53 protein-coding genes, 1 pseudogene and 1 other annotated feature (2 of these 55 cut by a window edge) are annotated in these 57,671 nt (G+C 52.2%); of the genes and pseudogenes, 35 read left to right on the top strand and 19 right to left on the bottom strand.

The genetic code is table 11. From position 1 onward, the window contains the following. The 5 genes from rbsB to kup form a co-directional block, all read right to left on the bottom strand. Window positions 1-877, bottom strand: the 5' portion of a protein-coding gene (gene rbsB / locus N0B36_RS21580) for a ribose ABC transporter substrate-binding protein RbsB (RefSeq protein ID WP_016155091.1). Its footprint begins 14 nt before the window's first position; the window shows 877 of its 891 coding nt (coding positions 1-877); it begins with the start codon at window positions 875-877; its stop codon lies beyond the left edge, outside the window. Window positions 878-901: 24 nt separating this feature from the next. Next, entirely contained in the window at window positions 902-1,867 is a 966-nt protein-coding gene (gene rbsC / locus N0B36_RS21575) for a ribose ABC transporter permease (RefSeq protein WP_003023762.1), read from the bottom strand. Window positions 1,868-1,872: 5 nt separating this feature from the next. Continuing rightward, a complete protein-coding gene (gene rbsA, locus N0B36_RS21570) occupies window positions 1,873-3,378 on the bottom strand; it encodes a ribose ABC transporter ATP-binding protein RbsA (protein WP_181221009.1) in 1,506 nt (501 codons plus the stop codon). 7 nt (window positions 3,379-3,385) lie between these two features. Continuing rightward, on the bottom strand, window positions 3,386-3,805 hold the full coding sequence (gene rbsD, locus N0B36_RS21565; RefSeq protein ID WP_016155090.1) for a D-ribose pyranase: 420 nt from the start codon (window positions 3,803-3,805) through the stop codon (window positions 3,386-3,388). Window positions 3,806-3,997: 192 nt separating this feature from the next. Further along, window positions 3,998-5,866, bottom strand: coding sequence for a low affinity potassium transporter Kup (gene kup, locus N0B36_RS21560; protein ID WP_003023768.1), 1,869 nt, complete (start codon window positions 5,864-5,866; stop codon window positions 3,998-4,000). Between the two features lie 330 nt (window positions 5,867-6,196). Between kup and ravA the strand changes: the two genes are divergently transcribed. Beyond that, window positions 6,197-7,693, top strand: coding sequence for an ATPase RavA (ravA, locus tag N0B36_RS21555; RefSeq protein ID WP_047358450.1), 1,497 nt, complete (start codon window positions 6,197-6,199; stop codon window positions 7,691-7,693). Then, window positions 7,687-9,138 (top strand): ATPase RavA stimulator ViaA, encoded by a 1,452-nt coding sequence (gene viaA, locus N0B36_RS21550; protein ID WP_016155088.1) that lies wholly within the window; start codon window positions 7,687-7,689, stop codon window positions 9,136-9,138. The genes ravA and viaA overlap by 7 nt, the downstream gene beginning before the upstream one ends. A gap of 3 nt (window positions 9,139-9,141) precedes the next feature. On the opposite strand, the gene asnA is transcribed toward viaA, so the two are convergent. After that, window positions 9,142-10,134 carry an aspartate--ammonia ligase gene (asnA, locus tag N0B36_RS21545; protein ID WP_016155087.1) on the bottom strand — a complete coding sequence of 331 codons (993 nt, stop codon included), beginning with the start codon at window positions 10,132-10,134 and terminating at the stop codon, window positions 9,142-9,144. A 151-nt stretch (window positions 10,135-10,285) separates the two neighbouring features. Here asnA and asnC point away from each other — a divergent pair, with 151 nt between their 5' ends. From asnC to phoU, 20 genes are all read left to right on the top strand, one after another. Next, window positions 10,286-10,744: a transcriptional regulator AsnC gene (asnC, locus tag N0B36_RS21540; RefSeq protein ID WP_003023780.1), complete on the top strand. Its 459-nt coding sequence runs from the start codon at window positions 10,286-10,288 to the stop codon at window positions 10,742-10,744. 88 nt (window positions 10,745-10,832) lie between these two features. Then, a complete protein-coding gene (gene mioC / locus N0B36_RS21535; RefSeq protein WP_016155086.1) occupies window positions 10,833-11,282 on the top strand; it encodes an FMN-binding protein MioC in 450 nt (149 codons plus the stop codon). Window positions 11,283-11,654: 372 nt separating this feature from the next. Then, window positions 11,655-13,544 carry a tRNA uridine-5-carboxymethylaminomethyl(34) synthesis enzyme MnmG gene (gene mnmG / locus N0B36_RS21530; protein ID WP_016155085.1) on the top strand — a complete coding sequence of 630 codons (1,890 nt, stop codon included), beginning with the start codon at window positions 11,655-11,657 and terminating at the stop codon, window positions 13,542-13,544. A 103-nt stretch (window positions 13,545-13,647) separates the two neighbouring features. Further along, complete coding sequence (gene rsmG, locus N0B36_RS21525) at window positions 13,648-14,271, top strand: 16S rRNA (guanine(527)-N(7))-methyltransferase RsmG (protein WP_049282857.1); 624 nt, start codon at window positions 13,648-13,650, stop codon at window positions 14,269-14,271. Between the two features lie 614 nt (window positions 14,272-14,885). After that, a complete protein-coding gene (gene atpI / locus N0B36_RS21520; protein ID WP_003023790.1) occupies window positions 14,886-15,266 on the top strand; it encodes a F0F1 ATP synthase subunit I in 381 nt (126 codons plus the stop codon). Window positions 15,267-15,273: 7 nt separating this feature from the next. Further along, the gene (gene atpB, locus N0B36_RS21515) at window positions 15,274-16,089 is read left to right on the top strand and encodes a F0F1 ATP synthase subunit A (RefSeq protein ID WP_003023792.1); all 816 of its coding nucleotides are present in this window, start codon (window positions 15,274-15,276) and stop codon (window positions 16,087-16,089) included. A 46-nt stretch (window positions 16,090-16,135) separates the two neighbouring features. Further along, window positions 16,136-16,375, top strand: coding sequence for a F0F1 ATP synthase subunit C (gene atpE / locus N0B36_RS21510; RefSeq protein WP_003023794.1), 240 nt, complete (start codon window positions 16,136-16,138; stop codon window positions 16,373-16,375). A 59-nt stretch (window positions 16,376-16,434) separates the two neighbouring features. After that, window positions 16,435-16,905, top strand: a complete 471-nt coding sequence (gene atpF, locus N0B36_RS21505; protein ID WP_003827022.1) for a F0F1 ATP synthase subunit B — start codon at window positions 16,435-16,437, stop codon at window positions 16,903-16,905. Between the two features lie 14 nt (window positions 16,906-16,919). After that, complete coding sequence (gene atpH / locus N0B36_RS21500; protein WP_006687767.1) at window positions 16,920-17,453, top strand: F0F1 ATP synthase subunit delta; 534 nt, start codon at window positions 16,920-16,922, stop codon at window positions 17,451-17,453. A 12-nt stretch (window positions 17,454-17,465) separates the two neighbouring features. Beyond that, window positions 17,466-19,007, top strand: a complete 1,542-nt coding sequence (atpA, locus tag N0B36_RS21495; RefSeq protein ID WP_003023802.1) for a F0F1 ATP synthase subunit alpha — start codon at window positions 17,466-17,468, stop codon at window positions 19,005-19,007. A 50-nt stretch (window positions 19,008-19,057) separates the two neighbouring features. Further along, complete coding sequence (gene atpG, locus N0B36_RS21490) at window positions 19,058-19,921, top strand: F0F1 ATP synthase subunit gamma (RefSeq protein ID WP_016155083.1); 864 nt, start codon at window positions 19,058-19,060, stop codon at window positions 19,919-19,921. A 26-nt stretch (window positions 19,922-19,947) separates the two neighbouring features. Continuing rightward, window positions 19,948-21,330 carry a F0F1 ATP synthase subunit beta gene (gene atpD, locus N0B36_RS21485; protein WP_003023806.1) on the top strand — a complete coding sequence of 461 codons (1,383 nt, stop codon included), beginning with the start codon at window positions 19,948-19,950 and terminating at the stop codon, window positions 21,328-21,330. Between the two features lie 20 nt (window positions 21,331-21,350). Then, the gene (locus N0B36_RS21480) at window positions 21,351-21,770 is read left to right on the top strand and encodes a F0F1 ATP synthase subunit epsilon (protein WP_003023809.1); all 420 of its coding nucleotides are present in this window, start codon (window positions 21,351-21,353) and stop codon (window positions 21,768-21,770) included. A 659-nt stretch (window positions 21,771-22,429) separates the two neighbouring features. Next, window positions 22,430-23,800, top strand: a complete 1,371-nt coding sequence (gene glmU, locus N0B36_RS21475) for a bifunctional UDP-N-acetylglucosamine diphosphorylase/glucosamine-1-phosphate N-acetyltransferase GlmU (protein ID WP_019077996.1) — start codon at window positions 22,430-22,432, stop codon at window positions 23,798-23,800. Between the two features lie 223 nt (window positions 23,801-24,023). Continuing rightward, window positions 24,024-25,853, top strand: coding sequence for a glutamine--fructose-6-phosphate transaminase (isomerizing) (gene glmS, locus N0B36_RS21470; RefSeq protein WP_049282853.1), 1,830 nt, complete (start codon window positions 24,024-24,026; stop codon window positions 25,851-25,853). A 333-nt stretch (window positions 25,854-26,186) separates the two neighbouring features. Further along, the gene (gene pstS / locus N0B36_RS21465; RefSeq protein WP_016155079.1) at window positions 26,187-27,227 is read left to right on the top strand and encodes a phosphate ABC transporter substrate-binding protein PstS; all 1,041 of its coding nucleotides are present in this window, start codon (window positions 26,187-26,189) and stop codon (window positions 27,225-27,227) included. Window positions 27,228-27,419: 192 nt separating this feature from the next. Further along, on the top strand, window positions 27,420-28,379 hold the full coding sequence (gene pstC / locus N0B36_RS21460; protein WP_016155078.1) for a phosphate ABC transporter permease PstC: 960 nt from the start codon (window positions 27,420-27,422) through the stop codon (window positions 28,377-28,379). Beyond that, the gene (gene pstA, locus N0B36_RS21455; RefSeq protein WP_016155077.1) at window positions 28,379-29,269 is read left to right on the top strand and encodes a phosphate ABC transporter permease PstA; all 891 of its coding nucleotides are present in this window, start codon (window positions 28,379-28,381) and stop codon (window positions 29,267-29,269) included. The genes pstC and pstA overlap by 1 nt, the downstream gene beginning before the upstream one ends. Before the next feature lie 106 nt (window positions 29,270-29,375). Further along, the gene (gene pstB, locus N0B36_RS21450; RefSeq protein WP_003023821.1) at window positions 29,376-30,149 is read left to right on the top strand and encodes a phosphate ABC transporter ATP-binding protein PstB; all 774 of its coding nucleotides are present in this window, start codon (window positions 29,376-29,378) and stop codon (window positions 30,147-30,149) included. A gap of 14 nt (window positions 30,150-30,163) precedes the next feature. Continuing rightward, window positions 30,164-30,889 (top strand): phosphate signaling complex protein PhoU, encoded by a 726-nt coding sequence (gene phoU, locus N0B36_RS21445; protein ID WP_047498806.1) that lies wholly within the window; start codon window positions 30,164-30,166, stop codon window positions 30,887-30,889. 83 nt (window positions 30,890-30,972) lie between these two features. Here the strand turns inward: phoU and yieH are convergent, their stop codons facing one another. After that, window positions 30,973-31,638 carry a 6-phosphogluconate phosphatase gene (yieH, locus tag N0B36_RS21440; protein WP_259688948.1) on the bottom strand — a complete coding sequence of 222 codons (666 nt, stop codon included), beginning with the start codon at window positions 31,636-31,638 and terminating at the stop codon, window positions 30,973-30,975. Window positions 31,639-31,805: 167 nt separating this feature from the next. Here yieH and adeP point away from each other — a divergent pair, with 167 nt between their 5' ends. Continuing rightward, entirely contained in the window at window positions 31,806-33,143 is a 1,338-nt protein-coding gene (gene adeP, locus N0B36_RS21435; RefSeq protein ID WP_016155075.1) for an adenine permease AdeP, read from the top strand. 115 nt (window positions 33,144-33,258) lie between these two features. Here adeP and N0B36_RS21430 read toward each other — a convergent pair whose 3' ends face one another. From N0B36_RS21430 to rpmH, 9 genes are all read right to left on the bottom strand, one after another. Continuing rightward, window positions 33,259-33,825, bottom strand: a complete 567-nt coding sequence (locus N0B36_RS21430; protein ID WP_003827046.1) for an NADPH-dependent FMN reductase — start codon at window positions 33,823-33,825, stop codon at window positions 33,259-33,261. 30 nt (window positions 33,826-33,855) lie between these two features. Beyond that, entirely contained in the window at window positions 33,856-34,602 is a 747-nt protein-coding gene (locus N0B36_RS21425; RefSeq protein ID WP_016157819.1) for a 4'-phosphopantetheinyl transferase superfamily protein, read from the bottom strand. Between the two features lie 166 nt (window positions 34,603-34,768). After that, the gene (gene yidZ, locus N0B36_RS21420; protein ID WP_259688947.1) at window positions 34,769-35,728 is read right to left on the bottom strand and encodes an HTH-type transcriptional regulator YidZ; all 960 of its coding nucleotides are present in this window, start codon (window positions 35,726-35,728) and stop codon (window positions 34,769-34,771) included. Next, entirely contained in the window at window positions 35,697-36,878 is a 1,182-nt protein-coding gene (locus N0B36_RS21415; protein ID WP_019078000.1) for an MFS transporter, read from the bottom strand. Before N0B36_RS21415 ends, yidZ begins: the two co-directional genes overlap by 32 nt. Window positions 36,879-37,058: 180 nt before the next feature. After that, entirely contained in the window at window positions 37,059-38,423 is a 1,365-nt protein-coding gene (gene mnmE / locus N0B36_RS21410; RefSeq protein ID WP_016155071.1) for a tRNA uridine-5-carboxymethylaminomethyl(34) synthesis GTPase MnmE, read from the bottom strand. Window positions 38,424-38,558: 135 nt separating this feature from the next. Continuing rightward, window positions 38,559-40,205, bottom strand: coding sequence for a membrane protein insertase YidC (gene yidC / locus N0B36_RS21405; protein ID WP_003023844.1), 1,647 nt, complete (start codon window positions 40,203-40,205; stop codon window positions 38,559-38,561). A gap of 2 nt (window positions 40,206-40,207) precedes the next feature. Further along, window positions 40,208-40,465, bottom strand: coding sequence for a membrane protein insertion efficiency factor YidD (gene yidD / locus N0B36_RS21400; RefSeq protein ID WP_003023846.1), 258 nt, complete (start codon window positions 40,463-40,465; stop codon window positions 40,208-40,210). Then, window positions 40,429-40,788: a ribonuclease P protein component gene (gene rnpA, locus N0B36_RS21395; protein ID WP_003844432.1), complete on the bottom strand. Its 360-nt coding sequence runs from the start codon at window positions 40,786-40,788 to the stop codon at window positions 40,429-40,431. Before rnpA ends, yidD begins: the two co-directional genes overlap by 37 nt. A 17-nt stretch (window positions 40,789-40,805) precedes the next feature. Then, the gene (rpmH, locus tag N0B36_RS21390) at window positions 40,806-40,946 is read right to left on the bottom strand and encodes a 50S ribosomal protein L34 (protein ID WP_003023858.1); all 141 of its coding nucleotides are present in this window, start codon (window positions 40,944-40,946) and stop codon (window positions 40,806-40,808) included. Window positions 40,947-41,552: 606 nt separating this feature from the next. Between rpmH and dnaA the strand changes: the two genes are divergently transcribed. The 5 genes from dnaA to yidA all read left to right on the top strand — a co-directional run bounded on the left by dnaA (window position 41,553) and on the right by yidA (window position 48,520). Next, window positions 41,553-42,956 (top strand): chromosomal replication initiator protein DnaA, encoded by a 1,404-nt coding sequence (gene dnaA / locus N0B36_RS21385; protein ID WP_047498800.1) that lies wholly within the window; start codon window positions 41,553-41,555, stop codon window positions 42,954-42,956. Between the two features lie 4 nt (window positions 42,957-42,960). Beyond that, on the top strand, window positions 42,961-44,061 hold the full coding sequence (dnaN, locus tag N0B36_RS21380; RefSeq protein WP_016155068.1) for a DNA polymerase III subunit beta: 1,101 nt from the start codon (window positions 42,961-42,963) through the stop codon (window positions 44,059-44,061). Continuing rightward, a complete protein-coding gene (gene recF, locus N0B36_RS21375; protein WP_016155067.1) occupies window positions 44,061-45,134 on the top strand; it encodes a DNA replication/repair protein RecF in 1,074 nt (357 codons plus the stop codon). Before dnaN ends, recF begins: the two co-directional genes overlap by 1 nt. Before the next feature lie 28 nt (window positions 45,135-45,162). Next, complete coding sequence (gene gyrB, locus N0B36_RS21370) at window positions 45,163-47,577, top strand: DNA topoisomerase (ATP-hydrolyzing) subunit B (RefSeq protein ID WP_016157816.1); 2,415 nt, start codon at window positions 45,163-45,165, stop codon at window positions 47,575-47,577. Between the two features lie 130 nt (window positions 47,578-47,707). Beyond that, window positions 47,708-48,520: a sugar-phosphatase gene (yidA, locus tag N0B36_RS21365; protein ID WP_016155065.1), complete on the top strand. Its 813-nt coding sequence runs from the start codon at window positions 47,708-47,710 to the stop codon at window positions 48,518-48,520. Window positions 48,521-48,524: 4 nt separating this feature from the next. On the opposite strand, the gene cbrA is transcribed toward yidA, so the two are convergent. Beyond that, window positions 48,525-49,643 (bottom strand): colicin M resistance lipid reductase CbrA, encoded by a 1,119-nt coding sequence (cbrA, locus tag N0B36_RS21360; protein WP_259688946.1) that lies wholly within the window; start codon window positions 49,641-49,643, stop codon window positions 48,525-48,527. A 99-nt stretch (window positions 49,644-49,742) separates the two neighbouring features. Between cbrA and N0B36_RS21355 the strand changes: the two genes are divergently transcribed. Further along, window positions 49,743-50,969, top strand: a complete 1,227-nt coding sequence (locus N0B36_RS21355) for a DUF3748 domain-containing protein (RefSeq protein WP_259688945.1) — start codon at window positions 49,743-49,745, stop codon at window positions 50,967-50,969. 1 nt (window position 50,970) lies between these two features. Here N0B36_RS21355 and N0B36_RS21350 read toward each other — a convergent pair whose 3' ends face one another. Then, window positions 50,971-51,306 (bottom strand): YceK/YidQ family lipoprotein, encoded by a 336-nt coding sequence (locus tag N0B36_RS21350; RefSeq protein ID WP_370686162.1) that lies wholly within the window; start codon window positions 51,304-51,306, stop codon window positions 50,971-50,973. 235 nt (window positions 51,307-51,541) lie between these two features. Further along, window positions 51,542-51,614 (top strand) — a sequence feature (ROSE (Repression Of Heat Shock gene Expression) occurs in the 5'-region of heat shock genes and acts as an RNA thermometer to modulate expression.). Here N0B36_RS21350 and ibpA point away from each other — a divergent pair. From ibpA to N0B36_RS21335, 4 genes and pseudogenes are all read left to right on the top strand, one after another. Next, window positions 51,608-52,021 carry a small heat shock chaperone IbpA gene (ibpA, locus tag N0B36_RS21345; RefSeq protein ID WP_003023882.1) on the top strand — a complete coding sequence of 138 codons (414 nt, stop codon included), beginning with the start codon at window positions 51,608-51,610 and terminating at the stop codon, window positions 52,019-52,021. (Overlaps the previous feature by 7 nt.) 92 nt (window positions 52,022-52,113) lie before the next feature. After that, entirely contained in the window at window positions 52,114-52,542 is a 429-nt protein-coding gene (gene ibpB / locus N0B36_RS21340) for a small heat shock chaperone IbpB (RefSeq protein ID WP_181547006.1), read from the top strand. 68 nt (window positions 52,543-52,610) lie between these two features. Then, window positions 52,611-52,712 (top strand): annotated as a pseudogene (locus tag N0B36_RS24480) (DNA damage-inducible protein D); the annotation flags it as partial. Window positions 52,713-52,822: 110 nt separating this feature from the next. After that, complete coding sequence (locus N0B36_RS21335) at window positions 52,823-54,484, top strand: putative transporter (protein ID WP_046276202.1); 1,662 nt, start codon at window positions 52,823-52,825, stop codon at window positions 54,482-54,484. On the opposite strand, the gene N0B36_RS21330 is transcribed toward N0B36_RS21335, so the two are convergent. Continuing rightward, window positions 54,485-55,201, bottom strand: a complete 717-nt coding sequence (locus N0B36_RS21330) for a GntR family transcriptional regulator (protein WP_200080327.1) — start codon at window positions 55,199-55,201, stop codon at window positions 54,485-54,487. It abuts the gene before it with no gap. 223 nt (window positions 55,202-55,424) lie between these two features. Between N0B36_RS21330 and N0B36_RS21325 the strand changes: the two genes are divergently transcribed. Beyond that, complete coding sequence (locus N0B36_RS21325; RefSeq protein ID WP_259688944.1) at window positions 55,425-57,044, top strand: alpha-glucoside-specific PTS transporter subunit IIBC; 1,620 nt, start codon at window positions 55,425-55,427, stop codon at window positions 57,042-57,044. Further along, window positions 57,041-57,671, top strand: partial view of a 6-phospho-alpha-glucosidase gene (locus N0B36_RS21320; RefSeq protein WP_019078008.1) — the start only. It continues 692 nt past the right edge of the window; 631 of the gene's 1,323 nt are visible here — the first part of the coding sequence; its start codon is at window positions 57,041-57,043; its stop codon lies off the right edge, out of view. The genes N0B36_RS21325 and N0B36_RS21320 overlap by 4 nt, the downstream gene beginning before the upstream one ends.

Raw genomic sequence — 57,671 nt, 5'->3', positions numbered from 1 at the left:
CCAGCTTCAGATCAACCGGATATTTAGCCTGAACCTTCTCGCCTTTCAGGACTTTATCCGCAGTCTCAACGCCTTTCGCGCCGATCTGATCCGGCAGCTGAGCAATGGTCGCAGCCAGTTTGCCATCATTTACTGCTTTTTCGCCATCTGGAGTACCGTCAAATCCAACCACCATCACATCAGATTTACCCGCGGTTTGCAGTGCGCGCAGCGCACCCAACGCCATTTCATCGTTCTGGGCAAATACGGCCTGCACGTCAGGATGCGCGGTCAGCAGGTTCTGCATGACGTTCAGACCTTTGGTGCGGTCGAAGTCGGCCGGCTGGCTGGCCAGTACGTTAAATTTGTGTGCCGCAACAGCCTGCTGGAAACCTTCGCCACGCTCACGCGCCGCTGAAGTACCGGCAATACCCTGCAGTTCGATAACTTTCGCGCCTTCACCCGCTTTCTTCGCGATGTAATCGCCCGCAATCTTACCGCCCAGCACGTTATCAGATGCAATATGGCTTACCACTTCGCCTTTGGACGCAACGCGGTCAAGGGTGATAACCGGAATTTTCGCCTGGTTAGCCATCTTCACAGCGTTACCAACAGCATCGGAGTCTGTCGGGTTAATCAGCAGAATTTTAGTTCCACGAACCGTTAAATCCTGAACGTTAGCCAGCTCTTTCGCCGGGTTGTTCTGTGAGTCCAGAATCACCAGGTTGTAGCCCAGCTTATCAGCCTCTTTTTGCGCCCCATCCTTCAAAGAAACAAAGAACGGGTTGTTGAGGGTGGAGACCACCAGCGCAATGGTATCTTTCGCCATCGCATTCGCGCTCACGGTGGCGCTCAGCGCAACAGCAGAAATCAGGGTAGCCAGTTTTTTCATGTTCATATTTAAGATGTCCTGTAATCGTTGTTACTGCTTTTTGTTGTCTACCAGTACCGCCAGCAAAATCACCACCGCTTTGACGATCATCTGGTAATAGGAGGATACACCTAACAAATTCAAACCATTATTGAGGAAACCAAGAATCAATGCGCCGATCAGCGTCCCAACAATACGTCCTTTACCGCCCGCCAGGCTGGTACCACCTAACACCACCGCGGCGATAGCATCCAGCTCATAGCCAGTACCTGCCGTCGGTTGCGCAGAGGAGAGGCGCGCTACTTCAATGATGCCCGCCAGCGATGCCAGCAGACCACACAGGGAGTAAACGATAATTTTGATTTTACTTACGCTGATACCGGACAGGCGCGTTGCCGCTTCGTTACCGCCCAGCGCATAGATATAACGACCCAGACGAGTGTGGTGCAGCATGTACCACGCCGCGAGGAAGACAATCCCCATAATCCACACAGGCGTAGGGACGCCTAACGGACGACCAATACCAAACCAGCCAAACAGATCGGCATTGTCAGTAAACCCGGTATTAACCGGACTGCCGTTGGTGTATACCATGGTCACACCACGCAGCAGCAGCATCATCACCAGGGTCGCGATAAACGCCTGTACCCGGCCTTTCGCGACAATCACCCCGGTCACCGCGCCAATAGCAGCACCGAGCGCCAGAGCCGCAGCGACAGCCACCAGCGCATTGACTTCAATCCCTACAATGGAAGCCGCAACCGCACCGGTAAGCGCCAGCAAAGAACCGACAGACAGATCGATCCCCGACGTCAGGATAACCAACGTCATGCCAACGGCCATGATGGCGTTAACCGACGTTTGCTGAAGGATGTTGAACAGGTTATTAACGGTAAAAAAGTTAGGGCTCATGGTGGAAACAATCGCGATCAGCACTAACAGAGCGATAAGCGACTTTTGCTCCAGAAGCCATGCTTTAGTGAAATAACGGCGACCAGAAACAGCCTGGGTAGTCATCTTTTTTACTCCTGATTCACGCGATTAAGCTTGCCCACAGCGGCAGCCATTAATACTTCCTGAGTGGCCTGCTCGCGAGTGAACTCACCGCCGAGATGCCCTTCATGCATAACGATAATTCGATCGCTCATGCCCAATACTTCTGGCATCTCAGAGGAGACCAGAATGATGCTCAGCCCATCGGCCTTAAACTGGTTGATAAGCTGATAGATTTCTTTTTTAGCCCCAACGTCAACACCGCGCGTTGGTTCATCGAGGATCAGGACTTTTGGTCGGGTCATCAGACCGCGCGCAATCGCCACTTTCTGCTGATTACCGCCAGAAAGCAGACCGATAGCCTGTTCCATCGATGGCGTTTTAACATTGAACAGACGAATAAAATCACCTACCGCCTGCTGCTCGTCTTTATGTTTAAGGCTTCCACCAGCGCGACTGAAATAACGCAGCGCGGTTAGTGACATGTTCTCTTTCACCGACATGCCCAGCACTAAACCATCGCGTTTACGGTCTTCAGAAATATAGACGATGCCGTTAGCCAACCCATCCTGCGGCGAACGGGTGACCACTTCATGGCCATCAAGCGTGACGTAACCGCTGGTGCGCGGCAATGCGCCGTACAACACTTTCATCAGCTCGGTACGTCCGGCCCCCATCAGCCCCGATACGCCAAGGATCTCGCCTTTACGTAGCGTGAATGAAACATCGTTTACGCCAGGGCCGCACAGGTTATCGACCTTCAGGCGAATATCACCCGGCGCTTTTTCCAGGCGCGGGTATTGTTCTTCCAGCTTACGTCCCACCATCATTTCAATCAGCGAGTCTTCGGTCAGCGAGGCGACTTCACGCTCGGCAATAAACTGCCCGTCGCGAAAAACGGTCACGTCGTCACAAATCTCGAAGATCTCTTTCATGCGGTGAGAAATATAGACAATGCCGCGTCCCTGGGATTTCAGTTCGCGAATAACGCGGAACAGGGATTCGGTTTCGGTATCGGTGAGCGCATCCGTCGGTTCATCCATAATGATGACCTTCGATTCAAAGCTCAGCACTTTGGCAATTTCAACCATCTGCTGATCGCCAATCGACAGTTCACCGACCAGTCTGTCGCTTTTAAAGCGCAGATTCAGTTTGGCAAGCAGCAGATCGGCTTCGGCGTACATCTTCTTCCAGTCAATTTTGCCAAAGCGATTAACGAACTCACGGCCAAGAAAAATGTTCTCGGCGATAGTGAGTTGCGGGATCAAATTCAGCTCCTGGTGGATGATACCGATTCCGGCTTCCTGGGAGGATTTAGGGCCGTTAAAAGTGGTCTCTTTTCCCAACCACAATAAAGAACCGGCATCACGGGTATAGATCCCGGTCAACACTTTCATCATGGTGGATTTGCCCGCGCCGTTTTCGCCCACCAGCGCCATTACGCGGCCTGGGTAGACATTCAGCGCGGCGCCGGATAGCGCTTTTACGCCCGGGAACGCTTTATCGATCCCTTTGAGTTGCAGTAATGCGTTCATGATGGCCTCAGAACGTGACGCCAGCACAGAGAATGATATTCGCATACGGAGAACACTCTCCGCTGCGAATTACCGCCTGACTGTCTGCGGTTTGTTTTTTGAATTGTTCATGCGTGGTGTAACGAATTTCTATGGTGTTTCCCTGGTGTTGTTGCAGTTGCTCAATGTGGCTGAGCAACGTTTCGTGGAGTTGCGGATTATGTTGTTTAATTTCCGTCGCGAGAATGGCCGCCTCGACCTGCATTTCACGTGTCACCACATCCAGTACCTGCATAAAAGAAGGTACGCCCTGGGTTAATGCCATATCGATACGCGTTGTGCTATTCGGGATGGGTAAACCTGCATCACACACCACCAGCGTATCGGTATGCCCCAGACGGGAGATCACCGATGAAATTTCAGAGTTGAGTACCGTGCCTTTCTTCATTTTCTTTCCCCACTAGCGAAACGTTTCGCTGAAGATAAGTGTAGAGCGAAGAGTGGAGATAAAACCACCGCGAAGTTACGAAAATGTGATCGCCATCGAAACGTTTCGCAAGGATTATCATTCGATGAAATGAAAACTGGGAGGGACAAAACAAAACGCCCCCTTTCGCGATGAAAGAGGGCGTCGATGAGATTAAATCTCGACCTGAGTACCGAGCTCAATAACCCGGTTAGGTGGGATTTCAAACTGGTCCGGGGCGCGCAGCGCATTGCGTTGTAGTAGCAGATACAGCTTGCCGCGCAGACGCAGATACCATGGTCGTTTGCCAACAATCAACGACTCATGCGACATGAAGAACGAGGTTTCCATCATCCGACAGCTTAAGCCTTCCAGACCGCAGCGATGGAACACTTCTTCAACGTTCGGCGTTTCGCGCCAACCGTAGCTGGCCACCACGCGCCAGAAGGTGGGCGATAACTGCTCAATCTGCACCCTACGCACATTGTGAACATATGGCGCATCTTCCGTGCGCAGCGTCAGCAGAATAACGCGTTCATGCAGGACCTTGTTATGTTTGAGGTTATGCAGTAGCGCAAACGGGATGACGTTCAATGCACGAGACATGTACACCGCCGTTCCCGGCACGCGTACCGGTGGTGATTTCTCCAGAGAGGCAATCATCGCCTCCAGAGAGTTGCCGTGCTCATGCATGCGACGCAGCAGACGGAAACGCTCGCTTTTCCAGGTAGTCATGATGGTGAACATCACCAGACCCAGCGTCAGAGGCAGCCAACCGCCGGAAATCAGTTTATCGAGGTTCGCGGAGAACAGCGGAACATCGACGCACAAGAACGCCACCAGGATCAGGAAGACGAAGTATTTATTCCAGTGCCAGTTTTTGCGCGCCACGGTGGTCGACAGAATTGAGGTCAGCACCATCGTCCCCGTCACCGCAATCCCGTACGCCGCAGCCAGATTGCTGGAGTGTTCAAAGCTCACAATCACAATAACCACTGCAAAATAGAGCATCCAGTTAACGAAAGGAATGTAGATCTGTCCCGATTCCATTTCCGAGGTATGGATGATACGCATCGGCGATAAATACCCCAGACGCACGGCCTGACGCGTCAGTGAGAAGACGCCGGAGATAACCGCCTGTGAAGCGATAACCGTTGCCAGCGCGGCGAGGATCAGGAGCGGTATCAACGCCCAGTCCGGCGCCAGCAGGAAGAACGGGTTTTTTATCGCTTCAGGATGCTTTAACAGCAACGCCCCCTGACCAAAATAGTTGAGTACCAGCGAAGGCAATACCACGGAGAACCATGCCAGGCGAATCGGCAACTTACCGAAGTGGCCCATATCCGCATACAGCGCTTCAACACCGGTAATCGACAACACCACCGCACCCAGCGCAATAAAGGACAACGTTTTGAATTCGAGAAAGAAATGCACCGCCCAATATGGATTGAGCGCCTGCAGCACTTCCGGATTGCCAATAATACTGCGCACGCCTAACACCGCCAGCGTCAGGAACCACAACAGCATAATCGGCGCAAACAACTTACCGACCATGCCGGTACCGTGTTTTTGAATCAAAAACAGCAGGGTCAGTACGATTATCGAGAGCGGAACAATCCAGGTATCCAGTTGCGGGGCAATGATCTCCAGACCTTCAATCGCCGACATCACCGAGATAGCAGGCGTTATCACCACTTCTCCATAGAAGAAGCTGCCGCCAATCAACCCCATAATCACCAGCATGGAGGTTGTTCGTGCTGAAGTATTACGCCCGGCCAATGACATCAGCGTCAGGATCCCGCCTTCTCCGGCGTTATCCGCGCGCATGACAAACGTCAGGTATTTAATGGAGACAACAAAGATCAGCAGCCAGAAAATCAGCGAGAGAAAGCCAAATACAGCATCACGTTCAACGCCAAAACCAAACTGGCCGGACAAACATTCACGAAGCGTATAAAGTGGGCTGGTACCAATATCACCGTAGACAACCCCAATGGCCGCAAGGGTAATCGCAGACAATGATTGTTTATTATCAGTGCTCATAGACTCGTCTTTCGTTTATACACATCATCTTTCAAGCCACCTCCGCGTGGGCTGCATTCGTTATTCCCCCCATCCCAGAAGAAAACTCCATTGCCGCCTTGGTGCAGCTTGATTGATTTGGTGTATATATAAGAAATGTGTGCGTCGTCCCTTGGCCCACAAAAAGGCGCACAGTATGCACGATTAATCGCAAAATCGTACCCCTAAATGAGACCAGATTAATCTGGCTCAAAGAAAAATAAGCGCACCTTCAGTCTATTACTGCACTGGTGTGAAGCATCTATACTCGCTGTTTATGCAGTACATTTGGCGAAAGGACGCCACTTCATTATGGCTCACCCACATTTATTAGCGGAAAGAATTTCCCGTCTGAGCAATGCGCTGGAAAAGGGACTTTATGAACGTAGCCACGCCATTCGTCTGTGTCTGCTGGCTGCGCTTAGCGGCGAGAGCGTTTTCTTATTAGGTCCTCCCGGGATCGCGAAAAGCTTAATTGCCCGCAGACTGAAATTTGCCTTTCAAAATGCTCGCGCCTTCGAATATCTGATGACGCGCTTCTCTACGCCGGAAGAGGTTTTCGGCCCGCTGTCCATTCAGGCGTTAAAAGACGAAGGTCGCTATGAACGCTTAACGGCAGGCTATCTGCCTGAAGCTGAAATCGTCTTTCTCGATGAAATCTGGAAGGCGGGACCGGCGATTCTTAACACCCTGCTGACCGCCATCAACGAACGCCACTTCCGCAACGGCGCGCATGAAGAGAAAATCCCGATGCGCCTGCTGGTGGCAGCCTCCAACGAACTGCCTGAGGCAGACAGCAGCCTGGAAGCGCTGTACGACCGTATGCTGATTCGTCTGTGGCTGGATAAAGTCCAGGACAAGGCCAACTTCCGCTCGATGCTGTTAAGTCAGCAGGATGAAAGCGACAATCCGGTCCCGGCATCGTTACAGGTAACGGATGAAGAGTATTACCAGTGGCAAAAGGACATTGGCGCCATCACGCTTCCCGATCGCGTGTTTGAGCTTATTTTCATGCTGCGCCAGCAGTTGGACACGCTACCGAATGCCCCCTACGTGTCCGATCGTCGCTGGAAAAAAGCCATTCGCTTGCTCCAGGCCAGCGCCTTCTTTAGCGGACGTGATGCGGTAGTTCCCATCGACCTGATCCTGCTGAAAGATTGCCTGTGGTACGACGCACAAAGCCTGAATTTAATGCAGCAGCAGCTGGAAATATTGATGACCGGACACGCATGGCAACAGCAAGCCATGCTGACCCGTCTGGGCAGTATTGTGCAGCGCCGCATTCAGCTCCAGCAGCAGCAAAGCGATAAAACAGCATTCACCGTGATCCGTCAGGGCGGCATGTTCAGCCGTCGTCCTCATTATGATTTACCGCCGGAGGCCACGTCTTCCGTCGTGACATTACTACTGCAAAAGCCCTTAAAGCTGCATGATATGGAAGTAATCCATATTGCTTTCGAACGTAGCGCGCTGGAACTGTGGTTAACCAAAGGTGGTGAGATCCGCGGAAAATTAAACGGGATCGGTTTTGCCCAGACGCTGAACATGGAAGTGGATAGCGCGCAGCACCTGGTTGTACGCGACGTCAGCTTACAAGGCTCTCGCCTGGCATTGCCCGGTACATCACAAGAGAGTATGCCCGCAGAAATAAAACAGGAGCTTGAAGCGCTCGATAACGAGTGGCATCAGCAGCACAGCGCATTTAGCGAGCAGCAAAAATGTCTGTTTATTCATAGCGACTGGTTAGGCCGCATTGAGGCCAGTCTGCAGGATGTCGGGGCACAAATCCGCCAGGCGCAACAATGCTGACCCTTGATACACTCAACATCATGCTGGCAGTCAGTGAAGAAGCGATGATCGAAGAGATGATCGTCGCCCTACTGGCTTCTCCGAAGATGGTGGTATTTTTTAACAAATTCCCTCGTCTTAAAAAAGCGATCACTGACGATATTCCCCGCTGGCGTGAATCTTTGCGTAGCCGCCTCAAAGATACCCATGTACCGCCGGAGTTAGCGGAAGAGGTTATATGCTATCAACAAAGCCAGCTCCTCTCTCATGCGCAGTTTATCGTCCAGCTACCGCAAATATTGTCGCTATTACACCACCTCCATTCGCCATGGGCCGGACAAGCGCAGCAGTTGGTCAATGACAACAGCGCGTTTACGCCTGCCCTACATACGCTTTTTCTCCAGCGCTGGCGCCTGAGCCTGGTGGTGCAAACCACAACGCTGAATCAGCAACTGCTGGAAGAAGAGCGCGAGCATTTGCTCAGTGAAGTACAGGAACGGATGACCCTTAGCGGGCAACTGGAACCCGTACTGGCAGAAAATGACAACGCCGCAGGCCGGTTGTGGGATATGAGCGCAGGTCAAATCAAGCGCGGTGATTATCAGTTGATGGTGAAATATGGCGAATTCCTGACGCAACAACCTGAACTCCAGCGTCTGGCTGAGCAGTTAGGCCGTTCCAGAGAAGCGAAATCCGTACCGCGAAAAGATGCGCCAATGGAAACCTTCCGTACCCTGGTGCGCGAACCGGCAACCGTCCCGGAGCAAGTAGATGGCATCCAGCAAAGCGACGATATCCTGCGCCTGCTGCCGCCGGAACTGGCCACGCTGGGCATTACCGAACTGGAATACGAGTTCTACCGACGACTGGTGGAAAAGCAGTTGTTGACCTATCGCCTGCACGGCGAAGCATGGCGTGAGAAAGTCACGGAACGCCCCGTGGTGCATCAGGATTTTGACGAGCAACCGCGCGGACCGTTTATCGTCTGCGTTGATACTTCGGGATCGATGGGCGGGTTTAATGAGCAGTGTGCGAAAGCCTTTTGCCTGGCGCTAATGCGCGTCGCCCTTGCCGATAACCGACGCTGTTTCATCATGCTGTTTTCAACAGAAGTAGTGCGCTATGAGCTATCCGGCCCGGAGGGCATCGAACAGGCGATCCGTTTTTTAAGTCAGCGCTTTCGCGGTGGTACCGATATTGCCAGCTGTTTTCGCGCCATTACTGAGCGCATGCAGGGTCGGGAATGGTTTGATGCTGATGCGGTGGTGATCTCAGATTTTATCGCTCAGCGATTACCCGATGAGGTTGTCAGCAAAGTGGGGGAATTACAGCGGGTGCACCAGCACCGTTTTCACGCGGTGGCGATGTCAGCACATGGTAAACCCGGCATCATGCGCATTTTCGATCATATCTGGCGCTTTGATACCGGGATGCGAAGCCGCCTGCTCAGACGCTGGCGGCGTTAATTCTTACAACAGAGAGGCGACGCTTTCACGTACCTGTGCCGGCCATACGCCACACTGAACCTGACCAATGTGTGGTAATTGCAGCAACAGCATGGTCAGACGCGACTGCCCAATTCCTCCACCAATCGTCTGTGGCATTTCACCGCGCAGCAGCGCCTGGTGCCATTCCAGACTCAGACGATCTTCATCTCCGGTCAGAGACAGCTGATGTTTCAGAGCGTCAGCATCCACACGGATCCCCATAGAAGACAGCTCAAACGCATCTTCCAGTACCGGGTTCCAGACCAGAATATCACCGTTCAGACCGGCGTGACCCAGCTCGGACGCTGAACTCCAGTCATCATAATCCGGCGCACGTACATCATGGCGGTGACCGTCGCTGAGCTTGCCGCCGATCCCCACCAGGAATACCGCGCCCAGCTCTTTAGCGATCGCACGTTCACGACCTTTTGCGTCAAGACCCGGATAACGAGATAACAGTTCCTGGCTATGAACAAAGTGGATCTGCTCTGGCAGGAACGGTGCCAGACCAAACTCTTTGCTCACCGCAGCTTCGGTAGCCTTAATTCCCGCCCAGATAGCCTCTACCGTGCTTTTCAGAGTGGAGAATTGACGCTCGCCGTCGCCCATCACGCGCTCCCAGTCCCACTGGTCAACATACACTGAGTGCAGCGGGGAAAGGCGATCTTCATCGGGACGCAGGGCCTTCATATGCGTGTACAGCCCTTCGCCTGCGCTAAAGTCGTGTTGTCCTAATGTTTGACGCTTCCACTTCGCCAGTGAATGAACCACTTCGAATTGAGCGTCTGGCAATGCTTTAACCTTCACCTGCACCGCTTTTTCACAGCCCGACAAGTTATCTTGCGTGCCATCTCCTACGCGGCTGAGGATCGGAGCCTGAACTTCGATCAGACCTAAACGCTCTTCCAGCTGACGAGAAAAATGAGATTTTACGAAGCTAATTTGACGTTGTTTGGCAATGTAAGCGGTTTTCATTATGTGTACTCCTGTGTCCTGTTGCCTATGATTAAGCAACAGAATGTAGGTAATATTCAATAATCAACAAACAAAAAGCCGTCTTCGATTTTGATTCGTTAAAATTAACGTCTAAAATAGAGGGAATCATTAATCTACATAAGAAAAACCTATGGAAAATTATCAGATCGACAATCTGGACCGCGGCATTCTTGACGCCCTGATGGAAAATGCCCGAACGGCCTATGCCGAATTGGCCAAACAGTTCGGCGTGAGCCCGGGGACAATTCACGTTCGCGTAGAGAAGATGAAGCAGGCCGGGATTATTACCGGCGCGCGGATTGATGTTAGTCCCAAACAGTTGGGCTATGACGTCGGCTGCTTTATCGGCATCATCCTGAAAAGTGCGAAAGACTATCCGTCAGCGTTGGCCAGACTGGAAAGCCTCGATGAGGTGACCGAAGCGTATTACACCACCGGGCACTACAGCATCTTTATAAAGGTGATGTGCAAGTCGATCGACGCGTTACAGCAGGTACTTATCAACAAGATCCAAACAATTGACGAAATTCAGTCCACGGAGACCCTGATCGTCCTGCAAAACCCGATCATGCGTACCATCAAGCCATGATCGCTTTTTTTAATCCCCTATTTTTCCACAGGTAGATCCCAGCTCGCTCACAGCGTACAATACGCCCTCTTTATAAAGGTGGGCGATCATGGCAGAAATCACTCTTATCAGTGGCAGCACGCTTGGCAGTGCGGAATATGTAGCAGAGCATCTGGCTGAAAAACTGGACGACGCGGGTTTTTCCAGCGAAATACTGCATGGGCCAATGCTTGAAGAGGTCCCGACTGATGGGATCTGGCTGATTATTAGCTCCACGCACGGTGCGGGAGACATTCCTGACAACCTGCAGCCTTTATATGATGCCTTATGCGAGCAAAAACCGGACCTTTCACAAGTGCACTTTGGTGCAATCGGGATCGGCAGTCGTGAATATGACACCTTTTGCGGCGCAATCGACAAGCTGGAAGCCGAACTGAAAGCCTGCGGGGCAAAACAGATCGGCGAAACGCTCAGGATCAACGTACTGGAACATGAAATTCCAGAAGATCCGGCTGAAATTTGGCTGGGATCCTGGCATCCATTGCTCAGAGATTTGTAAAGATCGTACTTTTTTATGTGGATAACTCTGGTTAAAAGCTTGGATCAACCGGTAGTTATCCCAAGAACAACCGTTGTTCAGTTTTTGAGTTGTGTATAACCCTTCATTCTGCTCCCAGCTTATACGGGCCAGGATCACCGATCATTCACAGCTAATGATCCTCAACAACCTGTTGATCTTATTCAAAGGATCGCCCTTATCCACAGAAAGTTGCGATCCTAATAAGAGATCACAATAAAACAGATCTCTAAATAAAAAGATCTTCTTTTTAATACCCAGGATCCCAGGGCTTTCTCGATCGACTAAAGTTGAGTAGAATCCACGGCCCGGGCTTCAATCCACTTTCACACCGCGTTATGCGAGGCAATTACCATGTTTTATCAGGATCCTTTTGACGTCATCATCATTGGCGGGGGTCATGCAGGCACCGAGGCCGCAATGGCCGCGGCGCGAATGGGTCAACAGACTCTGCTTTTGACACACAATATCGACACTCTGGGACAGATGAGCTGCAACCCGGCGATCGGCGGTATTGGGAAGGGACACCTGGTAAAAGAAGTGGATGCGCTTGGTGGGTTGATGGCAAAAGCGATCGACCATGCAGGTATCCAGTTTAGGATACTAAACGCCAGCAAAGGGCCAGCCGTTCGTGCTACCCGAGCTCAGGCCGACCGTGTGCTCTATCGCCAGGCAGTACGCACCGCACTCGAGAATCAACCCAATCTGATGATCTTCCAACAGGCAGTTGAAGATCTGATTGTTGAAAACGATCGTGTTGTGGGTGCAGTGACCCAAATGGGACTGAAGTTCCGTGCCAAAGCGGTTGTGTTAACCGTAGGGACTTTTCTTGACGGCAAAATTCATATTGGTCTGGACAACTACAGCGGCGGCCGTGCTGGCGATCCGCCGTCTATCCCGCTGTCACGCCGTCTGCGTGAACTGCCTTTGCGCGTCAGCCGCCTGAAAACCGGTACGCCGCCGCGTATCGATGCACGCACTATTGATTTCAGCGTGCTCGGCCAGCAAAACAGCGATAACCCGATGCCGGTCTTCTCATTCTTGGGCGATGCTTCTCAACATCCGCGTCAGATGCCGTGTTACATCACTCATACCAATGAGAGAACCCATGACGTGATCCGCAATAACCTCGATCGTAGCCCGATGTACGCTGGCGTGATCGAAGGTATCGGTCCGCGCTACTGCCCGTCGATCGAAGACAAAGTGATGCGCTTTGCCGATCGTAATCAGCATCAGATCTTCCTCGAACCGGAAGGACTCACGTCTAACGAAATTTATCCGAATGGTATCTCCACCAGCTTGCCGTTCGATGTGCAGATGCAAATTGTCCGCTCCATGCAGGGAATGGAAAATGCCAGAATCGTCCGTCCTGGCTACGCGATTGAGTATGATTTCTTCGATCCGCGCGACCTGAAACCCACTCTGGAAAGCAAATTCATCCAGGGTCTGTTCTTTGCGGGCCAGATTAACGGTACTACCGGTTACGAAGAAGCTGCCGCGCAAGGGATGCTGGCGGGTCTGAACGCCGCACGCTTGTCTGCTGAGAAAGACGGTTGGGCACCGCGTCGCGATCAGGCTTATCTTGGTGTACTGGTGGACGATCTGTGTACGCTTGGCACCAAAGAACCGTACCGTATGTTCACCTCACGCGCAGAATACCGTTTGATGCTGCGCGAAGATAACGCCGACCTGCGTCTGACCGAAATTGGTCGTGAACTGGGTCTGGTGGACGACGAGCGCTGGGCTCGTTTCAACGAGAAGCTGGAGCGTATCGAACAGGAACGTCAGCGTCTCAAATCAACCTGGGTAAATCCGTTAGCGGAATCTGCAGCAGAAGTGAATGCTCACCTGGCTACGCCTTTGTCACGTGAAGCCAGCGGTGAAGATCTCCTGCGCCGCCCGGATATGACCTATGCTCAGTTGACCTCTTTATCTGCGTTTGCACCAGCGCTCGACGATGCTCAGGCCGCGGAACAGGTTGAGATTCAGGTGAAATACGAAGGGTATATCGCCCGTCAACAGGAAGAAATCGAAAGACAACAGCGTAATGAGAACACCCTGTTGCCTGCAACGCTGGATTATCGTCAGGTCTCAGGCTTGTCGAATGAAGTTATCGCCAAGCTGAACGATCACAAACCGGTATCAATCGGCCAGGCATCGCGTATTTCTGGCGTTACGCCTGCCGCCATCTCCATTCTGCTGGTATGGCTGAAGAAACAAGGTATGCTGCGCCGCAGCGCTTGATAACACTATTTTGGCGGCGGGCGCTTCGCCTGCCCGCCCTACAAATTTGTAGTCCCGATAAGCTATAGCGCATCGGGAAATTGATTATGAACAGGTAACGACCGTGCTCAACAAACTCTCTCGTCTGCTGGCTGATGCTGGTATTTCTCTTACCGATCACCAGAAAAATCAGCTGATTGCGTATGTCGATATGCTGCACAAATGGAACAAAGCGTACAACTTGACGTCGGTACGGGATCCCAACGAAATGCTGGTGCGCCATATTCTGGACAGTATTGTCGTCGCGCCGTATCTGAAGGGGGAGCGTTTTATTGACGTGGGTACGGGACCGGGCCTGCCGGGTATTCCTCTCTCTATCGTGCGCCCAGAAGCGCATTTCACACTGCTGGATAGTCTGGGAAAACGCGTCCGTTTCTTGCGTCAGGTGCAGCATGAGCTTGCGCTTACTAACATCACTCCTGTGCAAAGCCGAGTTGAAGAATTCCCTTCAGAGCCGCCGTTCGATGGGGTCATTAGCCGTGCGTTCGCGTCACTTACTGATATGGTGAGTTGGTGCCATCATTTGCCTGGCCTGGATGGGCGTTTTTATGCGCTAAAAGGGCAGTTGCCAGAAGATGAAATTGCTACGTTGCCTGCGGAATTCAGCGTCGAGTCGGTCGAAAAATTACGCGTTCCGCAACTGGATGGTGAACGTCATCTGGTGGTTATTAAGCCAAACAAAATTTAATTTTTATCAAAAAAAATAGAAAAAAAACGGCTATTCAGGTGTTAAAAGTCATAGGGAATAGTGTGGTTAAATGTCGTTACAATTCACTAGCGCCTTACGGTTTTGCATCATAACTATAACGTACCGTTTTTTGTTAAAAGCGAAACAAGTCAGCTGTGAAAATATCAGTCTGCTAAAAATAGAACGTAAGAACCACCCGTTGTGTTAATTTTTTATTATAAATGTCAATGCGTGGTTTTTTTGTTGTTAGCTGTTGTTTTTGAAATAGTGGCTATTTTTACGCTTAAATATCAAAAAGATGAAAAGGCATCATTTGCCACGTAAATAAATTATGCGAAGGTGAATATGTTCAATATGTGATCTGGTGCACGCTTTGCCGCCAGTATTTACGCGGCATTTGCAGTTTTGCATGATCGTTCACAGTTTGCTTAAAAGTGATAAATGTGGGGTAGCGAAAAATATTTAAACATTTATTCACTTTTTAGCTACTTATTGTTTGAAATCACGAAGGCGCACCGTATAATTTGACCGCTTTTTGATGCTTGACTCTAAGCCATAAAGAACGTTTTATACGACACGCGGCATACCTCGAAGGGAGCAGGAGTAAAAACGTGATGTCTATGTCGCTCTTGAGTCGAAACGTTGCTCGTAAGCTTTTGCTCACACAGTTTCTGGCGGTAATAGCAAGTGGATTGCTGTTTAGCCTCAAAGACCCTTTCTGGGGCATCTCCGCATTGTGCGGTGGATTGGCAGTGTTACTGCCTAATGTGTTGTTTATGATATTTGCCTGGCGTCACCAGGCGCATACACCAGCTAAAGGCCGAGTAGCCTGGACGTTCGCCTTCGGCGAAGCCTTCAAGGTGTTAGCTATGCTGGTTTTGCTGGTGGTGGCGTTGGCTGTTTTGAAAGCGGTATTCATGCCGCTGATCGTTACGTGGGTTTTGGTGCTGGTGGTTCAGATACTGGCGCCGGCTGTAATTAACAACAAAGGGTAAAGGCATCATGGCTTCAGAAAATATGACGCCGCAGGATTACATAGGACACCATCTGAATAACCTTCAGTTGGACCTACGTACATTCTCGCTGGTGGATCCGCACAACCCCCCAGCCACCTTCTGGACGCTCAATATTGACTCCATTTTCTTCTCGGTGGTTCTGGGTCTGTTGTTCCTGCTTATGTTCCGTAGCGTAGCTAAAAAGGCGACCAGCGGCGTACCAGGTAAATTTCAGACCGCGATTGAGCTGGTAATCGGCTTTGTGCATGGTAGCGTGAAAGACATGTACCATGGCAAAAGCAAGCTGATTGCTCCGCTGGCCCTGACGATTTTCGTCTGGGTATTCCTGATGAACTTGATGGATTTGCTGCCTATCGACCTGCTGCCGTACATCGGTGAGCATATCTTTGGCCTGCCGGCTCTGCGTGTAGTTCCGTCTGCTGACGTGAACATCACCCTGTCGATGGCGCTGGGCGTATTTATCCTCATTCTGTTCTACAGCATCAAAATGAAAGGCATCGGCGGCTTCGCGAAAGAGTTGACGCTGCAGCCGTTCAATCACTGGGCGTTCATCCCTGTCAACTTAATCCTTGAAGGGGTAAGCCTGCTGTCCAAACCAATTTCTCTTGGTCTGCGACTGTTCGGCAACATGTATGCCGGTGAGCTGATTTTCATTCTGATTGCTGGTCTGTTGCCGTGGTGGTCACAGTGGATCCTGAATGTGCCATGGGCCATTTTCCACATACTGATTATCACGCTGCAAGCCTTCATATTTATGGTTCTGACGATTGTCTATCTGTCGATGGCATCTGAAGAGCATTAATTTACCAACACTACTACGTTTTAACTGAAACAAACTGGAGACTGTCATGGAAAACCTGAATATGGATCTGCTGTACATTGCTGCCGCTGTGATGATGGGTCTGGCGGCAATCGGTGCTGCGATCGGTATCGGCATCCTCGGGGGTAAATTCCTGGAAGGCGCAGCGCGTCAACCGGATCTGATTCCTCTGCTGCGTACTCAGTTCTTTATCGTTATGGGTCTGGTGGATGCAATCCCAATGATCGCTGTAGGTCTGGGTCTGTACGTGATGTTTGCTGTCGCGTAGTAAGCGTTGCTTGAATTAAGAGCAATATCAGAACGTTAACTAGATAGAGGCATTGTGCTGTGAATCTTAACGCAACAATCCTCGGCCAGGCCATCGCGTTTGTCCTGTTCGTTCTGTTCTGCATGAAGTACGTATGGCCGCCTTTAATGGCTGCCATCGAAAAACGTCAAAAAGAAATTGCTGACGGCCTTGCTTCTGCAGAACGAGCACATAAGGATCTTGACCTTGCAAAGGCCAGCGCGACCGACCAGCTGAAAAAAGCGAAGGCGGAAGCTCAGGTAATCATCGAGCAGGCGAACAAACGCCGTGCTCAGATCCTGGACGAAGCTAAAACTGAAGCAGAGCAGGAACGTACTAAAATCGTGGCACAGGCGCAGGCGGAAATTGACGCCGAGCGTAAACGTGCTCGCGAAGAACTGCGTAAGCAAGTTGCTATCCTGGCTGTTGCTGGCGCCGAGAAGATCATCGAACGTTCCGTGGATGAAGCTGCTAATAGCGACATCGTGGACAAACTTGTCGCTGAACTGTAAGGAGGGAGGGGCTGATGTCTGAATTTATTACGGTAGCTCGCCCCTACGCCAAAGCAGCTTTTGACTTTGCCGTTGAGCACCAAAGCGTTGACCGTTGGCAGGATATGCTGACGTTTGCCGCTGAGGTGACGAAAAACGAACAAATGGCAGAGCTTCTCTCTGGCGCGCTGGCGCCGGAAACGCTCGCTGAGTCGTTTATCGCCGTGTGCGGTGAGCAGCTGGACGAAAGCGGCCAAAACCTGATTAGGGTAATGGCTGAAAATAACCGTCTGAATGCGCTCCCGGATGTTCTTGAGCAGTTTATTCATCTGCGTGCAGCCAGTGAGGCTATCTCTGAGGTAGAAGTCACTTCTGCCAATGCACTGAGTGATGAACAGCTTACGAAGATTAGTGCAGCGATGGAAAAACGTCTGTCACGCAAAGTTAAGCTGAATTGCAAAATCGATAAGTCTGTAATGGCAGGCGTAATCATCCGAGCGGGTGATATGGTCATTGATGGCAGCGTACGCGGCCGTCTTGAGCGCCTTGCAGACGTCTTGCAGTCTTAAGGGGACTGGAGCATGCAACTGAATTCCACCGAAATCAGCGAACTGATCAAGCAGCGCATTGCTCAGTTCAATGTTGTGAGCGAAGCTCACAACGAAGGTACTATTGTTTCTGTAAGTGACGGTGTTATCCGCATTCACGGCCTGGCCGATTGTATGCAGGGTGAGATGATTTCCCTGCCGGGTAACCGTTACGCTATCGCACTGAACCTGGAGCGCGACTCCGTAGGTGCCGTTGTGATGGGTCCATACGCTGACCTCGCCGAAGGCATGAAGGTTAAGTGTACGGGTCGTATTCTGGAAGTTCCGGTTGGCCGTGGCCTGCTGGGTCGTGTGGTGAACACTCTGGGTTCCCCAATTGACGGTAAAGGTCCGGTTGATAACGATGGCTTCTCGCCAATCGAAGTTATCGCACCAGGCGTAATCGAACGTCAGTCCGTCGACCAGCCAGTACAGACAGGTTATAAATCTGTTGATGCCATGATCCCAATCGGTCGTGGCCAGCGTGAGCTGATCATCGGTGACCGTCAGACAGGTAAAACCGCGATGGCAATCGACGCCATCATCAACCAGCGTGATTCCGGTATCAAATGTGTGTACGTGGCTATCGGCCAGAAAGCGTCCACCATTTCTAACGTGGTTCGTAAACTGGAAGAACACGGCGCACTGTCCAACACCATCGTTGTTGTGGCGACCGCGTCTGAATCTGCTGCTCTGCAATACCTGGCGCCATATGCCGGTTGCGCAATGGGCGAATACTTCCGTGACCGCGGTGAAGACGCGCTGATCGTTTACGATGACCTGTCTAAACAGGCTGTTGCTTACCGTCAGGTTTCCCTGCTGCTCCGTCGTCCACCTGGACGTGAAGCATTCCCGGGCGACGTATTTTACCTCCACTCCCGTCTGCTGGAGCGCGCATCCCGCGTAAACGCGGAATACGTTGAGAAGTTCACCAATGGTGAAGTTAAAGGTAAAACCGGCTCCCTGACCGCTCTGCCGATTATCGAAACCCAGGCGGGTGACGTTTCTGCGTTCGTTCCGACCAACGTAATTTCCATTACAGATGGTCAGATCTTCCTGGAAACCAACCTGTTCAACTCCGGTATTCGTCCGGCAGTTAACCCGGGTATCTCCGTATCTCGTGTAGGTGGCGCAGCGCAGACCAAGATCATCAAGAAACTGTCCGGTGGTATTCGTACCGCACTGGCGCAGTATCGTGAACTGGCAGCGTTTTCTCAGTTCGCTTCCGACCTGGATGAAGCTACTCGTAAGCAGCTGAGCCACGGTCAGAAAGTAACTGAACTGCTGAAGCAGAAACAGTATGCCCCAATGTCTGTAGCACAGCAGGGTGTGGTGCTGTTTGCGGCTGAACGCGGTTACCTCGAAGATGTGGAACTGGCGAAAATCGGTAGCTTTGAAGCCGCTCTGCTGGCTTACGTTGACCGTGACCACGCTCCGCTGATGCAAGAGATCAACCAGTCCGGTGGCTATAACGATGAAATCGAAGGCAAGCTGAAAGCTATCCTCGATTCCTTCAAGGCAACCCAGTCCTGGTAACGTCTGGCGGTCTGCTTTAGGGCGGACCGCAAGGCATTGAGGAGAAGCTCATGGCCGGCGCAAAAGAGATACGTAGTAAGATCGCAAGCGTCCAGAACACGCAGAAGATCACTAAAGCGATGGAGATGGTCGCCGCTTCCAAAATGCGTAAATCGCAGGATCGCATGGCGGCCAGCCGTCCTTATGCAGAGACCATGCGCAAAGTGATTGGTCACCTTGCGAATGGTAATCTGGAATATAAGCACCCTTACCTGGAAGAACGCGACGTTAAGCGCGTGGGCTACCTGGTGGTGTCGACCGACCGTGGTCTGTGCGGTGGCTTGAACATTAACCTGTTCAAAAAGCTGCTGGCGGATATGAAAGCATGGTCCGATAAAGGCGTTCAGTGCGATATCGCAATGATCGGCTCTAAGGGCGTGTCTTTCTTTAACTCCGTTGGCGGTAATGTGATTGCTCAGGTAACCGGCATGGGGGATAACCCTTCCCTGTCCGAACTGATCGGTCCGGTTAAAGTGATGCTGCAGGCCTACGATGAAGGTCGTCTGGACAGACTGTACGTTGTCAGCAACAAATTTATTAACACCATGTCTCAGACGCCAACCATCACCCAACTGCTGCCTCTGCCGGCATCAGATGATGATGAATTGAAGCGTAAATCCTGGGATTACCTGTATGAGCCAGACCCGAAAGCGCTGCTGGATACCCTGCTGCGTCGTTATGTCGAGTCTCAGGTTTATCAGGGCGTGGTAGAAAACCTGGCCAGCGAGCAGGCCGCACGTATGGTGGCGATGAAAGCCGCGACCGACAATGGCGGCAGCCTGATTAAAGAGCTGCAGTTGGTATACAACAAAGCTCGTCAGGCCAGCATTACTCAGGAACTCACCGAAATCGTCGGTGGTGCATCCGCGGTATAACCAGGTTAATTCGTAGAGGATTCAAGATGGCTACTGGAAAAATTGTCCAGGTAATCGGCGCCGTGGTTGACGTCGAATTCCCTCAGGATGCCGTACCGCGCGTGTACGATGCTCTTGAGGTTATGAATGGTAAAGAGAGCCTGGTGCTGGAAGTTCAGCAGCAGCTCGGCGGCGGTATCGTACGTACCATCGCCATGGGTTCTTCCGACGGTCTGCGTCGTGGTCTGGAAGTCAAAGATCTCGAGCACCCGATCGAAGTCCCGGTAGGTAAAGCAACTCTGGGTCGTATCATGAACGTCCTGGGTCACCCGATCGACATGAAAGGCGATATCGGTGAAGAAGAGCGTTGGGCTATCCACCGCGCGGCACCTTCCTATGAAGAGCTGTCCAGCTCTCAGGAACTGCTGGAAACCGGCATCAAAGTTATCGACCTGATGTGTCCGTTCGCTAAGGGCGGTAAAGTTGGTCTGTTCGGTGGTGCGGGTGTAGGTAAAACCGTAAACATGATGGAGCTGATCCGTAACATCGCGATCGAACACTCCGGTTACTCCGTGTTTGCGGGCGTGGGTGAACGTACTCGTGAGGGTAACGACTTCTACCACGAAATGACTGACTCCAACGTTCTGGACAAAGTATCCCTGGTATATGGCCAGATGAACGAGCCGCCGGGAAACCGTCTGCGCGTTGCTCTGACCGGTCTGACCATGGCAGAGAAGTTCCGTGACGAAGGTCGTGACGTTCTGCTGTTCGTTGATAACATCTATCGTTACACCCTGGCCGGTACAGAAGTATCCGCACTGCTGGGTCGTATGCCATCAGCGGTAGGCTACCAGCCGACCCTGGCGGAAGAGATGGGTGTTCTTCAGGAACGTATCACCTCTACCAAAACCGGTTCTATCACCTCCGTTCAGGCGGTATACGTACCTGCGGATGACTTGACTGACCCATCCCCAGCAACCACCTTTGCTCACTTAGATGCAACCGTGGTACTGAGCCGTCAGATCGCATCTCTGGGTATCTACCCGGCAGTTGACCCGCTGGACTCCACCAGCCGTCAGCTGGATCCGCTGGTTGTTGGTCAGGAACACTACGACACCGCGCGTGGCGTACAGTCTCTGCTGCAGCGTTATCAGGAACTGAAAGACATCATCGCCATCCTGGGTATGGATGAACTGTCTGAAGAAGACAAACTGGTGGTAGCACGCGCACGTAAAATTCAGCGCTTCCTGTCCCAGCCGTTCTTCGTTGCGGAAGTATTCACCGGTTCTCCGGGTAAATACGTATCCCTGAAAGACACCATCCGTGGCTTTAAAGGCATCATGGAAGGCGAATACGACCACCTGCCAGAGCAGGCGTTCTACATGGTTGGTTCTATCGACGAAGCCGTGGAAAAAGCCAAAAAACTTTAACGCCTTAATCGGAGGGTGATATGGCAATGACTTACCACCTGGACGTCGTCAGTGCAGAGCAGCAAATGTTCTCTGGTCTGGTCGAAAAAATCCAGGTAACGGGTAGTGAAGGTGAACTGGGTATTTTCCCGGGTCACGCACCGCTGCTCACCGCCATTAAGCCTGGTATGATCCGCATCGTTAAACAGTTCGGTCATGAAGAGTTTATCTATCTGTCCGGCGGCATTCTCGAAGTGCAGCCTGGCAGCGTGACCGTTCTGGCTGATACCGCGATTCGCGGACAGGATCTCGATGAAGCGAGAGCCCTGGAAGCGAAGCGTAAGGCTGAAGAGCACATTAAGAGCTCTCATGGTGACGTGGATTACGCTCAGGCATCTGCGGAACTGGCCAAAGCGATCGCGAAACTGCGCGTTATCGAGTTGACCAAAAAAGCGATGTAACACCGGCTTGAAAAGCACAAAAGCCAGTCTGGTTGCCAGGCTGGCTTTTTTTATGGTTTTGTTTCAGTGAAAGTGGAACTAAAAAGCTGTTTTATTATTTTGTGATTTGTGTCACAAAAATATTGATCGGTTAAAAAATGAGGCGTAGACTCTTTTTTTGTGTGATGTGTATCACATAATTAACTCAGATAAAAACAGTATACCAACATGAAACTGATTAATAAAATCATCGCCCTTTTCAGCAGCATGGAAGTTTAGTCTTCCCAACCTGCTCTGTGGCGCGATGCTTCATACGGTTATCAGCACGCGCCAGCTGTTATTAAATCCCCCTCCTCCGCTTGATCGTTTGTCCTCTTCCCTTTTAAAACAGTATTTTTCTGCTTCTCGCTGAATCACATTAATAAAATTATACTTTTCTTTTGTAACTCTTTATTCATGCAGTAAAAAAATAGCAAAAACATTAACCTAGGCTTTAATAAGAGCAGACTCCTGGTTTTTGGGAGACAAAAGACGCCGAAATAGACGAAAATAGAGAGTTATCAGAGGGGAAATTTCCCCGATTGAACGTTTTATCTTCGGTCCATTTCACGATGAAAAAAATGTAGTATTTTCAATGTGAAACGGTATAAATTCGTTCTCAAATTACAGTCAGGACGTGTATGTTGAATAATGCTATGAGCGTCGTGATCCTTGCCGCAGGCAAAGGCACGCGTATGTATTCCGATCTCCCTAAAGTGCTGCATACCCTCGCAGGAAAGCCGATGGTTCAGCATGTCATTGATGCCGCTAATGAATTAGGTGCGACTCACGTACATCTGGTCTACGGGCACGGTGGTGATTTGCTTAAGCAGACGCTGAAAGATGGCAATCTAAACTGGATTCTGCAGGCAGAGCAGTTGGGGACCGGCCATGCAATGCAGCAGGCAGCGCCATTCTTTGGTGATGACGAAGACATTTTAATGCTCTATGGCGATGTGCCGCTGATCTCTACCGATACCTTACGTAGCCTGCGTGATGCTAAACCGCAGGGCGGCATCGGCCTGTTAACGGTAAAACTGGATGATCCATCCGGCTATGGGCGTATTACGCGTGAGAACGGTAACGTCACCGGTATCGTCGAGCATAAAGATGCAACTGACGAGCAGCGCCAAATCCAGGAAATCAACACCGGTATTCTGATTGCCAATGGCGCTGATATGAAGCGCTGGCTGTCCAAACTCACCAATAACAATGCGCAGGGTGAATACTACATCACCGATATCATTGCTATGGCGTATCAGGAAGGACGCGAAATTGCTGCGGTACATCCGGCACGTATTAGCGAAACGGAAGGGGTGAATAACCGTCTTCAGTTATCCCGTCTGGAGCGTGTTTATCAGTCTGAGCAAGCAGAGAAACTGTTGCTGGCGGGCGTGATGCTGCGCGATCCTGCACGTTTTGATCTTCGCGGTACGCTTATTCACGGGCGCGATGTTGAAATTGATACTAACGTTATCATTGAAGGTAACGTAACCGTTGGTGATCGCGTCAAGATTGGTGCTGGCTGTATCATCAAAAACAGCGTGATTGGTGAAGGTTGTGAGCTTAGCCCATACAGTGTGGTGGAAGATGCCCATCTGGAAGCCGCTTGCACCATCGGCCCATTCGCGCGTCTGCGCCCGGGTGCTGAGCTGCAGGAAGGCGCGCACGTGGGTAACTTCGTCGAAATGAAAAAAGCGCGTTTGGGTAAAGGTTCTAAAGCTGGTCATCTGACCTATCTGGGCGATGCGGAAATTGGCGATAACGTGAATATCGGCGCGGGTACGATTACCTGCAACTACGATGGTGCCAATAAGTTTAAAACCATTATTGGTGATGATGTGTTTGTGGGTTCTGATACCCAGTTGGTGGCGCCTGTCACCGTGGGTAAAGGTGCCACCATCGCTGCTGGCACTACCGTAACGCGTAATGTCGCCGATAACGAACTGGTATTAAGCCGTGTACCTCAGGTCCATAAACAGGGCTGGCAGCGTCCGGTGAAGAAGAAGTAAGTGATTTTTGCCGGATGGCGGCCTACGTGCGGTGACGTTCTGTAGGCCTGATAAGCGTAAGCGCCATCAGGCAGACAAGAGATGAGGGGATAACATAATCCTCCGCTCAACAAGCAGTACCATAAAAATAACCCCACTCTCTACAAGGCTCGGGGCGCCCGGAAAGGGCAAATACAGGTCAGCGACAACGACAGGCAAATGCCTAAATTCGGAATCAAAAAATATGTGTGGAATTGTTGGCGCTATCGCGCAGCGTGATGTAGCTGAAATCCTTCTCGAAGGTTTACGTCGTCTGGAATATCGTGGTTATGACTCTGCTGGTCTGGCCGTTGTCGATGCTGAAGGCAACATGACCCGTCTGCGTCGTCTGGGTAAAGTGCAGATGCTGACTGCTGCTGCGGAAGAACATCCGCTGCATGGTGGTACAGGTATCGCTCATACCCGTTGGGCGACACACGGTGAACCTTCAGAAGCGAACGCGCATCCCCATGTTTCTGAACACATTATTGTGGTGCATAACGGCATCATTGAAAACCATGAACCTCTGCGTGAACTACTGAAAACCCGTGGTTACACCTTTGTTTCTGAAACCGACACCGAAGTGATTGCTCACCTGGTGCATTGGGAACTGGAACAGGGTGGTACGCTGCGTGAAGCCGTACTGCGTACTATTCCACAGTTGCGCGGTGCCTATGGCACGGTGATCATGGATACCCGTAACCCGGAAACGCTGCTGGCGGCCCGTTCAGGTAGCCCGCTGGTGATTGGTCTGGGGATGGGGGAAAACTTTATCGCTTCCGATCAGCTGGCGCTGTTGCCGGTAACCCGTCGCTTTATCTTCCTGGAAGAAGGTGACATCGCGGAGGTGACCCGTCGTTCAGTCTCTATTTTTGACAAGTCTGGCGCACAAGTGAAGCGTCAGGATATCGAATCGAATCTGCAGTATGACGCGGGCGAAAAAGGTATTTATCGCCACTACATGCAGAAAGAGATCTACGAACAGCCGAACGCAATTAAAAATACGCTGACCGGGCGCATTAGTCACGGTGAAGTGGATTTAAGCGAGCTGGGTTCACGTGCCAACGAGTTGCTGTCTCAGGTTGAGCATATCCAGATTATCGCCTGCGGTACGTCCTACAACTCCGGCATGGTGTCCCGCTACTGGTTTGAATCGCTGGCTGGTATTCCTTGTGATGTCGAAATCGCTTCCGAGTTCCGCTATCGCAAATCCGCCGTGCGTCGTAACAGTCTGATGATTACCCTTTCCCAGTCCGGTGAAACGGCGGATACCCTGGCGGGTCTGCGCTTATCTAAAGAGCTGGGCTATCTGGGCTCGCTGGCTATTTGTAACGTACCGGGATCTTCTCTGGTGCGCGAATCCGACCTGGCGATGATGACCAATGCCGGTACCGAAATCGGTGTGGCCTCCACGAAAGCATTTACCACCCAACTGACCGTTCTGTTGATGCTGGTGGCGAAACTGTCTCGTCTGAAAGGTCTGGATGCGTCTATCGAGCAGGAGATCGTTCATGGTCTGCAGGCACTGCCGAGCCGTATTGAGCAGATGCTGTCTCAGGACAAACGCATTGCCGCTCTGGCGGAAGGTTTCTCAGACAAACACCATGCGCTGTTCCTGGGCCGTGGCGATCAGTACCCGATTGCGCTGGAAGGCGCGCTGAAGCTGAAAGAGATCTCTTATATTCACGCTGAAGCTTATGCTGCAGGCGAACTGAAACACGGTCCGCTGGCGCTGATTGATGCCGATATGCCGGTTATCGTAGTTGCACCGAACAACGAACTGTTGGAAAAACTGAAATCCAACATTGAAGAAGTTCGCGCTCGTGGCGGTCAGTTGTACGTCTTTGCGGACCAGGATGCTGGCTTTACCAGCAGCGAAAACATGCACATCATTGAGATGCCGCATGTGGAAGAGGTGATTGCACCGATCTTCTACACCGTTCCGTTGCAACTGCTGGCGTATCACGTGGCGCTGATTAAAGGCACTGACGTGGACCAGCCGCGTAACCTGGCAAAGTCGGTTACCGTAGAGTAATCCGCACTTAACTGAACTGAAAATGCCCTGCTGTAAGTGGGGCATTTTTTTAGCTTGTTCTGTTTTTAATCAATTATCCCGCCTGTTTTATGTGACAAACCGTCATCTTCAACTACTGTTTTCAGTGTCATAAAAAGAAAATTTCAGCGAAATGTTATTGTCATGATGGTAATTAACATCCTGTTTTAAATGTATTTTTAGATAAAAAACTTCCCGAGTTTTTCATTGTCATAAAACTGTCATATTTCGTACATTTAACTGTCACCTGTTTGTCCTATTTTGCTCACAGTAGCAACTCAAACAACGATTTACGAAAACCGTGCAGGAGACATTATGAAAGTTATGCGTACCACTGTCGCAACTGTTGTCGCCGCGACCTTATCCATGAGCGCGTTTTCTGCGTTTGCAGCAGCGAGCCTGACAGGTGCAGGTGCAACCTTCCCTGCGCCAGTGTATGCCAAATGGGCAGATACCTATCAGAAAGAGACCGGTAGCAAAGTAAACTACCAGGGTATCGGCTCCTCCGGTGGTGTAAAACAAATTACGGCCAATACCGTTGATTTCGGCGCCTCTGACGCACCGTTGTCTGACGAGAAACTGGCGCAAGAAGGCCTGTTCCAGTTCCCGACTGTTATTGGTGGTGTGGTGCTGGCGGTGAACATCCCTGGCCTGAAATCCGGCGAACTGGTGCTGGACGGTAAAACGCTGGGCGACATCTACCTCGGTAAAATTAAGAAGTGGGATGATGAAGCCATCACCAAACTGAACCCGGGTCTGAAGCTGCCTTCTCAGAATATCGCCGTTGTGCGTCGTGCTGACGGTTCCGGTACTTCCTTCGTTTTCACCAGCTACCTGGCGAAAGTGAACGAAGAGTGGAAATCTAAAATTGGTTCCGGCTCTACCGTTAACTGGCCGACCGGTCTGGGCGGTAAAGGTAACGACGGTATCGCTGCGTTCGTACAGCGTCTGCCGGGTTCTATCGGCTACGTTGAGTACGCTTACGCTAAGCAGAACAACCTGGCGTACACCAAGCTGGTCTCTGCTGATGGCAAACCGGTAAGTCCGACCGAAGAAAACTTTGCCAACGCTGCAAAAGGCGCTGACTGGAGCAAAACCTTCGCCCAGGATCTGACTAACCAGAAAGGTGACGATGCGTGGCCGATCACTTCCACCACCTTCATCCTGGTGCATAAAGAGCAGAAGAAACCTGAGCAGGGTGCTGAAGTGCTGAAGTTCTTCGATTGGGCGTACAAAAATGGTGGCAAACAGGCTAATGACCTGGACTACGCCAGCCTGCCGGACAGCGTGGTTGAGCAGATTCGTGCTGCATGGAAGACCAACGTGAAGGACAGCAGCGGTAAAGCGCTGTACTAAATACCCGTCATACTTCGAGCCGCAGCTGTGTTGGCTGTGCTTGTTCACCCCAGTCACATAGTGAATCTATGCTCCTGGGTATTCACAAGCTTGCCGCCTTGCTGCAACTCGAATTATTTAGGGTATGGCATTACGTTAGCCGGGAAGCACGATAAAATGCGTGCTTCCTGGCCCAAACTTAAAGAGTGATTTATGGCTGCAACCAAGCCTGCTTTGAACCCACCGGGTAAAAAAGGTGACATGATATTCAGCGCGCTGGTAAAACTGGCTGCGCTGATTGTGCTATTGATGTTGGGTGGCATTATTGTCTCTCTGGTTATCTCCTCCTGGCCAAGCATTCAGAAATTTGGCTTCTCCTTTCTGTGGACTAAAGAATGGGATGCGCCAAACGATATCTACGGTGCATTAGTACCGATTTACGGTACGCTGGTCACCTCGCTTATCGCACTGCTGATCGCCGTTCCGGTGAGTTTTGGCATAGCCTTATTCCTGACTGAACTTGCTCCTGGCTGGCTGCGTCGCCCGCTGGGTATCGCTATTGAATTGCTGGCGGCAATTCCGAGTATCGTGTACGGCATGTGGGGCCTATTTATCTTTGCCCCGCTGTTTGCGACTTACTTCCAGGAGCCGGTCGGGAACATCCTTTCCAACATTCCGTTTGTTGGCGCGCTGTTTGCGGGTCCGGCGTTTGGTATCGGTATTCTGGCCGCTGGCGTGATCCTCGCCATCATGATCATCCCGTACATTGCGGCGGTTATGCGCGATGTGTTCGAACAAACGCCGGTGCTGATGAAAGAGTCAGCCTACGGCATCGGTTGTACTACCTGGGAAGTTATCTGGCGCATCGTCCTGCCGTTCACCAAAAACGGCGTGATCGGTGGCGTGATGCTCGGTCTGGGCCGCGCGCTGGGTGAAACCATGGCGGTGACGTTCATCATCGGTAACACCTACCAGCTCGATAGTGCCTCGCTGTACATGCCGGGCAACAGTATTACTTCTGCGCTGGCGAATGAATTTGCCGAAGCGGAATCAGGACTGCACGTTGCCGCGTTGATGGAACTGGGCCTGATTCTGTTTGTGATTACCTTCATCGTGCTGGCGGCGTCTAAGTTCATGATCATGCGCCTTGCGAAGAACGAGGGGGCACGCTAATGGCTACGCTTGAAATGCAAAACACCGCTGCGCTTGCGGAATCCCGCCGTAAAATGCAGGCGCGTCGTCGTCTGAAGAACCGCATCGCGCTGACGCTCTCTATGGCGACCATGGCATTCGGTCTGTTCTGGCTTATCTGGATCCTGATGTCCACGATCACCCGCGGTATTGACGGTATGTCACTGGCGCTGTTCACCGAAATGACACCTCCGCCGAATACGGCTGGTGGTGGTCTGGCGAATGCCCTGGCCGGTAGCGGACTGTTAATTCTGTGGGCGACCGTGTTTGGTACACCGCTTGGTATTATGGCGGGCATCTACCTGGCAGAGTACGGACGTAAGTCCTGGCTGGCTGAGGTGATCCGCTTTATCAACGACATCCTGCTTTCTGCGCCATCAATCGTGGTCGGTCTGTTCGTTTACACCATCGTGGTAGCAAAAATGGAGCACTTCTCCGGCTGGGCGGGCGTTATCGCGCTGGCGCTGCTGCAGGTGCCCATTGTTATTCGTACCACGGAGAACATGCTTAAGCTGGTACCGGATAGCCTGCGTGAAGCCGCCTATGCGCTGGGTACGCCGAAATGGAAGATGATTTCTGCTATCACCCTGAAGGCGTCTGTCTCAGGCATCATTACAGGCGTTTTGCTGGCTATTGCACGTATCGCAGGTGAAACGGCTCCGCTGCTGTTTACGTCGCTCTCCAATCAGTTCTGGAGCACCGACATGATGCAGCCTATCGCCAACCTGCCGGTCACTATCTTTAAGTTTGCGATGAGCCCGTTTGCTGAGTGGCAGCAACTGGCCTGGGCCGGGGTACTGATTATTACCCTGTGCGTACTGCTGCTGAACATTCTGGCGCGCGTCATTTTCGCGAAGAAGAAACACGGTTAAGACGAAGTGCCGGATGGCGGCGTAAACGCCTTATCCGGCCTACGATTGAAGACATTTGTAGGCCTGAAAGCTGCGCGCCATCAGGCATGATGAGGAAAAGATAGAAATGAGTATGGTTGATACTGCCCCGGGTAAGATTCAGGTTCGTGATTTGAACTTCTACTATGGCAAGTTCCATGCCCTGAAGAACATCAACCTGGATATTGCCAAAAACCAGGTAACGGCGTTTATCGGGCCGTCAGGCTGTGGTAAATCGACGTTGCTGCGTACGTTCAATAAAATGTTTGAACTGTACCCGGAACAGCGTGCGGAAGGCGAAATCCTGCTGGATGGCGACAATATTCTCACCAACACTCAGGATATCGCTCTGCTGCGTGCCAAAGTGGGCATGGTATTCCAGAAGCCGACGCCGTTCCCGATGTCCATCTACGACAACATCGCTTTTGGCGTGCGTCTGTTTGAGAAACTCTCTCGTGCGGATATGGACGAGCGTGTGCAGTGGGCATTGACCAAGGCCGCACTGTGGAACGAAACCAAAGATAAATTACACCAGAGCGGGTACTCTCTCTCTGGTGGTCAGCAGCAGCGTCTGTGTATTGCGCGTGGGATCGCCATTCGCCCGGAAGTGCTTCTGCTTGATGAGCCGTGTTCAGCGCTCGACCCTATTTCTACCGGGCGTATCGAAGAGCTGATCACTGAGCTGAAAGAGGATTACACCGTCGTTATCGTTACCCACAACATGCAGCAGGCTGCGCGTTGTTCCGATCACACGGCATTTATGTACCTGGGCGAGTTGATTGAGTTCAGTAACACGGACGATCTGTTCACCAAGCCCGCGAAGAAACAAACTGAAGACTACATCACCGGTCGTTACGGCTGATTCAGGAGCTTGTTGTGGATAATCTTAACCTTAATAAACATATTTCCGGCCAGTTCAATGCAGAGCTGGAAAGCATCCGTACCCAGGTGATGACCATGGGCGGCATGGTCGAGCAGCAGCTTTCTGATGCGATTACCGCCATGCACAATCAGGACAGTGAGCTGGCGAAGCGCGTCATTGAGGGCGATAAGAACGTCAATATGATGGAAGTGGCGATCGACGAGGCCTGCGTGCGTATCATTGCCAAGCGTCAGCCGACCGCCAGTGACTTGCGTCTGGTGATGGCGATTATCAAAACGATCGCTGAGCTGGAACGTATTGGCGACGTTGCGGATAAAATTTGCCGCACCGCGCTGGAGAAATTTTCTCAACAGCATCAGCCGCTGCTGGTAAGCCTGGAATCACTGGGGCGCCACACTGTACAAATGCTGCATGACGTGCTGGATGCGTTTGCGCGTATGGATCTTGACGAAGCGGTACGTATTTATCGCGAAGATAAGAAAGTCGACCAGGAGTATGAAGGTATCGTGCGTCAGCTGATGACCTACATGATGGAAGATCCGCGTACCATTCCAAGCGTGCTGACCGCGCTGCTCTGCGCGCGCTCCATCGAGCGTATCGGTGACCGTTGCCAGAATATCTGCGAATACATCTTCTACTTCGTGAAGGGACAAGACTTCCGTCACGTGGGCGGTGATGAGCTGGATAAGCTGCTGGCGGGCAAAGATCCGAAAGAGTGATGTTTGTGGCGGGTGGCGCTAACGCTTACCCGCTCTACGAGACATGCAGGCCGGATCAGCGTTAGCGCCATCCGGCCTTTCAGTTATCGCGTAATATTCCAACCCCGCGCCTTCCACAACGCTGGCAACTGCGCCAGATCGGTAAACGTCGTCACTTTTGGATGATCGATTGGTTTGTTATGCGGATCGGCGCAGAAGTAAAACACTTCCATCCCTGCAGCAATCCCCGCCTGCGCGCCTGCGCTGGAGTCATCAACCAGAATGCAGTTCTCAACGTTAACGTCCATCGCTTTCGCCGCATGGAACATCAGGGCCGGATCGGGTTTCCAGCGTTGAATATCGTAGCCGCTGAACAGTAATTCAGGGAAATGGTGCAACATACCCAGCTTACCCAGCGAGTGCTGCATTTTGCTGACCGGACCGTTAGATACCACGCACATAGGGACGGTCATGCTGTCCAGCAGCGCATTAGCACCGGCAATCACCTCCAGTTCCGTATCGAACAGACGTGCGACCTCTGCGCGGTAAACCGGTTCTAATTCGGCTTTTGCCAGTTCGACACCGTGCTCTTCGTTGATAATGTCGATGATCTCGTACAGCTTTACCCCCTTGAAGCGTTTAAAAGTTTCTTCAAGATCGAGCGTAATGCCGAACGCCTGGAACATGCTGACATACGCGCGAGAACAAATCACTTCACTGTCGACAAGTGTACCGTCACAGTCAAAAAATACGGCTTCTATCTGGGACATGTCATTTCCGTTTTAACAAGTTTAACGTTTTCGTAATGCATTATTGGGCGACGCAATCGTTGCCGTATAAGCAAAATCAATGAAAAAAGTTGCTCATAACCCAACCCTATTGTCGCATTTTGGTATAGGATAGCGACGAATTTTCCCTCCTTGTTCGGAAATTGATAATGAGTCAACAACACACAACCCAGGCTTCTGGCCAGGGGATGCTGGAACGCGTGTTCAAACTGCGCGAACATGGCACGACGGCACGGACCGAAGTGATCGCCGGTTTAACCACCTTCCTGACGATGGTGTATATCGTTTTTGTTAACCCGCAAATTCTTGGCGTGGCTGGCATGGATACCAGCGCCGTCTTTGTGACCACCTGCCTGATTGCTGCATTTGGTAGCATCCTGATGGGCCTGTTTGCCAACCTGCCGGTCGCACTTGCGCCTGCTATGGGTCTGAATGCGTTCTTCGCCTTCGTGGTCGTTGGCGCGATGGGCCTGTCATGGCAGATCGGTATGGGCGCAATCTTCTGGGGCGCGGTAGGTCTGCTGCTACTGACGATTTTCCGCGTACGTTACTGGATGATTGCCAACATCCCGGTTAGTTTGCGCGTGGGGATCACCAGCGGTATTGGTCTGTTTATCGGTATGATGGGGCTGAAAAACGCTGGTGTTATCGTCGCCAACCAAGACACCCTGGTGTCTATTGGCAACCTGACGTCCCACAGCGTACTGCTCGGTATTCTGGGCTTCTTTATCATCGCGATTCTGGCTTCACGTAACATCCATGCGGCGGTACTGATCTCTATCATTGTGACCACGCTGCTGGGTTGGATGCTGGGCGATGTCCATTACAACGGGATCGTCTCCGCGCCGCCGAGCGTAATGTCCGTTATCGGGCATGTTGATCTGGCTGGTTCGTTTAACATTGGTCTTGCGGGCGTAATTTTCTCGTTCATGCTGGTCAACCTGTTCGACTCCTCCGGTACGCTGATTGGCGTCACGGATAAAGCCGGTCTGGCGGATGCGAAGGGTAAGTTTCCGCGTATGAAGCAGGCGCTGTATGTGGATAGCGTGTCATCGGTTGCTGGTGCGTTTATCGGTACTTCTTCCGTTACCGCGTATATCGAGTCTTCTTCCGGGGTTTCTGTCGGTGGACGTACTGGCCTGACCGCGGTAGTTGTCGGCCTGCTATTCCTGTTGGTTATCTTCCTGTCGCCGCTGGCGGGAATGGTACCGGGATATGCGGCCGCTGGTGCGCTGATTTACGTTGGCGTCCTGATGACATCAAGCCTGTCGCGCGTGAAGTGGGATGACCTGACTGAAGCCGTTCCGGCGTTTATTACCGCCGTGATGATGCCGTTTAGCTTCTCGATTACCGAAGGTATCGCGCTGGGTTTTATTTCCTACTGTGTGATGAAAATCGGTACCGGACGTTTCCGCGATCTCAGCCCGTGCGTCATCGTTGTCGCACTGCTGTTTGTGTTGAAGATTGTGTTTATCGACGCGCATTAATTGCCGCTGAGACGGTGCTGCGCGAGGCGTGTAGACCTGATAAGCGCAGCGCCATCAGGTAAATTTGATAACCGGATACGGCCCGCCAGGCATTGCAGCCAGCGGGCTTTTTCTTTTAGGCTTTCACACGCTGGATGTAGTCGCCAAATGCGGTCAGCTGGCCGGTTAGATGGTCCAGCGTACTTTGGTCGATCACTTCACCTGTCTGCGGGTCCACTTTGTTCTGAATCACGCCGCCCATAAATTCCGGCTTGTTCATTACCATGGCGTCGAGGAACACCAGGATCTGACGCAGATGATACTGGCAGCGCGCGCCGCCAATGGCGCCCATGGAGCTGGTCTGGATCAGCACCGGCTTACCCGATAATGGCTGATCCGGCAGGCGGGACAGCCAGTCGATGGCGTTCTTCAGTCCGCCAGGCACGGAATAGTTATATTCCGGTGTCACGATGACGACACCGTCAGCCTTCCTGATTTGCTCTGCCAGCGCTTCTACGCTTGCCGGAAAACCTTCTTCCTGCTGGAGGTCGGCATCGTACAGTGGGATATCACCAATTGATGGCAACGCGTTGACTTCCATTCCTGCTGGAGCAATCTTGGGCAGCGTACGGGCAACCATTCCATTAAACGAACCTTTGCGTAGACTTCCCAGTAACGTAACAACATTCAATGTTTCTGACATGGTGACTCCTGTTTCATCATAAAGGTTAAATCAAAGCGTATGGCTCTTCGCTGCGCATAATTGAGAGAACCGGATCAGACGACCCGTAGGCTCATTGGCGCGGGTTTGGATATCAGGCAAACTTTTCCAGTCCTGTTTACCATCAAACTCCCAAACCTTGAGTTTTTCAATGGTTGGCGTAACCGCAACCGACCACACCAGAACATCTTCCGCATCGCAAATGGCTTCAACCTGCGCAACATGGGCACATTTCAGACGTCCTGCGCCGGGTAAAAGCTGGAGTTCGTGCGGATCATCATTGCTTACATCGCCGGTGAGTTTGAGTACGCTCTGGCGCAACGTAATGAGCTGCGCGCGTGCTTCGTTGGGGTCGTTTTGGTTATTGATCCACAGATTTTCGTTGCTGGAGAAGCGCCATGTTTCCGTTGAATGCGGATGGTGAAAGCTGCGGGTAGCTCGCTGCAGTTCCATATCCAGCCCGCACGTTCCTTCAGTTGTTAGCGCAACGCCAACGATATTCCCGGCATAAGAAATCGAAAATCCCGGCAGGTTCTTATCGCGAAAAACGGGCTTACCTTTGGCCTGAGTAACAATCTCGGGTAGCGTACTGGTGCCGTAAAGCATAAACATCAGTTCAGCGAGTAAACTTCGGGAAGCCAGGAAACGTGTTCGGCGATGCGCGGGGAGATCTCTTGCTTCGATATGACATGGAGAAGGGAGGCGAGCTGAAACCAGGTGTCCCTCCGTAAGAATCCCTCTGGCAAAATGTGTCGCCATTTTTCGCTCCGTGATTAATGGTCCGTGATAATTACCAGAGTAACATTTACGCGGCATCCAGGCAGGCTTTGCTGCCCAAAAAGTAAGCTGAAATAGAATACATTACGCGATATTTACATTTCTGTTGCCAGAATAGTCGATTTAGCAACAAAGTGGCGGTGCAACGTCAGGACATATCGCGATAAAGCGCCTTGATGGTGTCTTTCAACCAGACGATCTTAGGATTATGACTGTTACGTTTGTGCCAAAGAAGGGTGAACGGTACGCGCATTTTTTCCAGCTGCGCGGCATCAAAAGGCATAGGACGCGCCACGAGCGGAAGCTGGTGGAGTTGGTTATAACGCTGGCAATAAACCGGAGCTGTGGCTATTAGCGCGTGATCCGGCTGGGCGGCCATAAACAGCGACTGCTCAAAACCGGGCAGACATAACGCAATATTGCGCGCGCGCCCCATCTCTTGCAGGACTTCATCCAGTGCCCAGGTATCGCTTTGCTCCCAGCTAATGCTGATGTGCGGATAGCGCAGAAATGTGTCCAGATTCCACTCTTCCTGCAATGCCGGATGATCTTCACGTAGCCAGACACAGGGGAGATCGGAAAACAGCACTTCATGGTCGATCGACAACGGCAGCAAACTCAACAGTTCACGCGAACGCGGATGGCTTTCCCGGCCAGTAAAGCCGATATCCACTTCGCCGCGAATAATTGCATCCAGCGAATCATAGTCCCAGTTGCGTATTTTGATCGTCGCCTGGGGATAACGCTGATAGATCTGTCGGGAGAGCGCGTTAAACATGATCATCACCAGCGGCGTTTCGGCCACCAGATCAAACTTCAGCCCGCGCGGCGCTTCATGGTGCGGCTTATCCAGCAACTGGTTGCTCATCTGCATCCACTCTGCCAGGTTCTGTTCCATGCTGACCATCAGCGGTGTTGGCGTTAGCCCCAGCGGGGTGTTTACAAACAGTGGATCGTCAAACCAGGCCCGCAGTTTAGACAGCGACTTGCTGACCGCCGACGGTGTGATGTTCATCCGTTTGGCAGTTTTGGTAACACTGCGTTCCTGCATCAACAGCTGTAGGCAGAGCAATAAATTAAGATCGAGACTGCTGAGGGATTTCTTCATGAGTTGGCGTGGACCGGTTAGGTGCAACTGTGATAATCAGCATGATACTCACTATGCTACAGCCAATCAGAATCCCGATCAGCATATTCAGCGCATCAAGACCGAGCACCGCCGCCAGCCATATCCACAGCGAGGAACCGCAAACCTGCGCAATACCTAACGCCGAGCTGGCAACGCCCGCACGCAGCGAGAAAGGTCCCAACGCCTGGCTCATCGCGACACCGAAGCCGACCGAGAACCCGGCACAGATTAAGGTCAGCCCAAACAGCGTCACCATGTGCGTACTGGCCAGGGTTAACACCACACCAGCAGACAGAAACAGCACTTGTGAGGTCAGCATCAGAACACGAGGTTTAAACACGCTCAGGGCGAATGGCGTAGAGAACGAGACCGCCATACTGATGCCTGCGGTCATGGCCATCGTGGTGGCGTACTCACCACGGTCAAAGCCCATCACTTCCATCAACAGCACCGGCGAAGTATTCACGAAGGTCAGGATCACCGACACGCTGAGAGTGGTGATGGCCAGACGGCTTAAGAAAAAACGGTTCACCAGCGATTCAGATAGGTGGTTCTTCTCTGCAGATGCCGGGAGCGTCGCTGGGCGCGATTCTCGCAGGATAAACACTGACAGCAAGCAAACGGCCACACCCATACCGATCATCGTGTAGAACAGGCTCTGCCACGGGTATTTCAGCATAATCAGATGCCCCATCACCGGCGCCAGTACCGGCACGATACAGGTGATACCGTTCAACAGCGACAGTACCTTCGCCCGGCGGCGATCGTCGAGCGTATCGCGCAGGATGGCGAAAGCCACCACATAGCAGCAGCCTGCGCCTACGCCCTGAATAAAGCGGCCTGTGAGAAACGGCGTACCGCTTTCGGCGAATGAACACAGCGCAGAGGCGAAAATAAAGATGAGGGCGCCGACAATAGCGACGGGTTTGCGTCCTGACTGGTCGGCAATTTTCCCGGCAAACAGCATCGCCGTCGCCATTCCCGCCAGATAAACCGAAAACGCGATATGCAGTTGCGCCTCGCTGGCCTGTAAATCGGCAGCAATACGGGGCAGCCCCACCAGATACATATCAATACCCGCGGGATAGAGTAACACCAGGGCGAAACTGCAGATTAGAAAGCGTGTCATAGCGACCTCATGAGGAATGTGGCGCTAAGCATACGGGCAGAGAGTCAACTGCACGAGTTGCCATTTGGACAACAGTGATTTCCATATGGGAAATTACTTGTAGCCGGATAGCCGCTTTGCTTTATCCGACTTACGGGTACTGTAGGCCCGGTAGGCATCGCACCACCGGGCAACACAACGTTATTTGCCAATACAGAAGCTGGAGAAAATCCTTCCCAGCAGATCGTCGGAGGTAAATTCCCCGGTGATCTCACTGAGGTTCTGCTGCGCCAGACGTAGTTCCTCTGCCAGCAATTCTCCGGCCCATGCTCCGAGCAGTTGGGCTTTACCCTGCTCGAGATGCTCCGCCGCTTCTGCCAGCGCCTGCAGGTGACGACGGCGCGCCAGGAAGCCGCCTTCCATATTGGTTTCAAAGCCCATGCTCTGTTTGAGATGGTTACGCAGCACGTCAACGCCTTCACCGGTACGCGCGGATAGGCGAACCAGTGAGTGGCCATTTACTTCGCTAAGACCCAGCGTCTCACCGGTAATATCCGCTTTGTTACGCACCACGGTAATCGGCAGTTTGGCTGGCAGACGGGCAATAAAGTCTGGCCAGATGTCAGCCGGGTCCACGGCGTCGGTGGTGGTGCCATCAACCATAAACAGAACGCGGTCGGCCTGTTCAATTTCCTGCCACGCGCGTTCGATACCAATGCGTTCAACTTCATCGCTGGCATCGCGCAGACCGGCAGTGTCGATGATGTGCAGCGGCATACCGTCGATATGAATATGCTCACGCAGTACGTCGCGAGTCGTACCCGCAATGTCGGTCACAATGGCCGCCTCACGACCTGCCAGCGCGTTCAGTAGGCTTGATTTCCCGGCATTTGGGCGACCGGCAATGACCACCTTCATCCCTTCGCGCAGCAGGCTGCCCTGACGCGCTTCGGCACGAACAGCATCGAGATCGCTGATAACGTTGTTGAGCTGCGCTTCAATCTTACCATCAGACAGGAAGTCGATTTCTTCATCCGGAAAGTCGATCGCCGCTTCCACGTAGATGCGCAGGTGAGTGAGCGCTTCCACAAGATGATTTACCCGTGCAGAAAATGCGCCCTGCAACGAGTTCAGCGCCGAGCGAGCGGCTTGCTCTGAGCTGGCATCGATCAGGTCGGCAATTGCCTCTGCCTGGGCCAGATCAAGCTTATCATTGAGAAACGCACGCTCGGAGAATTCACCCGGTCTGGCAATGCGCAGCCCGGGAATAGTCAGAATACGTTTGAGCAGCAGATCGAGAATCACCGGACCGCCGTGGCCCTGAAGCTCTAAAACATCTTCACCGGTAAAGGAGTTCGGACCGGGGAACCACAGGGCAATTCCTTGATCCAGCGTGCTGCCATCCGCGTCTTTAAACGGCAGATAGTCGGCATAGCGCGGTTTTGGTAGTTTCCCCAGTACGGTTTCTGCAACTTCGCGCGCCTTCAGGCCGGAGATGCGCAGGATACCCACGCCACCACGTCCCGGTGGGGTGGCCTGAGCGACGATGGTGTCGTTATGGTTCATGATAGCTCTCTTGTAAATGTAAAAAAGGCGGTCTAATGACCGCCTTCTCTGGCATTAACTTTACCGTGAATACTCGAAATAATTCAAGTGCAGGAAGGCGGCAAGCAAATTCAGCCAACGTACCTGCGACTAGTATCAGGAGTTTTTCTTCTCGCGGCTATGCAGGCCACGTTTCTCCAGACCACGGTAAATCAGCTGCTGCTGAATAATGGTTACCAGGTTGCTGACGATATAGTACAGCACCAGACCTGATGGGAACCACAGGAAGAACACGGTGAAGATGACCGGCATAAAGGTCATGATCTTCTGCTGCATCGGGTCGGTCACGGTGGTCGGAGACATCTTCTGAATGAAGAACATCGTCACGCCCATCAGGATCGGCAGGATGTAGTACGGGTCCTGTGCAGACAGGTCATGGATCCACAGAGCGAACGGCGCATGACGCAGTTCAATGGAGCCCATCAGCATGTAGTACAACGCCAGGAAGATTGGCATCTGGATGATCAGCGGGAAGCAGCCGCCCAGCGGGTTAACCTTCTCAGCTTTGTACAGGGCCATCATTTCCTGGCTCTGACGCTGTTTGTCATCGCCCAGACGCTCACGCATAGCCTGAATCTTCGGCTGCAGCATACGCATCTTCGCCATGGAGGTGTACTGCGCTTTGGTCAGCGGGTACATGATGCCACGAACGATAAAGGTGATAACGATGATGGAGAAGCCCCAGTTACCCAGGAAGCTATGGATCCACTTCAGCAGTTTGAACAGTGGCTGAGAGATGAACCACAACCAGCCGTAATCCACGGTCAGATCCAGGTGCGGTGCAACTGCCGCCATTTTATCCTGAATTTCCGGGCCGACCCACAGGGTGCTGGTCATCGCGCCAGTCTGGCCAGGCTGAACCAGTACCGGCTGTGATTTATAGCCGATAGCGGCAATGCCGTTACCCAGATTAGCGGTATAGAAGTTGTTGGTGCCGTCGTTACGCGGAACCCATGCCGTTGCGAAATACTGTTGCAGCATTGCGACCCAGCCGTCTTTAGCATTGACGTTCAGGTTTTCGTTTTCAGCAATGGTGTCGAATTTGTATTTCTCATACTTCTCATCCGGCGTGGAGTACGCCGCGCCACGGAAGGTGTGCAGCGCAAAGTTGCTGCTACCGGTGTCGCGATGAGATGGCAGATTGATGGATTGCTTCAGCTGACCAAAGGTGGAGACTTCCAGCGGTTTTTCGCCGGCGTTCTGCACGCTGTAGTTAACGTTGACAGCATATTCACCGCGCTTGAGTACAAACGTTTTAGTGAATGTGTTACCCGCTGCGTCAGTATAGGTCATCGGGATCTGCAGTTCGTTCTGACCGTCAGCCAGTACAAACGCGTCTTTTTCGACGTTGTACAGCGGACGCGGGCCGTTAGCCGGGTTATCCGGGCCGTCACGACCTGTCAGGCCACTCTGTGCCTGGTAGATGAACTGTGGCGTGGTTTCCAGTAACTGGAACGGTTCGGTAGAACCGAGTTCTTTCGGGTAAGCTGGCAGTGAAGCCTGTTCCACATCACCACCACGGGTGTTGATGGTCAGATCAAGCACGTCAGTTTTAACCGTAATCAGTTTCCCCTGGCCACTGGCCGGTACGCCCTGGTCTGCGGCGCTACCCGCTGCGGTGGTCGTTGTCTGCGTGGTCTGTTGAGCCTGAGGTTGCGGGTTTTTATCCTGCTCCCAGGCTTGCCAGATCATGAAAGACACGAACAGCAAAGCGATGACTAAAAGATTGCGTTGCGAATCCATCGTTAGTGTTCTCTGGTATCAAATGGTCCGGGCGGGACGGGATCGTCACCACCAGGGTGTAAAGGGTGGCATTTTAATACGCGTTTCACCGTCAACCAACTGCCTTTTATCACTCCAAACCTGCGCAATGCCTCAATTCCGTAGCTCGAACAGGTTGGAGTGAAACGGCAATGCGGCCCAAGCAGCGGACTGATCAGGCGTTGATAGACCCGAATAAGGGCTATCAGGACCCGCGAGCCAGGCGACAATGGCGACGCCATAATTTTTCCAACGCTTCCGAGAGAGCACGGTTATCGAGGTCAGCAACCCCTTTTTTCGCCACCACCACGAAATCCATTGCTGGAAGTTCGTGCTGACGTAAACGAAAGCTTTCACGTGTCAGACGTTTAATCCGATTGCGTTCATGCGCGCGTTTAACGTTTTTCTTGGCGACGGTAAGACCGATACGGGGATGCCCCAGCGAATTCAGGCGGCCGAGGATGGTGATTTGCGGCGTGCCAGCCCGTTGTGGCTGCTGGAAGACGAATGTGAAATGAGTGGGAGTTAACAAACGTAACTCCCTGGGAAATGCGAGCTTAACCACTCAGGGGCTAGCTTTTATTACTTAGAAACGGTCAGACGAGAACGGCCTTTAGCACGACGACGTGCCAGAACCTGACGACCATTTTTATTAGCCATACGAGCACGGAAGCCGTGAGAACGGTTGCGCTTCAGTACAGACGGTTGAAAAGTGCGTTTCATGGCGATTTCTACCTAAACTTGAATAAATTCACTGACTTTTGCGTATACCCGAACGAATTTCGAACGACTTACGCCACAGTGTGGGTGATTAAAGAGGCCGGATTGTAATAATTGTACACTCCGGAGTCAATTCTCTTTCCTTATTTCCCGCTTTTTTCCGCATGGTTTCGCGTATAAAACAGGCAGCGTTGACGCCGTAAGGCGACCGTTACTCGCTGGGGGTAAGAATTATACGGGCTGGCGGATAAAGCGCAAGGATCGCTCGGGATCTTTATTAGATCGTTTAAGCAGTAAAGCATCTTTACTCATTAATTTTTTCAATATGCGCGCTAAAACCTGCAGCACTTCTCCAGGATCGTTTACACTTAGCCGATTCTGGATCATCCTGTGGATAAATCGGGAAGAATCTGTGAGAAACAGAAGATCTCTTTCTCAGTTTACGCTATGATCCGCGGTCCTGATCGTTTCAATGGATCCTGATCGGGTAAAAATTGCAGATAGCAATTCGCACGTCACCCTTTGCATAGGGTCTTGTCGATGTGCGTCAACAATCATGAATGTTTCAGCCTTTGTCATTTATCGACTTTTGTTCGAGTGGAGTCCGCCGTGTCACTTTCGCTTTGGCAGCAGTGTCTTGCCCGATTGCAGGATGAGTTACCAGCCACAGAGTTCAGTATGTGGATACGCCCGTTGCAGGCGGAACTGAGCGATAACACGCTGGCTTTGTATGCGCCAAACCGTTTCGTGCTTGATTGGGTAAGGGATAAATACCTTAATAATATTAATGGATTACTCAATAACTTCTGTGGAGCGGATGCCCCACAGCTGCGCTTTGAAGTCGGTACTAAACCCGTCACGCAAACGCTGAAAACGCCGGTAAACAACGTTGTTGCGCCCGCCTACGTGGCTCAGCAAGTGCAACCGCAACGTGCCGCTCCGTCGGCGCGCTCAGGCTGGGATAACGTCCCGGCACCGGCAGAACCTACCTATCGTTCTAACGTCAACGTCAAACACACGTTTGATAACTTCGTTGAAGGTAAATCTAACCAACTGGCGCGCGCGGCGGCACGTCAGGTGGCGGACAATCCTGGCGGCGCCTACAATCCGTTATTCCTTTATGGCGGTACGGGTCTGGGTAAAACCCACCTTCTGCACGCTGTCGGTAACGGTATTATGGCGCGTAAGCCAAACGCGAAAGTGGTGTATATGCACTCCGAACGTTTTGTGCAGGACATGGTTAAGGCCCTGCAAAACAACGCGATCGAAGAGTTTAAACGCTACTACCGTTCCGTGGATGCGCTGCTGATTGACGATATCCAATTCTTCGCGAATAAAGAACGATCGCAGGAAGAGTTTTTCCACACCTTTAACGCCCTGCTGGAAGGCAATCAGCAGATCATCCTGACTTCGGATCGCTATCCGAAGGAGATCAACGGCGTTGAAGATCGTCTGAAATCCCGCTTCGGCTGGGGACTGACTGTTGCGATCGAGCCGCCTGAGCTGGAAACGCGCGTTGCGATCCTGATGAAAAAAGCCGACGAAAACGACATTCGTCTGCCGGGTGAAGTGGCGTTCTTTATTGCCAAGCGTCTACGCTCTAACGTACGTGAGCTGGAAGGCGCACTGAACCGCGTGATCGCCAACGCTAATTTTACCGGCCGGGCGATTACCATCGATTTCGTGCGCGAAGCGTTGCGCGATCTGCTGGCTTTACAGGAAAAGCTGGTCACCATCGACAATATTCAGAAGACGGTGGCGGAGTATTACAAAATCAAAATTGCGGATCTGCTTTCTAAGCGTCGATCTCGCTCGGTAGCTCGTCCGCGCCAGATGGCGATGGCGCTGGCAAAAGAGCTCACTAACCACAGTCTGCCGGAAATTGGCGACGCGTTTGGTGGGCGTGACCATACTACCGTGCTTCATGCCTGTCGCAAGATTGAGCAGTTGCGTGAAGAAAGCCATGATATTAAAGAAGATTTCTCCAATTTAATCAGAACATTATCTTCGTGACGCTATGAAATTTACCGTTGAACGTGAACATTTATTAAAACCGCTTCAGCAGGTCAGCGGCCCGCTGGGTGGACGTCCTACACTGCCTATTCTCGGAAATCTGCTGCTGCAGGTTGCTGACGGTGCGCTTTCTCTGACCGGTACCGATCTCGAAATGGAGATGGTGGCGCGCGTGGCGCTGATCCAGCCTCATGAACCTGGTGCGACCACCGTTCCGGCGCGTAAATTCTTCGATATTTGCCGTGGGTTGCCGGAAGGCGCGGAAATTGCCGTTCAACTGGAAGGCGATCGCATGCTGGTGCGTTCTGGCCGCAGCCGTTTCTCGCTGTCTACGCTGCCTGCCGCCGACTTCCCGAATCTGGACGACTGGCAGAGCGAAGTCGAATTCACGCTGCCGCAGGCCACGATGAAGCGCCTGATTGAAGCCACGCAGTTTTCGATGGCGCATCAGGACGTGCGTTACTACTTAAACGGCATGCTGTTTGAAACCGAAGGGGAAGAGCTGCGTACCGTGGCGACCGACGGTCACCGCCTGGCGGTCTGTTCAATGCCTGTCGGTCAGCAGTTACCCAGCCATTCGGTGATCGTTCCGCGTAAAGGCGTGATTGAACTGATGCGTATGCTCGACGGCGGCGACAACCCGCTGCGCGTGCAGATTGGCAGCAACAACATTCGTGCGCACGTGGGTGACTTCATCTTTACCTCCAAGCTGGTTGATGGCCGTTTCCCGGATTATCGCCGCGTATTGCCGAAGAATCCGGACAAACATCTGGAAGCCGGTTGCGATATCCTCAAACAGGCATTTGCTCGTGCGGCGATCCTCTCTAACGAGAAATTCCGCGGCGTGCGTCTGTATGTCAGTGAAAACCAGCTGAAAATCACCGCCAACAACCCGGAGCAGGAAGAAGCGGAAGAAATTCTGGATGTCTCCTATCCTGGTACCGAACTGGAAATCGGTTTTAACGTTAGCTACGTACTGGACGTACTGAACGCGCTGAAGTGCGAGAACGTTCGTATTCTGCTGACCGATTCCGTATCGAGCGTACAGATTGAAGATGCTGCCAGCCAGAGCGCGGCTTATGTTGTTATGCCAATGAGACTGTAATGTCGCTCACCCGTCTGTTGATCCGCGACTTTCGCAATATCGAAAGCGCGGATCTCGCTTTATCCCCTGGCTTTAACTTCCTGGTTGGCGCGAACGGCAGCGGCAAAACCAGCGTGCTGGAAGCCATCTATACGCTCGGCCACGGCCGGGCGTTTCGCAGTTTGCAGATTGGCCGCGTAATTCGCCACGAGCAGGAGTCGTTTGTTTTACACGGGCGTTTGCAGGGGGAAGAGCGTGAGACATCGATTGGCCTGACGAAAGACAAACTGGGCGACAGCAAAGTGCGCATTGACGGCACTGACGGGCACAAGGTTGCGGAACTGGCGCACCTGATGCCGATGCAGCTGATCACGCCAGAGGGGTTTACTTTACTCAATGGCGGCCCCAAATACAGAAGAGCATTCCTTGACTGGGGATGCTTTCACAATGAAGCCGGATTTTTCACCGCCTGGAGCAATCTGAAGCGACTGCTCAAGCAGCGCAACGCAGCCCTGCGCCAGGTGAGTCGTTATGAACAACTGCGTCCGTGGGATAAAGAACTGATCCCGCTGGCGGAACAAATCAGCACCTGGCGCGCGGAGTACAGCGCCGGTATCGCGCAGGATATGGCGGATACCTGTCAGCAGTTTCTACCCGAATTTTCTCTCTCCTTCTCATTCCAGCGCGGCTGGGAGAAAGAGACCGATTATGCCGAAGTGCTGGAACGCAGTTTTGAACGCGATCGCATGTTGACCTACACCGCGCACGGTCCGCACAAAGCGGATTTTCGCATTCGCGCTGACGGTGCGCCGGTGGAAGACACGTTGTCGCGTGGGCAGCTAAAGCTGCTGATGTGCGCCTTACGTCTGGCGCAAGGGGAGTTCCTCACCCGCGAAAGTGGGCGGCGGTGTCTCTACCTGATAGATGATTTTGCCTCTGAACTTGATGATGCCCGTCGTGGGCTGTTAGCCAGCCGCTTAAAAGCGACGCAATCTCAGGTCTTTGTCAGCGCAATCAGCGCTGAACACGTTCTGGACATGTCGGACAAAAATTCGAAGATGTTCACCGTGGAAAAGGGTAAAATAACGGATTAACCCAAGTTTAAATGAGCGAGAAACGTTGATGTCGAATTCTTATGACTCCTCCAGTATCAAAGTCCTGAAAGGACTGGATGCGGTGCGTAAGCGCCCGGGTATGTATATCGGCGACACGGATGACGGCACCGGTCTGCACCACATGGTATTCGAGGTGGTAGATAACGCTATCGACGAAGCGCTCGCGGGTCACTGTAAAGATATCGTTGTAACGATTCACGCTGACAACTCCGTGTCCGTTACCGATGATGGCCGTGGTATCCCAACCGGTATCCACCCGGAAGAGGGCGTTTCGGCGGCGGAAGTTATCATGACCGTTCTGCACGCAGGCGGTAAATTCGATGATAACTCCTATAAAGTTTCCGGTGGTCTGCACGGCGTAGGTGTGTCCGTAGTAAACGCCCTGTCACAGAAACTGGAGCTGGTGATTCGTCGTGAAGGCAAAGTGCATCAGCAAACTTACGTGCACGGTGTGCCGCAGGCGCCGCTGGCGGTAACCGGCGAAACAGAAGCGACGGGTACTCAGGTACGTTTCTGGCCAAGCCACGAAACCTTTACCAATGTCGTTGAGTTTGAATACGAAATTCTGGCTAAGCGTCTGCGCGAGCTGTCGTTCCTGAACTCCGGCGTCTCTATTCGTCTGCGCGACAAGCGCGATGGTAAAGAAGACCATTTCCACTACGAAGGCGGCATCAAGGCGTTTGTTGAATACCTCAACAAAAACAAAACGCCGATCCACCCAAATATCTTCTACTTCTCCACCGAAAAAGACGGTATCGGCGTTGAAGTTGCGCTGCAGTGGAACGATGGTTTCCAGGAAAACATCTACTGCTTCACCAACAACATTCCGCAGCGTGACGGCGGTACTCACCTTGCAGGCTTCCGTGCGGCGATGACCCGTACCCTGAACGCCTACATGGACAAAGAAGGCTACAGCAAAAAAGCCAAAGTCAGCGCCACTGGTGACGATGCCCGTGAAGGCCTGATTGCCGTTGTTTCCGTGAAAGTACCGGATCCGAAGTTCTCCTCACAGACCAAAGACAAGCTGGTCTCCTCTGAGGTGAAATCGGCGGTAGAACAGCAGATGAACGAACTGCTGAGCGAATACCTGCTGGAAAACCCGTCTGACGCGAAAATCGTCGTGGGCAAAATTATCGATGCTGCACGTGCCCGTGAAGCGGCACGTCGCGCGCGTGAAATGACCCGTCGTAAAGGCGCGCTGGACTTAGCGGGCCTGCCGGGCAAGCTGGCGGACTGTCAGGAACGCGACCCGGCGCTGTCCGAACTGTACCTTGTGGAAGGGGACTCCGCGGGCGGTTCTGCGAAGCAGGGCCGTAACCGTAAAAACCAGGCGATTCTGCCGCTGAAGGGTAAAATCCTCAACGTCGAGAAAGCGCGCTTTGATAAAATGCTCTCTTCTCAGGAAGTGGCGACGCTGATCACCGCGCTCGGCTGTGGCATCGGTCGCGACGAGTACAACCCGGACAAACTGCGTTATCACAGCATCATCATCATGACCGATGCGGACGTCGACGGCTCGCATATTCGTACGCTGCTGTTGACCTTCTTCTATCGTCAGATGCCGGAAATCGTGGAACGCGGCCACGTTTACATTGCACAGCCACCGCTGTACAAAGTGAAAAAAGGTAAGCAGGAACAGTATATTAAAGATGACGAAGCGATGGATCAGTACCAAATTTCTATCGCTCTGGATGGTGCAACGCTGCACACTAATGCCAGCGCACCTGCTCTTTCAGGTGAGTCGTTAGAAAAACTGGTTTCTGAATACAACGCGACGCAGAAAATGATTGGCCGTATGGAACGTCGTTTCCCGAAAGCGCTGCTGAAAGAACTGGTTTATCAACCGACGCTGCCGGAAGCTGATTTGGCGAACGAGCAGACCGTTACCCGCTGGGTTAATTCGTTGATTACCGAGCTGAACGAAAAAGAACAGCACGGCAGCCTGTGGAAGTTTGATATCCACCACAACGCAGAGCAGAACCTGTTTGAGCCGATTGTGCGCGTCCGTACTCACGGTGTGGATACCGACTATATTCTGGACCACGAGTTTGTGACCGGTGGCGAATACCGTCGTATTTGTACGCTCGGTGAGAAGCTGCGCGGGCTGATCGAAGACGATGCGTTTATCGAACGTGGCGAGCGCCGCCAGCCGGTTGCCAGCTTTGAGCAGGCACTGGAATGGCTGCAGAAAGAGTCACGTCGCGGCCTCGCTATCCAGCGTTATAAAGGTCTGGGCGAGATGAACCCGGATCAGTTGTGGGAAACCACCATGGATCCGGAAAGCCGTCGTATGCTGCGCGTTACCGTGAAGGATGCGATTGCCGCCGACCAGCTCTTCACTACGCTGATGGGCGATGCCGTTGAACCGCGTCGCGCGTTTATCGAAGAAAACGCCCTGAAAGCGGCGAACATCGATATCTAACTTGCACCCAGGTCTACAACCGTCCTGCAAAAGGGGAATCTCGATTCCCCTTTCTATCCCCCTTTTCGTAGCTGTTTTTTGAGCGGAATCGCGTTAGCATGAGGACGGACTCATTTAATCCGGGGAACTCATGGCTATCAAACTTATTGCTATCGACATGGATGGCACACTTCTGCTGCCCGATCACACCATTTCACCCGCGGTCAAAACGGCGATTGCCGCAGCGCGCGCGCGTGGCGTAAATGTGGTGCTGACCACGGGGCGCCCGTATGCCGGCGTCCACAGCTATCTGAAAGAATTGCATATGGAAGAACCCGGTGACTACTGCATTACCTACAATGGCGCGCTAGTGCAGAAAGCAGGGGATGGCAGTACTGTCGCGCAAACCGCGCTGAGCTATGATGATTATCGTTATCTGGAGCAGCTCTCCCGGGACGTTGGCTCGCATTTCCACGCTCTCGATCGCAACACCCTGTATACCGCGAACCGTGATATCAGTTACTACACGGTACATGAATCGTTTGTTGCGACGATTCCGCTGGTGTTCTGTGAAGCCGAGAAAATGGATCCCGCAACCCAGTTCCTGAAAGTGATGATGATTGACGAGCCGGAGATCCTCGATAAAGCTATCTCGCGCATACCTGCGGAAGTAAAAGAGAAGTACACCGTGCTGAAAAGTGCGCCGTATTTCCTCGAAATCCTCGATAAACGCGTCAATAAAGGGACTGGCGTGAAATCGCTGGCCGATGCGTTGGGTATAAAAGCCGAAGAGGTGATGGCGATTGGCGATCAGGAAAACGACATCGCGATGATTGAATACGCAGGTGTGGGCGTTGCCATGGACAACGCTATTGGGTCAGTCAAAGAAATCGCCAACTTTGTGACGAAATCTAACCTTGAAGATGGCGTCGCGTATGCCATTGAGAAGTTTGCGCTGAAATAAGATGTTATGGGCAAATGCCTTGGCGCATTTGCCCTGTTTCAGCAATTATTTGTGATACTGAGTGGTCACCTTGAGGAATATGCGCCACGCCGCTGCGCATTATCCATTTGCGGGAAAACGCCGACGTCAGGGCCCGACTTTTCAGGATTTTGCCAAACAGTTTGAGACGTAACTTGCGGGTGGCTTTGCGGTAAGCGTGATTCATATCTGGTGCATCCCGCAACAATACAGATTTGAGTGCCTCCGCGCTGTCCAGCGCATAGCTAATCCCCTCCAGTGAGCTGGCGCTGATAAAACCGGCCGCTTCGCCAATCAAAAATGCGTTGTCCTTGCCACAGACGAAGTCTTTCCAGCGTGAAGGAAACAGCACCGTACATTTTTCGCTTTTCACCGGTTTGCCGAACTGAAATTGGAACGCTTCCATCTTCGCTTTCAGCGCGTCAAAGCGCGCCTGGCCGTCCTTCATCGGGTAGGCACCGCCAAAGATAAAATAGCCATCTTTGCTGATACTCCAGGAATAACAGTCGGTTGCGTCGTTATCAAAAATGCAGGAATAGAACGGGACGGGATGCTTTTCCGCAAACCATTGTTGAATAGCAACATATTTACGGATCTGGTGCCGGGGATAGAGATGACGGCGTACCAGTGAGTTCGCGCCGTCGGCTCCCACCAGATAACGCGCGGTGATCTGCTGCTCCCAACCGTCGGCGCGGAAGATGACATGCCATTTATCGCCCTCGTGCCAGATTTTCCGACACAGGCTGTCGTGGTACACCTGTACATCATCAGGAATGAGAGATTTAAGCCATAAATCAAAAGCATGGCGGTTGATATTAATGTAGCTGCGCTGGTAGTTACGCGTCAAAGAGGCTGCAACATCAACTGTTTTAACGCTAAATATCTGTGGGTTAGCGATGACATCAACGGGTAAGGTTATCCCGTCGCGGATAAACGAACGCTGGGCATCCGGGGCCAACAGACCGCCGCAGGGTTTGGTGAAACCTTCGTTGCCGCACTGGTGTTTTTTATCCAACGCGATCACGTGCATTTTTCCACTCAACTGCCGCGCCAGAGCTGCGCCTGCCGGGCCTAACCCGATAATGGCTACGTCAAAATGTTCCATCTTTCTGTCCGCAAAAATGAAGATGGCGATACGCTAAAGCCTGAAAGTGAAGTGCTTGTGAAGTATGATTGCTGAAATCGTCTTGTATCAGGGCATTCCATGAAGCAAATCACCTTTACGCCGCGTAATCATCAGCTTACCAATATCAATACCTGGACACCGGACAGCCAGTGGCTGGTCTTTGATGTGCGCCCTTCCGGTGCCTCTTTTACCGGCGACACAATTGAGCGCGTCAATATTCATACTGGCGAGCTGGAGGTGATTTATCGGGCCATGCAGGGATCGCACGTTGGCGTGGTGACCGTTCATCCAAAGTTGGAAAAATATGTGTTTATTCATGGGCCTGAAAATCCTGATGAAACATGGCATTACGACTTCCATCATCGGCGTGGGGTGATAGCTACGCAGGCAAAAGTGGAGAATCTGGATGCGATGGATATTACCGCCCCATATACGCCGGGTGCGCTGCGCGGTGGTAGCCATGTGCATGTATTTAGCCCGAGCGGCGAGTTTGTCAGTTTCACCTATAACGACCATGTGCTGCATGAGCGCTCACCGGCGCTGGATTTACGCAATGTCGGTGTGGCTGCGCCCTATGGTCCGGTGACGGTCTCCGCGCAGCATCCCCGTGAGTACAGCGGGAGCCATTGGTGCGTGCTGGTAACCCAGACGACACCCACGCCTAAACCGGGTAGCGATGAGATTAACCGCGCCTATGAAGAGGGCTGGGTAGGGGAAAACAGACTGGCGTTTATCGGTGATACGTTATCAGTCACGGGCGAGAAAGTGCCGGAGTTATTTATTGTTGATTTACCACAGGATGAAAGCGGCTGGAAACAGCCGGGTGACGCTCCGCTGGAGGGCACTGAGGCAACAATGCCTGCGCCGCCATTCGGTATTTATCAACGCCGCCTGACGTTTACTCATGCGCGCGCCTTTCCCGGTCTGGTAAATCAGCCGCGCCATTGGGTGCGCAGTAATCCGAAGGCATCTGAAATTGCGTTTTTAATGCGTGATGACGTCGGCATTGTGCAACTGTGGCTGATTTCCCCACAAGGAGGGGAACCGCGTCAGCTTACCCGCTGCACCACGGATATTCAGTCAGCATTCAACTGGCATCCGTCGGGGAAATGGCTGGGGTTTGTACTGGATAACAAAATTGCTTGTTGTGATGCTCAGACGGGAGAGGTTGATTTTTTAACGGACCGTCACGGCAACCCACCATCGGGCGATGCGATCATCTTCTCTCCTGATGGTCGACAGGTTGCGTGGATGGAAGACGTCGAGGGTTTCCGCCAGCTGTGGGTAACAGAGACTGGGCGTTAACTTAAGGAGCAGGCATTTCAGCCGGAGGGATAACGGCGTTCGCGGCCTGCGTTCTCTCCTCGCTTTTTTCTACACGGGATCTCACCGAGTTATCTTTGCGAAAGAGATCCCACGGAAGTAATACTGTATCCAGTACTGCGGTAAACGGCATATCCAGAATCGCCAGTGACTTGGTTCCCCAGTTTGTATCACTTTCGCTAATCATTGTGGCGCTGGCGCGCGTGCCAGGATACGTCCCTTCTTTGCCCCCGGTATGCGACATAATGCTGGAACAGCCGCTCACAAACGCCATCCCGCTGCACATTGTCAGTGTTACCAATATTTTTTTTATCATCATTTTTTCATCTGTATTTATTGTGTTTGCATGGTGAGTTAAAGCGATCCGTTGCGAAAATAACATCACCATTTCGTCACACTGTGGCGGCTATCGCGATTTAACGATAACAACTGCTCCCACCAGTGTATGCAATAGACAACAAACTGCAAAAAAAGTCAGATGAATACGCTTGAAAAGTTTGTATTAAGACCCATTTTTAGAGTGTAGACAAATGAAGGGCATGCCTGATGGGTGTCCTGGCTACCTGACCTGTCCATGATGGAAGGTCTATTATTCTCGCTGATTTCAGGAGCTATTGATTATGCGTAACTTTGATTTATCCCCACTGTACCGTTCTGCTATTGGTTTTGATCGCCTGTTTAACCTGCTGGAAAACAATCAGGGCCAGAGCAATGGCGGCTACCCTCCGTATAACGTTGAGCTGGTAGACGAAAACCATTACCGAATTGCGATTGCCGTTGCTGGTTTTGCTGAAAGCGAACTGGAAATTACTGCCCAGGACAATCTGCTGGTGGTGAAAGGCGCCCATGCGGACGATCAAAAAGAACGTACTTACCTGTATCAGGGGATTGCCGAGCGCAACTTCGAACGTAAGTTCCAGTTAGCGGAGAACATTCATGTTCGCGGCGCGAACCTGGTGAATGGTCTGCTGTATATCGATCTCGAACGCGTGATTCCCGAGGCGAATAAGCCGCGCCGCATCGAAATCAACTAATTCTGTGGGCCGCTTCAGGCGGCCCTGCTAAGCAATCGGCTTGCCGTCAGGGAGCCAAAAGGTACTTACTCGCTTCTTAGAAGGAGATTATTATGCGTAACTACGATTTATCCCCACTGCTGCGTCAATGGATCGGTTTTGACAAACTGGCCAATGCCTTGCAAAACACTGGCGAAAGCCAGAGCTTCCCGCCTTATAACATCGAAAAGAGCGATGATAACCACTACCGCATTACCCTTGCGTTAGCCGGTTTCCGCCAGGAAGATCTGGATATTCAACTGGAAGGCACGCGCCTGACCGTGAAAGGTACGCCGCAGCAGCCGGAAAAAGAGACCAAATGGTTGCATCAGGGGCTGGTCACTCAGCCGTTCAGCCTGAGCTTTACGCTGGCTGAAAATATGGAAGTCTCCGGCGCAAGCTTCACTAACGGCTTGCTGCATATCGATTTGACCCGGAATGAACCTGAAACCATCACTCCACAACGTATCGCCATCAGCGAACGTCCCGCATTAGACAGTTAAATAGCTCCATGCCTTTGCCCCGCCAGAAATGACGGGGCTTTTTTGTGCCTCAGCCCACATGAAACTATGATCTGGAGGGCAGGATGCCGGAAGCGCTGCCATTGCCAGAAAAAAGCATTCAGCAATTTCAAATCGACGTGAAGAAAAACAGTAAAGAACGCTCTTCTTAAGCGCTCCTGGGCGCTCTGTAGCATGATAATGTGCGCCACTCTGCATTCATGCCTGAACGGTTCAGTCATAATCCTCGTTAAATAAAATGTTATTCACAGGGAACAGGAAAATGAGTGATATAGCATTGACGGTCAGCGTTCTGGCAATGGTGGCAGTTGTCGGATTATGGATCGGCAACATAAAAATACGTGGTGTTGGTTTTGGCATCGGAGGCGTGCTGTTCGGCGGTATTATTGTCGGGCATTTTGTCGATCAGGCAGGGATGACCCTGAGCGGCGACATGCTGCATTTTATTCAGGAATTTGGCCTGATTCTTTTCGTCTACACCATCGGTATTCAGGTGGGGCCGGGCTTTTTTGCGTCACTGCGCGTTTCGGGCCTACGGCTGAATTTGTTTGCCGTGCTGATTGTTATCATGGGTGGCCTGGTCACCGCGATCCTGCATAAGATTTTTGCCATTCCCCTTCCCGTGGTGCTGGGCATTTTTTCCGGTGCGGTCACTAATACTCCGGCGTTAGGCGCGGGGCAGCAGATTCTGCGCGATCTGGGTACTCCTGTTGATGTGGTGGATCAGATGGGGATGAGCTATGCCATGGCTTATCCTTTTGGTATCTGCGGTATTTTGCTCACTATGTGGCTGATGCGCCTAATTTTTCGCGTTAACGTCGATGCCGAAGCCCATCAGCATGAATCCACGCTGACCAACGGACACGCGCTGATTCAGACGATGAATATCCGTGTGGAAAACCCGAACCTCAACAATATGGCGATTCAGGATGTCCCAATCCTGAACAGCGACAAAATCATCTGCTCACGTTTGAAACGTGAAGAAACATTGATGGTGCCGTCGCCGGGGACAATTATCCAGATGGGCGACCTGCTACACCTGGTTGGTCAGCCTGCTGATCTGCACAACGCGCAGGTGGTGATTGGGCAGGAGGTGGACACATCGCTGTCGACGCGAGGCACCGATTTACGCGTTGAGCGCGTGGTGGTGACCAACGAACAGGTGCTGGGGAAACGAATTCGCGACCTGCATTTTAAAGAGCGTTACGACGTGGTTATCTCCCGTCTGAACCGTGCGGGGGTTGAGCTGGTAGCCAGCAGCGACGCCAGCCTGCAGTTTGGCGACATCCTCAATCTGGTTGGCCGACCTTCCTCGATTGATACTGTTGCCAATGTGGTGGGTAACGCCCAGCAAAAACTGCAGCAGGTGCAGATGCTGCCGGTATTTATCGGGATCGGGCTGGGTGTTCTGCTGGGTTCAATCCCGCTATTCATTCCGGGGTTCCCGGTGGCGCTAAAACTGGGGCTGGCCGGTGGGCCGCTGATTATGGCGTTGATCCTGGGGCGTATTGGCAGCATCGGTAAGTTGTATTGGTTTATGCCCCCCAGCGCTAACCTGGCGCTGCGAGAGTTGGGTATCGTGCTGTTTCTCGCAGTGGTTGGTCTGAAGTCAGGCGGTGATTTTGTTCATACTCTGACGCAGGGGGATGGCCTGAGCTGGGTGGGCTACGGTATTTTCATCACCGCGATTCCGCTGATTACTGTGGGGCTGCTGGCGAGGATTTTCGTCAAAATGAACTACCTCACGCTGTGCGGCATGCTGGCTGGCTCAATGACCGATCCGCCTGCACTGGCATTTGCTAACAACCTGCATGCCACCAGCGGGGCAGCGGCGCTGTCGTATGCGACCGTTTATCCGCTGGTGATGTTCCTGCGAATTATCACGCCGCAACTGCTGGCGGTGATTTTTTGGGGGATGGGTTAGTCAGGTTGAGTCTGGGTGGACGCGCCGTAAGTGGTAGTCCACCTGGTACTCGCTGGCGTTTCTGAACATCACCGAATAATTCAAAAACTCCCCGCTATCGCTGTAGGACAGTGAGGTAATCCGCAGCAATGGCGTCTGTTCAGGTACGTTCATCTGCGCGGAAAGCTGCTTATCGGCAAGAACGGGAGTCAGACTTTCATAGTTGCCGCTGATAGTTATTCCGCACTCTTTCTCGATGTAATCGAATTTTGACCCTTCCAGATGCGCCAGCGATAAATTACGGAATAATTTTACCGGCATGTAGCTGTCTTCAAGCATCAGCGGCTTGCCGTCCACATAGCGAACGCGACGTGAGAAGTAGATGCGTTCATTAATCTGGATACGCAGTTGGCTGGCAATTGCTGGTGGTGCGGGCATCACTTCAAATACCAGTACTTCACTGGTGACCTCTTTCCCTTGTCGCTTCAGTACTTCCGCCAGTCCGGTCAGGTTTGTGGTTTCATGATGGACATCTTTGCGCGCCACATAAGTTCCGCTCCCATGACGGCGTACGACCAATCCCCAGCCAATCAACATATCAATTGCTTTACGGATCGTCATTCGTGAAACCGCGAACTCTTGGGCAAGCTTTTTTTCACCCGGCAACGGGCTACCGATGTTGTAATCAGACGAATTCAGGCGAATTCGTAGTCGTTCCGCAATTGATTTGTAGATCACTACCAGACCTCTTTTTTCTTTTAATTACCGCACCATAAACCTTTTGATGTCTAACTTTTACGTAAAAAGTAGACCTCATTGCCGAAATTAAAACCATGAAAGCGATCACGAATCGCAGCGGCATGCCATGTCTGAAGGATCGCAACTTTCTATTCTCGTATCAGGCCAGCAATCACTACAAAAAAGGCCTCTCCCCTACTGGTTGTTATATGAGGATGTGAAAATGCTCAGTCAAATACAACGCTTTGGCGGCGCGATGTTCACCCCGGTGCTGCTGTTTCCCTTTGCCGGTATCGTCGTCGGTATCGCTATTATGCTGCGCAACCCGCTGTTTGTGGGTGAAGCGCTTACCGATCCCAACAGTTTGTTCGCACAAATCGTTCATATCATCGAAGAAGGTGGCTGGACGGTATTTCGCAATATGCCGCTGATTTTCGCCGTTGGTCTGCCGATCGGTCTGGCGAAACAGGCTCAGGGGCGCGCTTGTCTGGCGGTACTGGTCAGCTTTCTTACGTGGAATTACTTCATCAATGCCATGGGCATGACCTGGGGAGATTTCTTCGGCGTGGATTTTAGCGCAGACCCGACAGCAGGTAGCGGCTTAACGATGATGGCCGGGATTAAAACACTTGATACCAGCATCATCGGCGCCATTGTCATTTCCGGTATTGTTACCGCTCTGCACAATCGTTATTTCGATAAACCGTTGCCGGTATTTCTTGGTATTTTCCAGGGGACATCGTTTGTGGTGATCATTGCTTTCCTGGTGATGATCCCCTGTGCCTGGCTGACGCTGCTGGGCTGGCCAAAGGTGCAGATGGGGATTGAATCCCTGCAAGCCTTTCTGCGTTCTGCGGGGGCGCTGGGGGTATGGGTGTATACCTTCCTTGAGCGTATTTTGATCCCGACTGGGCTGCATCACTTCGTCTATGGTCCATTTATCTTCGGCCCTGCGGCGGTGGAAGGCGGCATCCAGGTCTACTGGGCGCAGCATTTGCAGGAATTCAGCCAAAGCACAGAGTCGCTGAAAACGCTGTTCCCGGAAGGGGGTTTTGCTCTGCACGGCAATTCGAAAATCTTTGGTTCATTAGGTATTGCTCTGGCGCTTTACTTCACTGCCTCTCCGGAAAACCGGGTGAAGGTGGCGGGATTATTGATCCCCGCTACGCTAACGGCTGTGTTGGTTGGGATTACCGAACCGCTGGAGTTCACCTTCCTGTTTATCTCACCCTTGCTGTTTGCGGTACACGCCGTGCTGGCGGCCTCCATGGCGACGGTAATGTATCTCTGCGGCGTGGTAGGCAATATGGGTGGCGGCCTGCTTGACCAGTTCTTACCGCAAAACTGGATCCCAATGTTCCACAACCATGCCGGAATGATGTTCACCCAGATAGCGATTGGCCTGGCCTTTACCGCGATCTATTTCACCATCTTCCGCGCGCTGATCCTGCGCTTCAACCTGAAAACGCCGGGCCGGGAAGATAGCGAAATCAAACTCTACACCAAAGCTGACTATAAAGCCGCGCGTGGGCAAACCACCGCTGCTGCGCCAGACACCAACCTGGGGCAGGCGGCCGGTTTTCTGCAAGCGTTAGGCGGCGCAGGCAATATCGAAAGTATTAATAACTGCGCCACTCGCCTGCGGATTGCGCTTCACGACATGGCGAAAACGCAAAGCGATGACGTCTTCAAAGCGCTGGGTGCACACGGTGTTGTGCGTCGCGGCAATGGTATTCAGGTCATTGTTGGTTTACACGTCCCTCAGGTACGCGACCAGCTCGAAACGCTAATGAAATCTACTTTATCAAACGAACAGATCCCCATGACGGAGGCAGTATCATGAAAAAATTCTCAGTGGTTATCGCAGGTGGTGGTAGTACCTTTACGCCGGGCATCGTGCTGATGTTGCTGGCAAATCAGGACCGTTTCCCGCTTCGTGCGCTGAAATTTTATGACAACGATGGCGCGCGTCAGGAGGTGATTGCCGAGGCGTGTAAAATCATCCTCAAAGAGCAGGCGCCGGAGATAGAGTTTAGTTACACCACCGATCCCAAAACTGCGTTTACCGATGTTGATTTCGTGATGGCACATATCCGCGTGGGTAAATACCCAATGCGTGAACAAGACGAGAAAATCCCATTACGTCACGGGGTGTTAGGCCAGGAAACCTGTGGGCCGGGCGGGATTGCCTACGGCATGCGATCTATTGGCGGTGTGCTGGAACTGGTGGATTATATGGAAAAATATTCACCAAACGCCTGGATGCTTAACTACTCTAACCCGGCGGCAATTGTGGCTGAAGCCACGCGTAGACTGCGTCCAAATGCGAAAATCCTCAATATTTGCGATATGCCCATCGGTATTGAAGGACGGATGGCGCAGATTGTCGGCCTTAAAGATCGTAAACAGATGCGCGTGCGCTACTACGGGCTGAACCACTTTGGCTGGTGGACATCAATTGAAGATCTCC

The sequence above is a fragment of the Citrobacter sp. XY323 genome (genome assembly GCF_025106035.1).
In the GTDB taxonomy this organism is placed as follows: Bacteria; Pseudomonadota; Gammaproteobacteria; order Enterobacterales; family Enterobacteriaceae; genus Citrobacter; species Citrobacter braakii.
This window is presented reverse-complemented; position numbering and strand designations above follow the sequence as displayed.

What these genes read in the sequence shown, in the direction of transcription:
- yidC (WP_003023844.1), bottom strand. Translation starts at nt 40,205, where the DNA reads ATGGATTCGCAACGCAATCTTTTAGTCATCGCTTTGCTGTTCGTGTCT.
- ibpA (WP_003023882.1), top strand. Translation starts at nt 51,608, where the DNA reads ATGCGTAACTTTGATTTATCCCCACTGTACCGTTCTGCTATTGGTTTT.
- gyrB (WP_016157816.1), top strand. Translation starts at nt 45,163, where the DNA reads ATGTCGAATTCTTATGACTCCTCCAGTATCAAAGTCCTGAAAGGACTG.
- pstB (WP_003023821.1), top strand. Translation starts at nt 29,376, where the DNA reads ATGAGTATGGTTGATACTGCCCCGGGTAAGATTCAGGTTCGTGATTTG.
- mioC (WP_016155086.1), top strand. Translation starts at nt 10,833, where the DNA reads ATGGCAGAAATCACTCTTATCAGTGGCAGCACGCTTGGCAGTGCGGAA.
- N0B36_RS21415 (WP_019078000.1), bottom strand. Translation starts at nt 36,878, where the DNA reads ATGACACGCTTTCTAATCTGCAGTTTCGCCCTGGTGTTACTCTATCCC.
- kup (WP_003023768.1), bottom strand. Translation starts at nt 5,866, where the DNA reads ATGAGCACTGATAATAAACAATCATTGTCTGCGATTACCCTTGCGGCC.
- mnmG (WP_016155085.1), top strand. Translation starts at nt 11,655, where the DNA reads ATGTTTTATCAGGATCCTTTTGACGTCATCATCATTGGCGGGGGTCAT.
- mnmE (WP_016155071.1), bottom strand. Translation starts at nt 38,423, where the DNA reads ATGAACCATAACGACACCATCGTCGCTCAGGCCACCCCACCGGGACGT.
- N0B36_RS21335 (WP_046276202.1), top strand. Translation starts at nt 52,823, where the DNA reads ATGAGTGATATAGCATTGACGGTCAGCGTTCTGGCAATGGTGGCAGTT.
- glmU (WP_019077996.1), top strand. Translation starts at nt 22,430, where the DNA reads ATGTTGAATAATGCTATGAGCGTCGTGATCCTTGCCGCAGGCAAAGGC.
- viaA (WP_016155088.1), top strand. Translation starts at nt 7,687, where the DNA reads ATGCTGACCCTTGATACACTCAACATCATGCTGGCAGTCAGTGAAGAA.
- atpA (WP_003023802.1), top strand. Translation starts at nt 17,466, where the DNA reads ATGCAACTGAATTCCACCGAAATCAGCGAACTGATCAAGCAGCGCATT.
- N0B36_RS21325 (WP_259688944.1), top strand. Translation starts at nt 55,425, where the DNA reads ATGCTCAGTCAAATACAACGCTTTGGCGGCGCGATGTTCACCCCGGTG.
- asnA (WP_016155087.1), bottom strand. Translation starts at nt 10,134, where the DNA reads ATGAAAACCGCTTACATTGCCAAACAACGTCAAATTAGCTTCGTAAAA.
- recF (WP_016155067.1), top strand. Translation starts at nt 44,061, where the DNA reads ATGTCGCTCACCCGTCTGTTGATCCGCGACTTTCGCAATATCGAAAGC.
- atpB (WP_003023792.1), top strand. Translation starts at nt 15,274, where the DNA reads ATGGCTTCAGAAAATATGACGCCGCAGGATTACATAGGACACCATCTG.
- pstA (WP_016155077.1), top strand. Translation starts at nt 28,379, where the DNA reads ATGGCTACGCTTGAAATGCAAAACACCGCTGCGCTTGCGGAATCCCGC.
- N0B36_RS21425 (WP_016157819.1), bottom strand. Translation starts at nt 34,602, where the DNA reads ATGGCGACACATTTTGCCAGAGGGATTCTTACGGAGGGACACCTGGTT.
- atpI (WP_003023790.1), top strand. Translation starts at nt 14,886, where the DNA reads ATGTCTATGTCGCTCTTGAGTCGAAACGTTGCTCGTAAGCTTTTGCTC.
- atpG (WP_016155083.1), top strand. Translation starts at nt 19,058, where the DNA reads ATGGCCGGCGCAAAAGAGATACGTAGTAAGATCGCAAGCGTCCAGAAC.
- yidA (WP_016155065.1), top strand. Translation starts at nt 47,708, where the DNA reads ATGGCTATCAAACTTATTGCTATCGACATGGATGGCACACTTCTGCTG.
- pstS (WP_016155079.1), top strand. Translation starts at nt 26,187, where the DNA reads ATGAAAGTTATGCGTACCACTGTCGCAACTGTTGTCGCCGCGACCTTA.
- ravA (WP_047358450.1), top strand. Translation starts at nt 6,197, where the DNA reads ATGGCTCACCCACATTTATTAGCGGAAAGAATTTCCCGTCTGAGCAAT.
- adeP (WP_016155075.1), top strand. Translation starts at nt 31,806, where the DNA reads ATGAGTCAACAACACACAACCCAGGCTTCTGGCCAGGGGATGCTGGAA.
- atpE (WP_003023794.1), top strand. Translation starts at nt 16,136, where the DNA reads ATGGAAAACCTGAATATGGATCTGCTGTACATTGCTGCCGCTGTGATG.
- rpmH (WP_003023858.1), bottom strand. Translation starts at nt 40,946, where the DNA reads ATGAAACGCACTTTTCAACCGTCTGTACTGAAGCGCAACCGTTCTCAC.
- atpH (WP_006687767.1), top strand. Translation starts at nt 16,920, where the DNA reads ATGTCTGAATTTATTACGGTAGCTCGCCCCTACGCCAAAGCAGCTTTT.
- asnC (WP_003023780.1), top strand. Translation starts at nt 10,286, where the DNA reads ATGGAAAATTATCAGATCGACAATCTGGACCGCGGCATTCTTGACGCC.
- dnaN (WP_016155068.1), top strand. Translation starts at nt 42,961, where the DNA reads ATGAAATTTACCGTTGAACGTGAACATTTATTAAAACCGCTTCAGCAG.
- N0B36_RS21355 (WP_259688945.1), top strand. Translation starts at nt 49,743, where the DNA reads ATGAAGCAAATCACCTTTACGCCGCGTAATCATCAGCTTACCAATATC.
- yieH (WP_259688948.1), bottom strand. Translation starts at nt 31,638, where the DNA reads ATGTCCCAGATAGAAGCCGTATTTTTTGACTGTGACGGTACACTTGTC.
- pstC (WP_016155078.1), top strand. Translation starts at nt 27,420, where the DNA reads ATGGCTGCAACCAAGCCTGCTTTGAACCCACCGGGTAAAAAAGGTGAC.
- glmS (WP_049282853.1), top strand. Translation starts at nt 24,024, where the DNA reads ATGTGTGGAATTGTTGGCGCTATCGCGCAGCGTGATGTAGCTGAAATC.
- N0B36_RS21430 (WP_003827046.1), bottom strand. Translation starts at nt 33,825, where the DNA reads ATGTCAGAAACATTGAATGTTGTTACGTTACTGGGAAGTCTACGCAAA.
- ibpB (WP_181547006.1), top strand. Translation starts at nt 52,114, where the DNA reads ATGCGTAACTACGATTTATCCCCACTGCTGCGTCAATGGATCGGTTTT.
- N0B36_RS21480 (WP_003023809.1), top strand. Translation starts at nt 21,351, where the DNA reads ATGGCAATGACTTACCACCTGGACGTCGTCAGTGCAGAGCAGCAAATG.
- cbrA (WP_259688946.1), bottom strand. Translation starts at nt 49,643, where the DNA reads ATGGAACATTTTGACGTAGCCATTATCGGGTTAGGCCCGGCAGGCGCA.
- rbsD (WP_016155090.1), bottom strand. Translation starts at nt 3,805, where the DNA reads ATGAAGAAAGGCACGGTACTCAACTCTGAAATTTCATCGGTGATCTCC.
- yidD (WP_003023846.1), bottom strand. Translation starts at nt 40,465, where the DNA reads ATGGCGTCGCCATTGTCGCCTGGCTCGCGGGTCCTGATAGCCCTTATT.
- yidZ (WP_259688947.1), bottom strand. Translation starts at nt 35,728, where the DNA reads ATGAAGAAATCCCTCAGCAGTCTCGATCTTAATTTATTGCTCTGCCTA.
- atpD (WP_003023806.1), top strand. Translation starts at nt 19,948, where the DNA reads ATGGCTACTGGAAAAATTGTCCAGGTAATCGGCGCCGTGGTTGACGTC.
- rbsA (WP_181221009.1), bottom strand. Translation starts at nt 3,378, where the DNA reads ATGAACGCATTACTGCAACTCAAAGGGATCGATAAAGCGTTCCCGGGC.
- rbsC (WP_003023762.1), bottom strand. Translation starts at nt 1,867, where the DNA reads ATGACTACCCAGGCTGTTTCTGGTCGCCGTTATTTCACTAAAGCATGG.
- N0B36_RS21350 (WP_370686162.1), bottom strand. Translation starts at nt 51,306, where the DNA reads ATGATGATAAAAAAAATATTGGTAACACTGACAATGTGCAGCGGGATG.